At 54.3% G+C, this 57,671-nt stretch carries 52 protein-coding genes and 1 other RNA gene (2 of these 53 cut by a window edge); 18 read left to right on the plus strand and 35 right to left on the minus strand.

What is annotated here, in order from left to right:
* The 5 genes from RAC60_RS13890 to rppH all read right to left on the minus strand — a co-directional run.
* Positions 1-275, minus strand: the 5' portion of a protein-coding gene (locus RAC60_RS13890) for a prepilin peptidase-dependent protein (RefSeq protein WP_033739681.1). 196 nt of this gene lie to the left of the window's left edge; 275 of the gene's 471 nt are visible here — the first part of the coding sequence; its start codon is at positions 273-275; the stop codon falls past the left edge of the window.
* A 189-nt stretch (positions 276-464) separates the two neighbouring features.
* Complete coding sequence (gene thyA, locus RAC60_RS13895) at positions 465-1,259, minus strand: thymidylate synthase (protein WP_006120797.1); 795 nt, start codon at positions 1,257-1,259, stop codon at positions 465-467.
* Positions 1,256-2,137 carry a prolipoprotein diacylglyceryl transferase gene (lgt, locus tag RAC60_RS13900; protein ID WP_375093948.1) on the minus strand — a complete coding sequence of 294 codons (882 nt, stop codon included), beginning with the start codon at positions 2,135-2,137 and terminating at the stop codon, positions 1,256-1,258. Before lgt ends, thyA begins: the two co-directional genes overlap by 4 nt.
* Positions 2,138-2,245: 108 nt before the next feature.
* On the minus strand, positions 2,246-4,492 hold the full coding sequence (ptsP, locus tag RAC60_RS13905; protein ID WP_006120799.1) for a phosphoenolpyruvate--protein phosphotransferase: 2,247 nt from the start codon (positions 4,490-4,492) through the stop codon (positions 2,246-2,248).
* A gap of 12 nt (positions 4,493-4,504) precedes the next feature.
* A complete protein-coding gene (rppH, locus tag RAC60_RS13910) occupies positions 4,505-5,032 on the minus strand; it encodes an RNA pyrophosphohydrolase (protein ID WP_006120800.1) in 528 nt (175 codons plus the stop codon).
* Positions 5,033-5,717: 685 nt separating this feature from the next.
* Between rppH and mutH the strand changes: the two genes are divergently transcribed.
* The 4 genes from mutH to RAC60_RS13930 all read left to right on the plus strand — a co-directional run bounded on the left by mutH (position 5,718) and on the right by RAC60_RS13930 (position 8,722).
* The gene (gene mutH / locus RAC60_RS13915) at positions 5,718-6,395 is read left to right on the plus strand and encodes a DNA mismatch repair endonuclease MutH (protein ID WP_205950724.1); all 678 of its coding nucleotides are present in this window, start codon (positions 5,718-5,720) and stop codon (positions 6,393-6,395) included.
* Between the two features lie 98 nt (positions 6,396-6,493).
* A complete protein-coding gene (locus RAC60_RS13920; RefSeq protein ID WP_006120802.1) occupies positions 6,494-7,204 on the plus strand; it encodes a TerC family protein in 711 nt (236 codons plus the stop codon).
* A 119-nt stretch (positions 7,205-7,323) separates the two neighbouring features.
* Entirely contained in the window at positions 7,324-7,542 is a 219-nt protein-coding gene (locus RAC60_RS13925) for a YgdI/YgdR family lipoprotein (protein WP_006120803.1), read from the plus strand.
* A 139-nt stretch (positions 7,543-7,681) separates the two neighbouring features.
* Entirely contained in the window at positions 7,682-8,722 is a 1,041-nt protein-coding gene (locus RAC60_RS13930; RefSeq protein WP_375093926.1) for an NADP(H)-dependent aldo-keto reductase, read from the plus strand.
* Positions 8,723-8,773: 51 nt separating this feature from the next.
* Here RAC60_RS13930 and lysA read toward each other — a convergent pair whose 3' ends face one another.
* A complete protein-coding gene (gene lysA, locus RAC60_RS13935; RefSeq protein ID WP_375093927.1) occupies positions 8,774-10,030 on the minus strand; it encodes a diaminopimelate decarboxylase in 1,257 nt (418 codons plus the stop codon).
* Between the two features lie 101 nt (positions 10,031-10,131).
* Here lysA and RAC60_RS13940 point away from each other — a divergent pair, with 101 nt between their 5' ends.
* Positions 10,132-11,052: a LysR family transcriptional regulator gene (locus tag RAC60_RS13940; protein WP_058702204.1), complete on the plus strand. Its 921-nt coding sequence runs from the start codon at positions 10,132-10,134 to the stop codon at positions 11,050-11,052.
* Here the strand turns inward: RAC60_RS13940 and RAC60_RS13945 are convergent.
* On the minus strand, positions 11,049-12,212 hold the full coding sequence (locus RAC60_RS13945; protein ID WP_375093928.1) for an MFS transporter: 1,164 nt from the start codon (positions 12,210-12,212) through the stop codon (positions 11,049-11,051). The two genes, RAC60_RS13940 and RAC60_RS13945, sit on opposite strands and share 4 nt — an antisense overlap.
* A 368-nt stretch (positions 12,213-12,580) precedes the next feature.
* On the opposite strand from RAC60_RS13945, the gene RAC60_RS13950 reads away from it, so the two are divergent.
* Complete coding sequence (locus tag RAC60_RS13950) at positions 12,581-13,207, plus strand: hypothetical protein (protein WP_006120808.1); 627 nt, start codon at positions 12,581-12,583, stop codon at positions 13,205-13,207.
* Here the strand turns inward: RAC60_RS13950 and RAC60_RS13955 are convergent.
* The 6 genes from RAC60_RS13955 to xerD all read right to left on the minus strand — a co-directional run bounded on the left by RAC60_RS13955 (position 13,204) and on the right by xerD (position 20,010).
* Complete coding sequence (locus RAC60_RS13955; RefSeq protein ID WP_039338424.1) at positions 13,204-13,695, minus strand: cupin domain-containing protein; 492 nt, start codon at positions 13,693-13,695, stop codon at positions 13,204-13,206. The two genes, RAC60_RS13950 and RAC60_RS13955, sit on opposite strands and share 4 nt — an antisense overlap.
* Positions 13,696-13,819: 124 nt before the next feature.
* Positions 13,820-15,340 carry a lysine--tRNA ligase gene (gene lysS, locus RAC60_RS13960; RefSeq protein ID WP_033739607.1) on the minus strand — a complete coding sequence of 507 codons (1,521 nt, stop codon included), beginning with the start codon at positions 15,338-15,340 and terminating at the stop codon, positions 13,820-13,822.
* A 9-nt stretch (positions 15,341-15,349) separates the two neighbouring features.
* Positions 15,350-16,448 (minus strand): peptide chain release factor 2 gene (gene prfB, locus RAC60_RS13965; RefSeq protein WP_100208631.1). Its coding sequence is split into 2 segments (ribosomal slippage): positions 15,350-16,372 and positions 16,374-16,448, totalling 1,098 coding nucleotides; the frame shifts between segments, so codons are not numbered across the junction.
* Between the two features lie 190 nt (positions 16,449-16,638).
* Positions 16,639-18,378, minus strand: a complete 1,740-nt coding sequence (recJ, locus tag RAC60_RS13970; protein ID WP_375093929.1) for a single-stranded-DNA-specific exonuclease RecJ — start codon at positions 18,376-18,378, stop codon at positions 16,639-16,641.
* A gap of 3 nt (positions 18,379-18,381) precedes the next feature.
* Positions 18,382-19,095 carry a bifunctional protein-disulfide isomerase/oxidoreductase DsbC gene (gene dsbC, locus RAC60_RS13975; protein WP_039338429.1) on the minus strand — a complete coding sequence of 238 codons (714 nt, stop codon included), beginning with the start codon at positions 19,093-19,095 and terminating at the stop codon, positions 18,382-18,384.
* 21 nt (positions 19,096-19,116) lie between these two features.
* A complete protein-coding gene (xerD, locus tag RAC60_RS13980; RefSeq protein WP_375093930.1) occupies positions 19,117-20,010 on the minus strand; it encodes a site-specific tyrosine recombinase XerD in 894 nt (297 codons plus the stop codon).
* 102 nt (positions 20,011-20,112) lie between these two features.
* Between xerD and fldB the strand changes: the two genes are divergently transcribed.
* A complete protein-coding gene (gene fldB, locus RAC60_RS13985; RefSeq protein WP_006120814.1) occupies positions 20,113-20,631 on the plus strand; it encodes a flavodoxin FldB in 519 nt (172 codons plus the stop codon).
* Positions 20,632-20,641: 10 nt separating this feature from the next.
* On the opposite strand, the gene RAC60_RS13990 is transcribed toward fldB, so the two are convergent.
* Complete coding sequence (locus RAC60_RS13990; protein ID WP_033739615.1) at positions 20,642-21,058, minus strand: protein YgfX; 417 nt, start codon at positions 21,056-21,058, stop codon at positions 20,642-20,644.
* Complete coding sequence (gene sdhE, locus RAC60_RS13995) at positions 21,033-21,299, minus strand: FAD assembly factor SdhE (protein ID WP_006120816.1); 267 nt, start codon at positions 21,297-21,299, stop codon at positions 21,033-21,035. Before sdhE ends, RAC60_RS13990 begins: the two co-directional genes overlap by 26 nt.
* Positions 21,300-21,523: 224 nt before the next feature.
* On the opposite strand from sdhE, the gene ygfZ reads away from it, so the two are divergent.
* A complete protein-coding gene (gene ygfZ / locus RAC60_RS14000; RefSeq protein ID WP_033739617.1) occupies positions 21,524-22,510 on the plus strand; it encodes a tRNA-modifying protein YgfZ in 987 nt (328 codons plus the stop codon).
* A gap of 32 nt (positions 22,511-22,542) precedes the next feature.
* Here the strand turns inward: ygfZ and RAC60_RS14005 are convergent, their stop codons facing one another.
* Positions 22,543-23,196 (minus strand): hemolysin III family protein, encoded by a 654-nt coding sequence (locus tag RAC60_RS14005; RefSeq protein ID WP_033739618.1) that lies wholly within the window; start codon positions 23,194-23,196, stop codon positions 22,543-22,545.
* 163 nt (positions 23,197-23,359) lie between these two features.
* Between RAC60_RS14005 and RAC60_RS14010 the strand changes: the two genes are divergently transcribed.
* Both RAC60_RS14010 and RAC60_RS14015 read left to right on the plus strand, forming a co-directional pair.
* The gene (locus RAC60_RS14010) at positions 23,360-24,079 is read left to right on the plus strand and encodes a MurR/RpiR family transcriptional regulator (protein ID WP_033739684.1); all 720 of its coding nucleotides are present in this window, start codon (positions 23,360-23,362) and stop codon (positions 24,077-24,079) included.
* Positions 24,080-24,193: 114 nt separating this feature from the next.
* Positions 24,194-25,621: a 6-phospho-beta-glucosidase gene (locus RAC60_RS14015; RefSeq protein ID WP_033739620.1), complete on the plus strand. Its 1,428-nt coding sequence runs from the start codon at positions 24,194-24,196 to the stop codon at positions 25,619-25,621.
* A 34-nt stretch (positions 25,622-25,655) separates the two neighbouring features.
* Here RAC60_RS14015 and RAC60_RS14020 read toward each other — a convergent pair whose 3' ends face one another.
* The 8 genes from RAC60_RS14020 to RAC60_RS14055 all read right to left on the minus strand — a co-directional run bounded on the left by RAC60_RS14020 (position 25,656) and on the right by RAC60_RS14055 (position 35,679).
* Positions 25,656-26,399, minus strand: a complete 744-nt coding sequence (locus tag RAC60_RS14020) for an SDR family oxidoreductase (protein ID WP_375093931.1) — start codon at positions 26,397-26,399, stop codon at positions 25,656-25,658.
* A gap of 59 nt (positions 26,400-26,458) precedes the next feature.
* Positions 26,459-29,332, minus strand: a complete 2,874-nt coding sequence (gene gcvP / locus RAC60_RS14025; protein ID WP_375093932.1) for an aminomethyl-transferring glycine dehydrogenase — start codon at positions 29,330-29,332, stop codon at positions 26,459-26,461.
* 81 nt (positions 29,333-29,413) lie between these two features.
* Positions 29,414-29,800, minus strand: coding sequence for a glycine cleavage system protein GcvH (gene gcvH, locus RAC60_RS14030; RefSeq protein ID WP_033739626.1), 387 nt, complete (start codon positions 29,798-29,800; stop codon positions 29,414-29,416).
* Between the two features lie 24 nt (positions 29,801-29,824).
* The gene (gene gcvT, locus RAC60_RS14035; RefSeq protein ID WP_054687098.1) at positions 29,825-30,922 is read right to left on the minus strand and encodes a glycine cleavage system aminomethyltransferase GcvT; all 1,098 of its coding nucleotides are present in this window, start codon (positions 30,920-30,922) and stop codon (positions 29,825-29,827) included.
* Between the two features lie 431 nt (positions 30,923-31,353).
* Positions 31,354-32,556 carry an FAD-dependent 2-octaprenylphenol hydroxylase gene (gene ubiI, locus RAC60_RS14040; protein WP_006120825.1) on the minus strand — a complete coding sequence of 401 codons (1,203 nt, stop codon included), beginning with the start codon at positions 32,554-32,556 and terminating at the stop codon, positions 31,354-31,356.
* Between the two features lie 13 nt (positions 32,557-32,569).
* The gene (gene ubiH / locus RAC60_RS14045; RefSeq protein ID WP_375093933.1) at positions 32,570-33,748 is read right to left on the minus strand and encodes a 2-octaprenyl-6-methoxyphenyl hydroxylase; all 1,179 of its coding nucleotides are present in this window, start codon (positions 33,746-33,748) and stop codon (positions 32,570-32,572) included.
* Positions 33,745-35,067, minus strand: a complete 1,323-nt coding sequence (gene pepP, locus RAC60_RS14050; RefSeq protein WP_375093934.1) for a Xaa-Pro aminopeptidase — start codon at positions 35,065-35,067, stop codon at positions 33,745-33,747. Before pepP ends, ubiH begins: the two co-directional genes overlap by 4 nt.
* 33 nt (positions 35,068-35,100) lie before the next feature.
* On the minus strand, positions 35,101-35,679 hold the full coding sequence (locus RAC60_RS14055; RefSeq protein ID WP_006120828.1) for a YecA family protein: 579 nt from the start codon (positions 35,677-35,679) through the stop codon (positions 35,101-35,103).
* A gap of 170 nt (positions 35,680-35,849) precedes the next feature.
* On the opposite strand from RAC60_RS14055, the gene zapA reads away from it, so the two are divergent.
* From zapA to RAC60_RS14070, 3 genes are all read left to right on the plus strand, one after another.
* Positions 35,850-36,179: a cell division protein ZapA gene (gene zapA, locus RAC60_RS14060; RefSeq protein WP_006120829.1), complete on the plus strand. Its 330-nt coding sequence runs from the start codon at positions 35,850-35,852 to the stop codon at positions 36,177-36,179.
* A gap of 39 nt (positions 36,180-36,218) precedes the next feature.
* Positions 36,219-36,402: non-coding RNA, 6S RNA (gene ssrS / locus RAC60_RS14065), on the plus strand.
* A gap of 77 nt (positions 36,403-36,479) precedes the next feature.
* Positions 36,480-37,076, plus strand: a complete 597-nt coding sequence (locus RAC60_RS14070; protein WP_033739632.1) for a 5-formyltetrahydrofolate cyclo-ligase — start codon at positions 36,480-36,482, stop codon at positions 37,074-37,076.
* Positions 37,077-37,118: 42 nt separating this feature from the next.
* Here RAC60_RS14070 and serA read toward each other — a convergent pair whose 3' ends face one another.
* Together serA and rpiA are read right to left on the minus strand one after the other, a co-directional pair.
* Complete coding sequence (gene serA, locus RAC60_RS14075; protein ID WP_006120831.1) at positions 37,119-38,357, minus strand: phosphoglycerate dehydrogenase; 1,239 nt, start codon at positions 38,355-38,357, stop codon at positions 37,119-37,121.
* Between the two features lie 279 nt (positions 38,358-38,636).
* On the minus strand, positions 38,637-39,296 hold the full coding sequence (gene rpiA / locus RAC60_RS14080; RefSeq protein ID WP_033739634.1) for a ribose-5-phosphate isomerase RpiA: 660 nt from the start codon (positions 39,294-39,296) through the stop codon (positions 38,637-38,639).
* Between the two features lie 181 nt (positions 39,297-39,477).
* Here rpiA and RAC60_RS14085 point away from each other — a divergent pair, with 181 nt between their 5' ends.
* Positions 39,478-40,380, plus strand: coding sequence for a LysR family transcriptional regulator ArgP (locus RAC60_RS14085; RefSeq protein ID WP_006120833.1), 903 nt, complete (start codon positions 39,478-39,480; stop codon positions 40,378-40,380).
* Positions 40,381-40,836: 456 nt separating this feature from the next.
* Here the strand turns inward: RAC60_RS14085 and RAC60_RS14090 are convergent, their stop codons facing one another.
* The 7 genes from RAC60_RS14090 to tkt all read right to left on the minus strand — a co-directional run bounded on the left by RAC60_RS14090 (position 40,837) and on the right by tkt (position 49,419).
* Positions 40,837-41,568, minus strand: a complete 732-nt coding sequence (locus RAC60_RS14090; RefSeq protein ID WP_006120834.1) for an oxidative stress defense protein — start codon at positions 41,566-41,568, stop codon at positions 40,837-40,839.
* Between the two features lie 141 nt (positions 41,569-41,709).
* Complete coding sequence (gene argO, locus RAC60_RS14095; protein ID WP_058702217.1) at positions 41,710-42,333, minus strand: arginine exporter ArgO; 624 nt, start codon at positions 42,331-42,333, stop codon at positions 41,710-41,712.
* 122 nt (positions 42,334-42,455) lie between these two features.
* On the minus strand, positions 42,456-43,331 hold the full coding sequence (gene mscS / locus RAC60_RS14100) for a small-conductance mechanosensitive channel MscS (protein ID WP_006120836.1): 876 nt from the start codon (positions 43,329-43,331) through the stop codon (positions 42,456-42,458).
* Between the two features lie 362 nt (positions 43,332-43,693).
* Complete coding sequence (fbaA, locus tag RAC60_RS14105) at positions 43,694-44,773, minus strand: class II fructose-bisphosphate aldolase (RefSeq protein ID WP_039339288.1); 1,080 nt, start codon at positions 44,771-44,773, stop codon at positions 43,694-43,696.
* Between the two features lie 109 nt (positions 44,774-44,882).
* Positions 44,883-46,046 carry a phosphoglycerate kinase gene (gene pgk, locus RAC60_RS14110; RefSeq protein WP_033739641.1) on the minus strand — a complete coding sequence of 388 codons (1,164 nt, stop codon included), beginning with the start codon at positions 46,044-46,046 and terminating at the stop codon, positions 44,883-44,885.
* A gap of 51 nt (positions 46,047-46,097) precedes the next feature.
* The gene (gene epd, locus RAC60_RS14115) at positions 46,098-47,117 is read right to left on the minus strand and encodes an erythrose-4-phosphate dehydrogenase (protein WP_058702218.1); all 1,020 of its coding nucleotides are present in this window, start codon (positions 47,115-47,117) and stop codon (positions 46,098-46,100) included.
* Between the two features lie 307 nt (positions 47,118-47,424).
* Positions 47,425-49,419, minus strand: a complete 1,995-nt coding sequence (tkt, locus tag RAC60_RS14120; RefSeq protein ID WP_054633204.1) for a transketolase — start codon at positions 49,417-49,419, stop codon at positions 47,425-47,427.
* A gap of 269 nt (positions 49,420-49,688) precedes the next feature.
* Between tkt and RAC60_RS14125 the strand changes: the two genes are divergently transcribed.
* Entirely contained in the window at positions 49,689-50,444 is a 756-nt protein-coding gene (locus RAC60_RS14125; protein ID WP_039339286.1) for a M48 family metallopeptidase, read from the plus strand.
* A 42-nt stretch (positions 50,445-50,486) separates the two neighbouring features.
* Here RAC60_RS14125 and speB read toward each other — a convergent pair whose 3' ends face one another.
* Both speB and speA read right to left on the minus strand, forming a co-directional pair.
* Positions 50,487-51,407 carry an agmatinase gene (gene speB / locus RAC60_RS14130; protein ID WP_033739645.1) on the minus strand — a complete coding sequence of 307 codons (921 nt, stop codon included), beginning with the start codon at positions 51,405-51,407 and terminating at the stop codon, positions 50,487-50,489.
* 159 nt (positions 51,408-51,566) lie between these two features.
* Positions 51,567-53,546: a biosynthetic arginine decarboxylase gene (gene speA / locus RAC60_RS14135; protein WP_033739647.1), complete on the minus strand. Its 1,980-nt coding sequence runs from the start codon at positions 53,544-53,546 to the stop codon at positions 51,567-51,569.
* Between the two features lie 801 nt (positions 53,547-54,347).
* Between speA and metK the strand changes: the two genes are divergently transcribed.
* The 3 genes from metK to RAC60_RS14150 form a co-directional block, all read left to right on the plus strand.
* Entirely contained in the window at positions 54,348-55,499 is a 1,152-nt protein-coding gene (gene metK / locus RAC60_RS14140) for a methionine adenosyltransferase (RefSeq protein ID WP_006120844.1), read from the plus strand.
* 444 nt (positions 55,500-55,943) lie between these two features.
* Complete coding sequence (locus RAC60_RS14145) at positions 55,944-57,335, plus strand: sugar porter family MFS transporter (RefSeq protein WP_006120845.1); 1,392 nt, start codon at positions 55,944-55,946, stop codon at positions 57,333-57,335.
* Between the two features lie 234 nt (positions 57,336-57,569).
* Positions 57,570-57,671 carry the 5' portion of a methyl-accepting chemotaxis protein gene (locus RAC60_RS14150; protein ID WP_058702219.1) on the plus strand. Its footprint extends 1,833 nt past the window's final position, so only the first 102 of its 1,935 coding nucleotides appear in the window; the start codon lies at positions 57,570-57,572; its stop codon lies beyond the right edge, outside the window.

A 57,671-nucleotide genomic window follows, 5' to 3' on the forward strand; every position in this document is an offset into this window, starting at 1 on the left:
CTTGCCGTACTGCAGCCATTCTGTGGCGGTGCTGCCACGCCGATACACCAGGGCTGTGTGGGGCGGTGCCACAGCACCAGGTCCCGGTTTTGCGCATTGGCCTGAGCACGGACGCGTAACAGAAAGTGTTGCAGTTGCAGCGCCGTATCGCGAAGCTGTTGACGCTGCTGCCAGCGCTGCCAGCCTTGCGTGGCAAAGGCGCTGAGTATGCCAGCGATTACCATCACCAGCAGCAGCTCCGCCAGCGTAAACCCTTTTGACTGTGATCTTTTCATGGCGGCAGAGTGCCGCAGCAGCGAGCGCTTCAGCAAGCCCGAAAGCCACCGGTTGGAAGCAAAGCTACAGCATTATTCCTCTGGATAAAGACATGATCAGTGCAAGTGTGCACCGCGCCGCAACATCGCTGTAAAAAAAACGCCCCGGCATGCTGTGGCAAGACCGGGGCGGATGCTGGCGGCGGGTGTTCAGACCGCAACCGGCGCTTTGATGGCGGGATGCGGATCGTAACCTTCAATCTCAAAATCGTCGAAGCGATAGTCAAACAGCGAGGCAGGCTTGCGTTTAATCACCAGCTTCGGTAACGGACGCGGTTCGCGCGTCAGTTGCAGGCGCGCCTGCTCCAGGTGGTTGCTGTAAAGGTGCGTATCGCCGCCGGTCCAGACAAAGTCACCGACCTCCAGATCGCACTGTTGCGCGACCATATGCACCAGCAGCGCATAGCTGGCGATGTTAAACGGCAGCCCCAGGAAAATGTCGCAGGAACGCTGGTAAAGCTGACAGGAGAGCCTGCCATCCGCGACGTAGAACTGGAAAAAGGCATGGCACGGAGCCAGCGCCATTTCATCCAGTTCGCCCACGTTCCACGCCGAGACAATGATGCGGCGGGAATCCGGATCGCGCTTGATCTGTTCAATCACTTTGGTGATCTGATCAATCTCTTCGCCACGGGCGGTGCCCCAGCTACGCCACTGTTTGCCGTATACCGGTCCCAGATTGCCCTGCTCATCTGCCCACTCATCCCAGATAGAGACATTGTTTTCTTTCAGGTAACCAATGTTGGTGTCCCCTTGCAGAAACCACAGCAGCTCATGAATGATGGAGCGAACATGGCACTTTTTAGTCGTGACCAGGGGAAAGCCATCCTGCAGATTAAAACGCATCTGGTGACCAAAAATTGAAAGCGTGCCTGTACCGGTACGGTCAGATTTTGGTGTGCCTTCGTTCAGCACGTAGCGCATTAAGTCCAGATACTGTTTCATTTTTCCTCGTGAAGTTGTTGCTGCGGACGTCGACGGTACGCCCAAATCATCATAATCACACCGGCGATGATCATCGGCAGAGACAGTATTTGTCCCATGCTCAGGCCGCCGGTGAGCAAACCCAGTTGCGCGTCGGGCTGACGGAAGAACTCAACAATAAAGCGGAAGCAACCGTAGCCGATCAGGAACAGGCCTGACACGCTGCCCATCGGGCGGGGTTTGCGAATAAACAGGTTCAGGATAATGAACAACACAATGCCTTCAAGGAACAGTTCATAGAGCTGTGAAGGATGGCGCGGCAGGACGCCATAGGTGTTCAGCAGTGCCTGATATTGTGGGTTGTTAGCCGCCAGCGCGATATCTTCGCTGCGTGAGCCGGGGAACAGCATGGCGAAACGGAAATTGGGATCGACACGGCCCCACAGTTCACCATTGATAAAGTTGCCCAGACGACCAGCACCGAGGCCGAACGGAATCAGAGGGGCAATAAAATCAGCAACCTGGAAGAAATGACGTTTGGTACGGCGCGCAAAAATCATCATCACCAGGATGACGCCAATCAGACCGCCGTGGAACGACATGCCACCATCCCAGACTTTGAACAGGTAAAGCGGATTTTCCAGGAACAGCGGCAGGTTATAAAACAGCACGTAACCGATACGTCCGCCCAGGAAAACCCCCAGGAAGCCGGCATACAACAGGTTTTCGACTTCCTCTTTTTTCCAGCCGCTGCCGGGTTTGTTCGCGCGGCGCACCGCCAGCCACATGGCGAACACAAATCCCACCAGATACATCAACCCGTACCAGTGAAGCGAAAGCGGTCCGATTGAGAAAATCACCGGATCAAACTGTGGAAATGCGATGTAGCCGTTATTCATCATTCACCGTTTTTTTTCTGCCCTGAAAGGGGACGTGATGCACATAAATTAAGGCTGTGCATCATAGCACAGCCAGTTTTTTGCGTAGTCGCAGAAATGTAACCTGGGTTAACGCCCGCCGCGGATCAGACCGCCCAGACCACGCTGTTCCATAAACGCCGACATCATCTGGCGTACCTCCGTCGCTGACGAGGCTTTAAGCGCCTGGGTGCTGAGCTTCTGCGTTTCTTCGTAATCCAGATGACGCAGCAGGTATTTAACACGCGAGACGTTTTTCCCGTTCATACTGAGGTGGTGATATCCCATTCCCACCAACAGCGCCACGCAGGTCGGATCGCCCGCCATTTCACCACACAAACACAATTCCAGATTCGCCAAATGGGCTTCAACAGAAATGGCCTGCAGTGCGCGCAACATGGCCGGATGGAGGGAATCGTACAGATTCGCCACGCGCGTATTGTTACGATCGACCGCCAGCAAATACTGGGTCAGATCGTTGGTGCCTACCGAGATAAAATCAACACGCGAGGCCAGATGCGGGATCATAAACAGCATCGAGGGCACTTCAATCATGATGCCGATGCGCGGCTTAGGAATCGCATAGCCGAGCATCTCTTCCACTTCTGCCCCGGCACGCTGAATCAGCCGTTTGGCCTCGTCGATCTCATCAATGTGGCTGATCATCGGCAGTAAGATGCTCAGGTTGCCGGAGGCGGCATTCGCACGCAGCATCGCGCGCACCTGCACCAGGAAAATTTCCGGTTGATCGAGCGTCAATCGAATCCCGCGCCAGCCCAGACACGGGTTCTCCTCGCTAATCGGCATGTAAGGCAGTTGTTTATCGGCCCCGATATCCAGCGTACGCAGCGTAACGGGCTTGTCGTGAAAGAGCTGTAACATGCCCTGATACTGTGCCACCTGCTCTTCTTCTGACGGGAATCCGCTTTGCAGCATAAACGGGATTTCCGTACGGTAAAGACCGATGCCGTCAACCCAACTGCCCTGCGTTTGCTCATGCTCCGGGCTCAGTCCCGCATTAAGCATCACCTGTATGCGCTGACCGCTTCTCAGTTCTGCCGGTCTGTCTACACCGCCTTCAGCCATCTTGCTGAGGGCATTTTCTTCATTGATTAACCGCTGGTACTCCTGCACGATCACCGGTTCAGGGTCGATCAGCAGTTCACCACGATAGCCATCGACAATCAGCAGGCGCTTATTGAGCTGGCCGGGCTGAATGTCTGCGCCCATCACCGTGGGGATCCCCATGGCGCGGGTCAGGATCGCGGCGTGCGAATTCGCGGCGCCGTCACGCACCACAATACCGGCCAGGCGATCATGCGGGATCTCGGCGAGCGTTGTCGCTGTAAGCTCATCGGCTACCAATACAAAGCGTTCGGGCCAGGCATTGACGCCCACCAGGGAATCATCAAGGTGGAACAGTAACCGCTGCCCAAGCACCCGCAGATCGCCCGCGCGCTCTTTCAGATAGCTATCCGTCAGGCTGGCAAACTGCGCGGCAAACTTTTCAATCACGGTTTTGACTGCCCACTCGGCCACGGATCCGCGTTCGATCTCATCGAAGAGATCTTTTTTCAGGCGGGCATCCGTTAACAGGTGCGAGTAGAGATCGAAGATTGCCGCGCTTTCTTTCTGCGCGCTGGCAGAAAAGCGTTTACTGAAGCGACGAAACTCACTGGCGGCTTCGCTCATCGCCAGTGACAAGCGCTCACGTTCGCGCAGTGGATCCAGCGTGGAGGCCGCGGAGACCTGATCGAGCAGGGGCTGGGTTTCATCCACCCAGCCCGGTGCAACCGCCACACCCGGTGCGGCCGCGATGGCGCGAACACGGGCCTGGCGATACTGGCCAAACAGCTGGCTCAGCTGCGATTGTGACAGCAGGGCCGCTAGCTGGGTGGCGAGCGTAACCAGAAAAGACTCTTCGCTTTCGTCGAACTGGCGATGCTCGCGCTGCTGCACCACCAGCACACCCAGAAGCTGGCGGCGGCTGATGATGGGCACACCAAGGAAAGAGCGATAGCGTTCTTCCTTAACGGATGGGATGTATTTAAAGCTCGGATGGCTCTGCGCATCAGCCAGGTTGATAGGCTCGGCCAGGCGACCGACCAGGCCCACAATCCCTTCATCAAACGCCAGTTTCACCGTCAGGCCACGCGGTTTTTTCAGACCGCGCGTCGCCATCAGGTAATAACAGCGATGATCGTGATCGGCCAGATAAACGGAACAGACTTCCGTTTCCATCGCCAGACAGATCTCATTAACCAGGATGTCGAGTGCTTCGTTCAGACGGGGCGCACTCGCCACCTTTTCAACAATTTCTCGCAACTGAGTGAGCATAAAGGGCGTGGCCTATCCTCTTTTACGTCGATGGGCAGGATGATTTCGCTGCACCGCACTCTCCTGCATGGACATGACAACGCCTGCAAACTCCTTCATCACCCGACGGTACACATCGCGTTTAAAAGAGACAACCTGACGTACCGGATACCAAAAGCTCACCCAGCGCCAGCCGTCGAATTCCGGCGTGCTACTGTGTTGCACATTAATATCTGCATCACTGCACATCAACTGCAGAAGAAACCACTTTTGTTTCTGACCAATACAAACCGGTTTTGTGTCCCAACGCACCAAACGTTTTGGCAATTTGTAGCGCAACCAGTTACGGGTAGATGCAAGTATTCGGACATCCTTTCTGTGTAACCCTACTTCTTCGAACAATTCGCGATACATCGCCTGTTCTGCGGTTTCACCGGGATTGATGCCCCCCTGAGGAAATTGCCAGGAGTGCTGTCCAAAGCGCCTGGCCCATAACACTTGTCCCTGCCTGTTACAAATTACGATACCAACATTCGGGCGGTAGCCATCATCATCGATCACTGGACTACCTCAAAAGCTAAATTTGAATGGTCTGATTGTTTCACACTCCTTACAGGCGGTAAACCACTGGATTCACGGGCAATGGGGACCGTAATCTCGGGATAACTCACAGAAGAATGCAAAGTTATAAACAAAGTACCGAGAAAACATCGATCTTATTCACGTTTTCTGTGGATAGCTTTGTGTAGAACACGGGAGTTAACTGAATAACCCGTTGGGAGGAATCTGAATACGCTTTACTGTGATTCTGAAATAGCCATTGAAATATAAGACTATTTATCTGCTGAGGTTTGAATAAATTCGTCTGAGTGACATTGTATAATGTCCTGCCGCTGACAATTGGCTAAAGATCCACCACCCGGCTTTTTATCCACAGAGATCGGTTCAAGCTTGCAGCAAACCGGCTAATTTTTGCTAAAAAACAGCAAAGTCAAGGCTGTAAATCGAACCAGTAACCCGTCTGATGCCAGGTTATCCCATCTTTCTGTGGATAACTGGTCATAAGATCCTGTTCATTGTTGATAGCAAGTTGGGATAACCTGACCCGTCGTTAACAGCATGAGGCGGTGCATTCTTAAAAAAGCACTATGTTTCATGTTATTATGCGCACCTTACCCTGCTCATTCCTGTGGAAAACCTGACAGGCCGCAGGGCGCTTATTTTTTAACCACACCGGGTTACGCATATGATCACTCTTCCAGAGCCACCTGAAAACGAATCGGTACTGTTCGCGCGGGCGCAGGCACTGGCAGGTTTACCTTTACACTGTCTGGCAGAACAGGCCGGCATTCCAACGCCAGCCAATCTGAAGCGCGATAAAGGCTGGGTGGGCATGCTGCTGGAATGGCATTTGGGGGCCAGCGCAGGCAGTAAAGCCGAGCAGGATTTTGCGCATCTGGGCATTGAGTTGAAAACTATCCCTGTCGATCGTGAAGGCAAACCGCTGGAAACCACATTTGTCTGCGTTGCACCGCTGACCGGTAACAGCGGCGTGACGTGGGAAAACAGTCATGTTCGCCATAAGCTGGCTCGCGTACTGTGGATGCCGGTTGAGGGTGAGCGTGATATTCCCCCTGGCGAGCGCCGGGTAGGCGCGCCCTTGCTGTGGAGCCCGACGTCACAAGAAGAAGACATGCTGCGTCAGGACTGGGAAGAACTTATGGATATGATTGTGCTGGGTCAGGTGGAACGTATTACTGCCCGTCATGGTGCCTGGCTGCAAATTCGTCCCAAAGCGGCTAACAGCCGGGCCCTGACCGAAGGGATCGGCGAACAGGGACAGCCCATTATGACGTTACCGCGCGGGTTTTATCTCAAGAAAAGCTTTACCGCCCCGCTGCTTGCCCGCCATTTTCTTCTCTGAATCCCCTTTCCCCAGGCCATGCACTATTTAAATGTGAGTTCGACAGATTAGGTGCGTATAATCTTCGTTTACTTTTCGTTTAGGATACGAGTGCAGGTATGTTCGAGTGGATTTCCGATCCTAACGCCTGGCTGGCGTTGGGCACCCTGACCATTCTGGAAGTGGTTCTGGGCATTGATAACATTATCTTTTTGTCATTAGTGGTGGCAAAACTGCCTAAACATCAGCAGGCCCGCGCACGGCGCATTGGTCTGATGGGCGCGATGCTGATGCGGCTGGGACTGCTGGCCTCGATTGCCTGGGTAGCAAAACTGACCAATCCCCTGTTTACCCTGATGGATCATCCGTTCTCCGCGCGCGATCTTATTCTGCTGTTTGGTGGCTTATTTCTGCTCTGGAAATCCAGCATGGAAATCCATGAAACTATCGAAGGTGAGGAAACCGAACACAAATCCAATGTGCATTCGTTTCTGGGAGCGATTGTGCAGATTATGTTGCTCGACATTATTTTCAGCCTCGACTCGGTTATTACAGCCGTCGGCCTTTCAGACCATCTGTTTATTATGATGGCCGCCGTGGTGATTGCCGTCTTAATGATGATGTTTGCGGCACGCAGTATTGGCGAATTTGTTGACCGTCATCCGTCGGTCAAAATGCTGGCGCTTTCTTTCCTGATTTTGGTGGGTTTCACCCTCATTCTGGAGAGTTTCGGCGTGCATGTACCAAAAGGTTACATTTATTTTGCCATGTTCTTCTCGATGGCCGTTGAGTGCCTTAACCTGATGCGCAGTAAGAAAAAAGTCAGCTAGCGTTGTCAAGGGCGGCGGCCTGCCGCCCACCTATTTTCAGATTGATACGATTAACCCAATCGGTAAAAGGATTTATTACTATACTTTTTTACAGTGGACGCGTTGCGAGGATAAGCACAATGAAAGGGCTGAGTAAGATTATATTGGCGGCCGTTGCCGCAGTGACATTAGGTGGTTGTAGTTCTGATTATGTGATGGCGACAAAAGACGGTCGCATGATTATGACGGAAGGCAAACCCAGCATCGATAAGGAGACCGGACTGGTACAGTACACCGATCAGTCAGGCCATACGGTACAGATTAACAGTGATGAAGTATCAACCATCATTGAGCGTTAAATGCGAAACGAGCAGGCCTGTCGACCTTTCCCTCCCCGGCAGGCTGTTTCTCCTTGTTGTTTCCCTTTCTTAGCCGCTACGCCTCGCGCTATAGTCCCTTAAGACACAATATCCATCCTCAGAGAAAAGGAAGCCGGCAATGCATTATCACCGTATCCCCCATAGCACGCTGGAAGTGAGTCAGCTTGGATTGGGCACCATGACGTTTGGTGAGCAAAACAGCGAAGCCGACGCCCACGCGCAACTGGATCTTGCGATCAGTTCCGGCATCAACCTGATCGATACTGCCGAAATGTATCCGGTGCCGCCTCGCCCGGAAACCCAGGGCCTGACCGAAAAGTACATTGGCAGTTGGTTAAAAAAGACCGGCAGCCGCGATAAAATCATTCTCGCCAGTAAAGTCGCAGGGCCGACCCGCGGCAACGATGCCTCCATTCGCCCTAATATGGCGCTGGATCGTAAGAACATTCGCGAAGCGCTGGATGCCAGCCTGAAGCGCCTGAAAACCGATTATATCGACCTGTACCAGCTGCACTGGCCGCAGCGCCAGACCAACTTCTTTGGCAAACTTGGCTATCAGTACAGCGCTTCCAGCGTCCCGGTGACCCTGCTGGAAACGCTGGAAGCGCTGGCAGAACAGGTGCGGGCCGGTAAAATTCGCTACATCGGCGTCTCTAATGAAACCCCCTGGGGCGTGATGCGTTACCTGCAACTGGCAGAAAAGCATGAGTTACCGCGCATTGTTTCTATTCAGAATCCCTACAGCCTGCTGAACCGCAGTTTTGAGGTGGGCCTGGCGGAAATCAGCCAGCATGAAGGCGTGGAACTGCTGGCTTATTCGTGCCTGGCTTTTGGTACGCTAAGTGGGAAATACCTGAACGGTGCACAGCCTGCTGGTGCACGTAATACCTTGTTTAGCCGGTTTACCCGCTACAGTGGCGAGCAGTCTCAGCTGGCAGTCGCAGAATATGTGGCGCTGGCAAACAAGCATCAGATCGATCCCTCGCAAATGGCCCTGGCGTTTGTTCGCCAGCAGCCGTTTGTTTCCAGCACGCTGCTGGGCGCCACCACGCTGGAGCAGTTAAAGATCAATATCGACAGCGCCAACCTGACGCTCAGTAGTGAGATTCTGGAAGAGCTTGAGGCGATTCACCGCCGTTATACCTACCCTGCACCGTGATGCCATGTGCCAGCCGCAAGTGCGGCTGGCAGTCCTGACTGACAGCCTGCGTTAACCCAGTTCCAGAGCCAGCAAATCCTCGATACGCTGCGCGCGACGAATCTCACGTGGCGTGCCGTTTTCAAACAGGATTTCCGGAATCAGCGGTCGACTGTTGTAGTTAGAGGACATGGACGCACCGTACGCCCCGGTATCGTGGAACACCAGATAGTCGCCGACTTTCGCGTCGGGAATCGCCCGCGTTTCCACTTTGCCCCCTTCAAGCTGGGTAAACACATCGCCGGACTCGCAAAGTGGCCCCGCAACAACGCTTTCACGCGTGTCCTGTTCATCAATTTGTCGGTTGTCGCCAGCCACCAGGGAGATATGGTGATAGCTGCCGTACATCGATGGTCGCATAAGATCGCTGAATCCGGCATCCACCAGCACAAAGTGACGGCTGCCCATCTCTTTAACGGCCCGCACCTGCGACACCAGCACGCCTGACTCCGCCACCAGGAAACGGCCCGGTTCAATTTCCAGCTTCACGGCGTGGCCCAGATGTGAGGCAATACGCTGGCGCGCGGCGTCCCACAGGCCAAAATAGTGATCGGTATCGATCGCTTCTTCCCCATAGTGATAGGGAATGGATAAACCGCCGCCCGCAGAAATCGCCTCCAGATCCTGACCGAACGCCACCACCAGATCGACCATGGCATCGCAGACCTGCTGCAGGTGCGCATAGTCCACGCCCGAGCCGATATGCATGTGAATGCCGATCAGGCGCAATCCATATTGCTCAATCGCCGCCTGAGCAGCAGGCAAATCACTCGGCCAGATGCCATGTTTACTGTTTTCACCGCCGGTATTGGTTTTCTGGCTGTGGCCATGACCAAATCCCGGATTGATACGCAGCCAGACCGCGTGCCCTGGCGAAACCGCACCCAGCTGATGCAGCATATCGACCGAACCGGCATTCACCGGCACCTTTAGTTCCGCAACTCTGGCGAGTGTAGGTTCATCCAGCACGTCAGCCGTAAACACGATGTCGTCACCGCCAGGCGTAAAACCAGCCACGAGGGCGCGCTCAATTTCGCCCAGCGAAACGGAATCCACCTTAACTCCGGCCGATTTCATGAGGCGCAGGATGTGCGTATTTGAACAGGCTTTTTGAGCAAAGCGCACCACATCAAAAGCGTGAAGCTGTGCAATACGCTGCTGAATCACCTGCGCATCGTAAGCCCAGAACGGGCCCGAATACTGGCGGGCAAGCGGCAGCAGATGATCAACGTTGAGGGCGGTTTCTTTGGTGTTTAACGGACGCGGCATGGCATGTCTCCTGTGGCAATCCTCCTATTAAGCCAGATTCGTGCCATGTCGAAAAATATCTGTTTTAATAGCATCTATGCATAAATGATATGGGATATCCCATGGCCACGATTAACTGGCGCCACATCGAGATCTTTCATGCCGTGATGACCAGCGGCAACCTCACCCAGGCCGCCACGCTGCTGCAAACCTCACAGCCCACGGTCAGCCGTGAACTGGCGCGGCTTGAACGGCAGTTGAGTCTGCAACTGTTTGAGCGCGTGCGTGGCCGCCTGCAACCGACGGTGCAGGGATTACGCCTGTTTGAAGAGGTGCAGCGCTCGTGGTATGGGCTGGACCGCATTATGGATGCGGCAGAAGGTTTGCGGCAGTTTCGTCAGGGCGAGCTGTCGATTGCCTGTCTGCCGGCCTTCTCACAGTCGTTGCTGCCGCCCATTTGTCAGACGTTTTTACAACGCTATCCCGACGTCAGCCTGAACATCATTCCGCAGGATTCACCGCTGCTGGAAGAGTGGCTGTCGGCGCAGCGCTATGATTTGGGCCTGACAGAAACGCTGCACGCACCTGCCGGTACCGATCGCCAGGCTTTACTGACCTGCGATGAAGTCTGTGTCTTACCGAAACAGCATCCTCTGGCGCAGCGCAACTTACTTACGCCGCAGGATTTTGCGGGTGAGAACTATGTCAGCCTGTCACGTACGGACAGCTATCGGCAGTTACTGGATGCACTGTTTCATGAGCAAGGCGTGACGCGCAGGATGGTGATGGAAACCCATAGCGCAGCCTCGGTGTGCGCGATGGTGCAGGCTGGCGTGGGTATTTCTGTCGTTAATCCGCTGACAGCACTCGATTATGCTGACAGCGGGATCGTCATGCGTCCGTTTAGCGTGGCGGTGCCCTTTACCGTCAGTCTGGTCCGGCCGCGCCACCGGCCGGCTTCAGCGCTGGTTGACGCCTTTGCGGCGCACCTTCAACATCAGATTGCCCGTTTTCCGGCGCTGATTGCGGCCAGGCTGGCTTAGGCGTGTACGCTGGTCGCCGCACCGCCTGATTTACGGAAGGTGATCACGCAGACGATCAGCCCCACCGCCGCCAGCGCGGCCGCGGCAACCGGCACGCTGGTCAGCCCATAGCCACGGGCAATAACCGCTCCGCCTACCCAGGCGCCCAGTGCATTCCCGACATTAAAGGCCGAAATGTTCAGGGTCGACACCAGATTTGGTGCCTCCTTACCGTGGCGCACGACATTTATCTGCAAGCCGGGTACCGTAGCGAAGGTAGCCATCGCCCAAAGGAACAAGGTGATTTCCGCCAGCCACAGCGCATGGCTGGTCCAGCTAAACAGCAGTGAGAACAGCGCGATCAGCAGGAAACTGCCTGTCAGGCTGAGCGCCACATTGCGGTCAGCCAGTTTACCGCCCAAAATATTGCCTGCCGTCAGCCCCGCCCCAATCAGGAACAGAGTCCAGCTCACGCCATGATCGCTGATGCCGGTGACCTGCAACAGCAACGGCGCAATATAGCTGAACAGCGTAAACATGGCGGCAGCAAAACAGACCGTCATCAGTAACGACAGCCACAGTTTACCGTTTGCCAGCGCGCTGATTTCGCTGGCCAGATTGACGGGCTTCTCGTTTTTATTTCCCGGCAGGCTGGTGATCAACGCAATAAAGGCCAGCACACCAATTACCGCAACGCCCCAGAAGGTGGCACGCCAGCCAAACAGCTGACCAAACCAGGTCCCCAATGGCACGCCTAATACGTTGGCTAACGTCAGGCCGGTAAACATCAGCGCCACGGCGGACGCCTGGCGATCGGCAGCCACCAGACTGGCAGCCACCACAGCGCCAATGCCAAAAAACGCACCGTGACAGAGGGCGGTAATCACCCGCGCCAGCATCAGAAGGTTGTAGCTGTACGCCAGCGCGCACAACAGGTTACCGATGATGAAGATGGCCATTAACAGAATCAGCGTTTTCTTGCGTGGCAGTTTCGCGGTCAACAGTGCCATGACCGGCGCGCCAATGGCCACGCCCAGGGCATAGCCGCTGATGAGCCAGCCCGCTGACGGAATGGTCACCTGTAAATCGTTTGCCACTTCCGGCAGTAACCCCATAATAACGAACTCAGTGGTTCCGATGGCGAACGCACTCAGCGCCAATGCCAGTAATGCCACAGGCATAACACTCTCCCAAATATGATTATTGCGACGCGGTTGCTTCCGCGTGCATCGCGATGAACAGGCTATAATTTATGATCTCTGTCACATTCTGTATTACACCATAGCTGACTGTCATCGGATACTCACACAGAGGCAACACTGTATTGCAGGAAAGGCAATAATTGACAGTAAGATGAACTATGCTTATTAAACATGAGGTTAAGGAGAAAGGGATAGCCCGCCACTTAAAACAATCAGAAAGGTTGCCAGCGAAGTAGCCGTTTTTTAGCTAATACCGATTTTAGTTATCAATAAAGTATTAGCGTTGCCGATAAAGCTCTTATGAATCGCCAGATGAAATGCAGTCCAACTGACGCGGAGAGAGAATAATGCAACGGCTTACCCTCTTACTGGTACTGGGCTTAACGGGTTGCTCAGTCGGTCACTATGAGTACAGTAAAGAAGCTGAAAAGCGGGTTGATATGACCGTTACCGGCATTCCAACCATCATGGGGCTGGGCACGCTGGGTACGACCATTCCCCTGACCCCGGACTACAGCCTCACGGCGGCCCACGTGGCGAAATATTCGCTTTACCGGGTGAAAGCCTGGCATCCGGAGTGCGACCTGGCGGTGGTCTACCACAAGAACAGCGAAGCCAACCTTCCTCCTGCCTTCCGTAACAGCCACATTGGCGACAAGGTGAACCTTTACGGGTACAGCTTTATCTCGGCCATGCCGGTCAGCTCAACCGGTCAGAATCTGGTGAATACCACGCTGGCCAATGACTGGAACAAAGCTAACTGTGTGGTGGTGGCAGCGAATGCCGGCGTAGTGAAAGGGATGTCTGGTGGCGCGGTTTACAATGCCTCTGACGACACACTGGCTGGCGTGATTGTCGGCTACAGCCAGCGCATTAACGATAACCACAGCGGCAAGACGTTGTATAAAGACGTCGCCCTCTATGTTCCTTACTCTCGCTTTCAGCACTGGCTGGATGACGCCGTAAAATCTTAATTTTTGTCGGGCAAACCGGGATGCTTGCCCATCGTCTGTTCAGGCGGATTCAGCCACCTGTCCTCACGGGTTGCTTCGTAGTCCGGATTGAGCGGATAAGTAATACGGTTTTCGGGTTTGCTCACCTCGCCCACCACTAAAAAGCGCGCCTCATGGTCGCGGTTGTTGATAAAGGTGTGGCAGATGCCGGTTCCGGCCGGAAAAGCAACGGCATCGCCCGGCGACAGCGGGTACAACTCACCGTTTATCCAGGCGTCAGGATGACCTTCAAGCACAAAGATAAACTCTTCTTCCGCGCTCTCCGCGTGCGGATAGGACATGCGGCGTCCGGGCAACAGCCTTTCATGGTGAATGCCGAGGCGGGTTAACCCCAGTAACCGCCCCAGTGGCGCGCCAATCGACATGCGCTCATCGCTGTCAGAATAGTGTTCGTTATCGTCGCCTTCCAGCGTCTGCCAGTGGCGAATACAGTCGGGACGTTGTGTCATCGTGGTTGGCTCCCTGTTGAGATTTCAGTCTGGCAGAGGGAGCGGGATGACTCAAGCACGGCATCGCGAACAGCAGAAAGAAAAAAGGCCGGGATAACCCGGCCTTTTTACAGAACAACAAGACTTATTTAGCGCCAGGACGCAGCGCCGGGAACAGGATCACGTCACGGATGGTATGGCTGTTGGTAAACAGCATCACCATCCGGTCGATACCAATGCCTAAACCTGCCGTTGGCGGTAAGCCGTGTTCCAGTGCGGTAACGTAGTCTTCGTCATAGAACATGGCTTCATCATCGCCCGCGTCTTTGGCATTAACCTGCTGCAGGAAGCGATCAGCCTGATCCTGCGCATCGTTAAGCTCAGAGAAGCCGTTGCCGATTTCACGTCCGCCGATAAAGAACTCGAAACGGTCGGTGATTTCCGGGTTTTCATCGTTACGACGAGCCAGCGGAGAAACTTCCGCCGGGTATTCGGTAATGAAGGTAGGCTGAATCAGGTGCGCTTCTGCGGTTTCCTCAAAAATCTCGGTCACCACGCGGCCTAAGCCCCAGCTTTTCTCGACTTTGATGCCGATGGCCTGGGCGACTGCCACGGCTTTATCGAAATCGTCAAGATCGGCCAGATCGGTTTCCGGACGGTATTTTTTGATGGCTTCACGCATGGTGAGCTTTTCAAACGGCTTGCCGAAATCGAATTCCTGCTCACCGTAAGGCACGACGGTGCTGCCCAGCACATCCTGCGCCAGCGTGCGGAACAGGCTTTCGGTCAGTTCGATCAGATCCTTATAATCCGCATACGCCATATAGAGTTCCATCATGGTGAACTCTGGATTATGACGTGGCGAAATCCCTTCGTTACGGAAGTTACGGTTGATCTCAAACACGCGGTCAAAACCGCCCACAACCAGACGTTTCAGATACAGCTCTGGCGCAATACGCAGGTACATATCGATATCCAGCGCATTATGATGCGTGATAAACGGACGCGCTGATGCGCCGCCCGGGATCACCTGCATCATTGGCGTTTCCACTTCCATAAAGTCGCGAGCGACCATGAACTGGCGAATACCGGCCATAATCTGAGAGCGAATTTTGAAGGTGTTGCGTGATTCATCGTTGGCGATGAGATCAAGATAACGCTGACGATAACGTGTTTCCTGATCGGCCAGGCCGTGAAACTTATCAGGCAACGGACGCAGCGCTTTGGTCAGTAAACGCAGTTCTGAACAGTGAACAGACAGCTCGCCAGTTTTAGTTTTGAACAACTTACCGCGTGCGCCGAGGATATCGCCCAGATCCCACTTTTTGAACTGCTCGTTATAGATGCCTTCAGGCAGATCGTCACGTGCTACGTACAGCTGAATGCGGCCGCCAACGTCCTGCAGGGTGATGAAAGACGCTTTGCCCATAATACGGCGCGTCATCATACGGCCCGCCACGCTGACCTCAATGCCTAAGTCTTCCAGCTCTTCGTTACTCTTCTCGTCATAGCTGGCGTGCAGCCGATCGGAGGTGGTATCACGACGAAAATCGTTAGGAAACGCCACGCCGTTTTCACGCAGCACGCTCAGTTTCTCGCGACGCGTTTTCAGTTCGTTATTTAACTCAAGTGCGACGTCAGCGCTCTGCGGTTGTTGTTCAGACATGTCGGTTCCTTATAGCCCTGCTTTTAAACTTGCTTCAATGAAACGGTCCAGATCGCCATCCAGAACCGCCTGCGTATTACGCGTTTCCACGCCGGTACGCAGATCTTTAATTCGTGAGTCGTCCAGAACGTAAGAACGGATCTGGCTTCCCCAGCCGATATCCGACTTATTGTCTTCCAGCGCCTGCTTCTCGGCATTTTTTTTCTGCATCTCAAGCTCGTACAGCTTCGCCTTCATCTGCTTCATCGCCTGATCTTTGTTTTTGTGCTGAGAGCGGTCATTTTGACACTGCGTGACCGTACCGGTCGGAATATGGGTGATACGCACCGCAGATTCCGTCCGGTTAACGTGCTGACCACCGGCACCGGAGGCACGGTAAACGTCAATGCGCAGGTCTGCCGGGTTAATGTCGATATCGATATCGTCATCGACTTCCGGGTAGATAAACGCGGAGCTGAATGAGGTATGGCGGCGACCACCGGAGTCAAACGGACTCTTACGAACAAGGCGATGAACGCCTGTCTCGGTGCGTAACCAGCCAAACGCATAATCGCCCGACACGCGAATGGTTACCGATTTAATGCCCGCCACTTCGCCTTCGGACTCTTCAATAATCTCGGTTTTGAAGCCTTTCGCTTCGGCCCAACGCAGATACATACGCATCAGCATGCTGGCCCAGTCCTGCGCCTCGGTGCCGCCGGAGCCAGCCTGCAAGTCGATATAACAGTCTGCGCTGTCGTACTCACCTGAGAACATACGGCGGAATTCGAGTTCACCCAGTTTAACGTCCAGCGCGTCCAGTTCTTCGACCGCTTCGTTAAAGGTTTCTTCGTCATCGGCTTCCACAGCCAGATCAAGCAGGCCCTGTACGTCTTCCAGCCCCTGCGTCATCTGATCCAGCGTATTCACGATTGCTTCGAGAGAGGAGCGCTCTTTACCCAACGCCTGGGCGCGTTCAGGTTCGTTCCAGACGTCAGACTGTTCGAGTTCTGCGTTTACTTCTTCAAGGCGTTCTTTCTTGGCATCGTAGTCAAAGATACCCCCGAAGAACGTCGCTGCGCTCGGTGAGGTCCTGAATACGGTATTTGACCGGATTAATTTCAAACATGTGTTTAGCGTCTTTTTAACGTTTGATGGAATAAGAAATGTAACCTGCGAGTTTACCCGAAACCGGCGACAGTTTGTAGCGTTGAGAAAATGCGCAGGGTGTAAACGTTTGGGACAGGCTGTGCTGAAAGGGAGGGAGGCAACGTCAGAAAGGCCTGGCGGACGGACTCCCGTCCGTCCACCTTCATCCGTTAACTGAGCGGCCAGAGATGTTCAATAATCAACTGCACTGAGCGGTTACCGCGATATTCATTGATATCCAGCCGGTACGCCAGTTCAACCTCGCGAACGCTGCTGTCAGGCCACAGCGTGTTATCTACGTTAAACGCGATGCCGTCGATCAGTGGCCCGCCGCCCAGTGGCTCCACCATGACTTTCAGATGACGTTCCCCCACCAGACGCTGCTGCAACAGCCGGAATTTGCCGTCAAACGCAGGCTCCGGAAAGGCCTGTCCCCAGGGACCGGCATCGCGCAGCATTTCGGCGGTCTCCAGAGAAAACTCAGCGGGTTGTAACGCGCCATCAGACCACATCACCCCTTGCAGCGCTTCGCCAGCCAGCCAGTCGCCGACCAGTTCAGCGAACCGCTGACGAAACTCCTCGTAGCGCGCCTCCTCCAGCGACAGCCCGGCCGCCATGGCGTGACCACCAAACTTCTGCATCAGCCCGGGGTGGAGCGTATCAAGCCGTTCCAGGGCATCCCGCAGGTGCAGGCCCGCAATCGAACGTCCCGAGCCTTTCAGCATGCCGTCGCCCGCAGGCGCAAAGGCGATGACCGGACGGTGAAAACGCTCTTTGAGCCGGGAAGCCAGAATACCTACCACGCCCTGATGCCATTCGGGATGATAAAAGGCCAGCCCCAGCGGCAAATCGGTTTGCTCACGCTCCAGCGTCTGACAGAGCGCCAGCGCCTCGCTTTGCATACCCTGTTCAATCTCTTTACGCATCTGATTGAGCGCATCCAGCTCGCTGGCTAGCATACGCGACTGGCTGAGATCGTCCGTCAGTAACAGCGCGACGCCGACTGACATATCGTCGAGCCTTCCGGCCGCATTCAGCCGCGGTCCCAGCGCAAACCCCAGGTCGCTGGCGGCCAGCTGGCGCGCATCGCGATTGGCGATTTCCAGTAGCGCCTTGATGCCCGGTCGGCATTTACCGGCACGAATGCGGCTCAGGCCCTGCCAGACCAAAATACGGTTATTTGCATCCAGCGGCACGACATCCGCAACCGTGCCCAGCGCCACCAGATCGAGCAGGTCAGCCAGGTTAGGTTCTGCCCGCGTGACGCCAAACCAGCCCTGGGTTCGCAGATGGGCACGCAGCGCCATCATCAGGTAAAAGGCCACACCAACGCCTGCCAGCGCACGCGACGGGAAAGTGCAATCAGGCAGGTTTGGGTTAACGATAGCGTCCGCGTCAGGCAGCGTTTCGCCGGGTAAATGGTGGTCGGTCACCAGCACCGCAATCCCGTGCGCATGCGCGACGGCGACGCCAGCATGAGAGGAAATACCGTTATCGACAGTGAGGATCATCTCCGCGCCGCGCGCTTTCGCCTGTTCGACAACCTCAGGACTGAGGCCGTATCCATCCTCAAACCGGTTAGGTACCAGATACTGAACATTGCTGCATCCCATGCTGCGCAGAGCCAGTACGGTAAGCGCGGTACTGGTGGCACCGTCAGCATCAAAATCGCCGACGACCATAATACAGCGTCCATCCAGCAGCGCTTCATGCAGCAAGGCGACGGCCTTATCAATACCGCTCAGCGCACTAAACGGCAGCAGGTTTTTCGCGCCTCTTTCAAGCTGAGCGGCATCACTGACGCCGCGTTGCAAATAAAGCCGACGCAGAAGCGGCGGCAAATCAGCAGGGAGCCCGGGCAAATCCGGTACCGCCTCACGACGACGTAATTCGACTTCGTGCTTTACCACGCCTTAACCACCACGCTTTTGATTATCCAGTACCTGTTTGAGTTCCTGAGGGCTTTGGTAGCCCGGGATCATCATTCCGCTATCGGTCAGAATGGCGGGCGTGCCCTGAATGCCGAACAGAATGCCGAGTTTATACTGCTGACCAATGTCAGTTTTGCATGACGCAGGCGCCTCCATCTTCGGCGCATCACCTTTCATCGCGTCATCGAAGGCTTTGTTACGATCGGCGCTGCACCAGACCGCTTTCATGGCGCTGGCGACATTACCGTTCATCCCTTCGCGTGGGAAAGCAAGATAACGAACCGTGATGCCCAGCGCATTGTAATCGGCCATCTGCTCGTGCAGCTTGTGACAATAGCCACAGGTAATGTCCGTGAACACCGTGACCACATGCTGCTCTTTTGGCGCTTTATAGATGATCATCTCCGGAACCAGCGCGTCGACCTTTTTATCCAGCAGCGTATTGGTCACGTTCACCGGTTGCGTGCCGCTGACATCATAAAGGGGACCCTGGATCATGTGTTTACCATCATCGGTCACATACAGGACGCCGCTTTCGCTGAGCACGGTTTTGAAGCCTGGCAGCGGAGACGGCTGAATCTCGGTCTGGTGTAAACCCAGTTTTTTCAGGGAAAGCTGAATAGCGCTGTCATCAGCGTGGGTTAAACCGGAAAAGGCGCTGACCAGCAGCGCCAGCGTGGCAACATGTTTGTTCATTGTTTTCCTTATATCCGTCGGTCATGCACGCGGATGATGCTGTTGATGTAACAGTCGCAGACGTTCCGTGGCGACGTGAGTATAAATCTGGGTCGTGGAGAGATCGCTGTGTCCCAGTAACATCTGTACGACACGCAAGTCTGCCCCGTGGTTCAGCAAATGTGTGGCAAAGGCGTGGCGCAGCACATGGGGCGACAGCTTTTCGCTGTCAATGCCTGCCAGCGTGGCGTAGTTCTTGATTCGGTGCCAGAACGTCTGCCGCGTCATTTGCTGCGCGCGGCTACTGGGGAAGAACACATCCAGCGTTTGCCCGTTGAGCAACCACGGACGACCATGTTCCATATAATATTCCAGCCAGTAAACCGCCTCTTCACCTAATGGCACCAGGCGCTCTTTATTGCCCTTACCGATCACCCGCACCACGCCCTGACGCAGGCTGACGTCGTTCAGGGTTAATCCCACCAGCTCCGAAACACGCAGCCCGGTGGCATACAATAATTCCAGCATGGCTTTATCGCGCAGTTCCAGCGGCACGTTGACATCCGGAGCCTGCAGTAAACGCTCGACCTGTGCCTCGCTCAGATCTTTGGGCAGCCGCTGGGGCAGCTTTGGCGCGGCCAGTTGGGCGCTGGGATCGTCCACACGAATCTTTTCACGGTACAGGTACTGAAACAGGCGGCGCATAGCGCTGAGCAGACGCGCTGAGCTGGTGGCCTTATAGCCGCCTTCCAGTCGCTCTGCGAGAAACTGTTGCAGATCCTGCGGGCTTAATGACACCAGCGTCAGGCCGTGATGCGCCAGCCAGCCGGTGAGCGTTTGCAGATCCTGTCGATAGGAGGACAAGGTATTTTGCGCCAGATTGCGCTCAATCCACAGCGCGTCAAGAAACTGTTCTGTCAGTTCGCTGTCTTGCACGTTTTCCCCGCCGTTCAGTCTGAAATCGTGCTCATTATGCCTGATTCACCCCTGCTTCTGATACAATTACGCCAAAGTCTGGATTAACAGAGCACTATCTGCATGAAAATAGGTCTTTTTTACGGTTCCAGTACCTGCTACACCGAAATCGTAGCGGAGAAGATTCGGGATTTTATTGGCGACGAGTTAGTGACGTTGCACAACGTGAAAGATGACGATCCGCGTCTGATGGAAGAGTACGACCTGCTGATTTTGGGCATTCCGACCTGGGACTTCGGCGAGCTACAGGAAGACTGGGAGGCCATCTGGCCGCAGTTGCCCACCCTCAATCTGCATAACAAGATAGTGGCGCTTTACGGCATGGGCGACCAGATTGGCTATGGTGAATGGTTTCTCGACGCGCTGGGTATGCTGCACGACCTGCTGCAACCCATGGGCGTGCAGTTTGTCGGCTACTGGCCGCTGGATGGCTATGAATTTACCAGCCCCAAACCGCTTAGCGCGGATGGCAAACAGTTTGTCGGGCTGGCGCTGGATGACGTCAATCAGTTTGACGTGACGGATGAGCGCGTTGAGCAGTGGTGCGAGCAGATTCTGACGGAAACGGCCGAACGCCTGTAGGCTGTCGGTGTTAACGCGCGCGTTGTCTGTCGCGAAAACAGCAGGCGCGTAAGGCGCGCCATTCAGCAGGCTGCATATTATCCTGCATGAGCCAAAACCGCGTTATCCTGCCTTGAGGGTTCTTCATGACCAGCAACACCGCGCCAGGTAACCAGTAAAGCGGTTGCTGCGTTTGCCAGTGTTCATCCTGCCAGTGCCAGTCACGGGCACTGTCGCGTCGTAGCGCTCCACAGCGCAGACACAAGCGCCTGTCCTGCCGCCATCCTTCCCACACGATGAGGGCGAACAGCACCGGCTTTATCACCCACTCTGCCGCAGACAAGGGCATCAGCCCGACGCCGGCTAGCGTTACCACCAGCGTCAGGGCAAGGATTGTGCGCGCCTGCAACGAGGGATGAAGGTTACATTGCCACCGGGCCGCGTTCACGATTACGCTGCTGAATAAGCTTCACCATGCGTTTCAGCTCGGGATCGGCTGGCTCGCCGTGGTTCATCATCCAGTTGAAAAGGTCCGGATCGTCACTTTTCAGCAGGGCAATGAAAACCTGCTTGTCGGTATCGTTTAACGTGTCATATTCGTACTTGAAGAACGGCATAATAGCGACATCCAGTTCCAGCATGCCACGACGGCAGGCCCATTGAACGCGCGATTTATCATGAATATCCATGCATCAGTTTTCCTGTTTCACATCGTGGCGACTAGTGTAACCTGGATTAACAGCGGCTGCAGGCTCCAGACTTCGTCATGTGCACAACGCCGCAGGATGACGCTTTTTATGGCGTTCATCACGCGTTTTGTGCGCCCTGTTCAGTAAACAGGTTGCAATGCCAGTCTGCTCTTTTACCATTGAAGATATTGTTCCGGATGAACCTTCATACTCAGGATTTATCAATGCCAACATTTACGCTTCCCCCACGTCAACCTGCGGCCTCATCGCGTCTGCCGCTCACGTTAATGTCTCTGGATACCTGGGCTCTGGTGTCTGTAGTGGGCCCTGACAGTACGTCCTATTTGCAGGGTCAGTTGACGCTGGATGTCGCCGCGCTGGATGCCGCCCATCATCTGCCCGCCGCCCACTGCGATGCGAAAGGCAAAATGTGGAGCAATCTGCGTCTGTTTCACCGCGGCGAAGGCTATGCCTATTTAGTGCGCCGGGCACTGCGTGATACTCAGTTGCCGGAGCTAAAAAAATACGCCGTATTCTCTAAAGTGACGCTGGCCGCCGATGACGATGTGGTGTTACTGGGCGTTGCCGGTTTCCAGGCTCGGGCGGCGCTGGCCGACCGGTTTGAAGCCCTTCCTGACAGTACTACTCCCGTGGTGCAACAGGGCGAAACCACCCTGCTGTGGTTTGCCCAGCCCGCAGAGCGCTTTTTACTGGTCACCTCGCTTGCTGAGGCAGAAGCACTGAAACAGAAGCTGGCCGAGGATGCTCAGTTAACAGACAGCACACAGTGGCTGGCCCTGGACATTGAAGCCGGTATTCCGGTGATTGAACCTGCGACCAGCGCGCAGTTTATTCCCCAGGCGACTAATTTACAGGCACTGGACGCGATCAGCTTCAAAAAAGGCTGCTACACCGGGCAGGAGATGGTGGCCCGCGCGAAATACCGTGGCGCCAATAAGCGCGCCCTGTACTGGCTGTCAGGCCAGGCCAGCCATCTGCCTGCCGCAAACGACTCGCTGGAATTGCAGATGGGTGAACGCTGGCGTCGCACAGGTACCGTTCTCGCCGCCGTGCAGCTTGATGATGGCGTGACCTGGGTGCAGGTCGTGATGAATAACGATCTGGAGCCAGACAGCGTATTGCGCGTCGAAGGGGATGAAGGAGGCAAACTCACTATTCAGCCTTTGCCTTATTCGCTGGACGAAAACTGAGTGTCGGGGCGGGAACCTCTCCCGCCCTGTTTCTACATGACGTAGAAATAAATGGCGCAGAAATGACAGATGCAGCCGCCTAACACGAAACCGTGCCAGATGGCGTGATTAAACGGCACGCGGCGCGCCACATAAAAGATCACCCCCAGGGAATAGATGATGCCTCCCAGCGCCAACAGCCAGATTCCCCCCGGCGACAGTTTCATCGCCAGTTGATAGACCACCACCAGCGACAGCCATCCCATACAAAGATACGTGACCAGTGACAGCACCTTATAGCGTTCAGCGATCGTCAGTTTAAACAGGATGCCCAGCAGCGCCAGTCCCCAGATGACCGCCATTAATGCGTGAGCCAGCGGTGACTGCAGCCCTGTCATCAAAAACGGCGTATAAGTGCCCGCAATCAACAGATAAATGGCGCAGTGATCCACTTTTTTCAGCACGCGTTTGGCGCGTGGATGACTGACAGCGTGATAAAGCGTGGACGCCAGAAACAGCACGATCATGCTGCCGCCATACAGGCTTGAGCTGACGATGGTGGTGACATCCGCATGGATCGCTGTTGCCTTAACCAGTAGCAGCACTAACCCAACGATTCCAAAGAGGCAACCCAGCCCGTGACTGATACTGTTGGCAATTTCCTCTGCCAGTGGATAGCCCTGCGTGGAAAAATGTTTATGCGTCATAACCTTCCTGCCTGAAAAGTGAGAGCCATTGCAGATTAATCACCAGACAAATTAATCAGAAAAACTTTCAGTGTACAAGTGTAAGCTTAAATTAATTAATGCGGTCAACGCCGGTTCAAATTCTGTTAAAATGCTGACTGGTCAACTATCTGGTGATTTTTTCATGTTCGCGCATCACGATCTTGCCACGCTCAACGATCTGGAATTGCAGGTTTATCAGTACATCATCAGACATCGTGAAAGTGTCAGTTACATGACCATTCGTGAACTGGCGGAGCAGGCCGCCGTGTCAACTACCACCGTGCTGCGTTTCTGTCGCAAAATGCACTGTGAAGGCTGGTCTGAGTTTCGTATCCGTCTGCGGCTGGCCCAGGAACACACGGCCCCAGCTTTACCGGTCTCTGGCCCGGCCGATATGCTGAGTTTTTTTAAAAGCATCAATAATGCTGAATTTGAGCAGGTCATCACCCAGGCAGCCGCGATGATCAGGCAGGCTGAGCGGGTTTTTTTTATTGGTGTGGGCACATCAGGAAGCCTGGGAAAATACGGTGCACGTTTTTTTTCGAATGTGGGGAAATTCAGTCATGCTATTGATGATCCTTATTATCCCGTCAGTCCGAGCCTGTATGAAAATGCCCTGGCGATCATCCTTTCTGTCTCGGGCGAAACAGAAGAAGTGCTGCGTATCGCCAGCCAGTTTAGCCTGAATAAATGCAAAATTATTGCGGTCACCAACAGTGAAAACTGTTCGCTGGCAAAAATGAGCGACTTTACGGTTTCCTATCACGTCCCGGTTATCCGCCTGGCGGATAACTGCGATATTACCACTCAGGTACCGGCGATTTATATTATCGAATCGCTTGGCCGACGGTTAAGCCAGTAAAACACAGCGTTTTTTAGCTGTGACAAATCCCTTTTTTCGCACGGTGTTATACCGTGACTTTATAAAGTGCTTTGCTACACTCAGCCCAATTTTATCTGTATTGGAGAGTGGGTAATGAGCTTACCAGACACATTTTTGTGGGGCGGTGCCGTCGCGGCTCACCAGGTTGAAGGCGGGTGGGATCAGGGTGGAAAAGGTATTAGCATCGCTGACGTGCTGACAGGGGGTGCACACGGCGTGGATCGTGTCATTACCGATGGCGTTCAGCCCGGAAAATTTTACCCTAATCATCAGGCCGTCGAGTTTTACTCACACTATAAGCAGGATATTGCGTTATTTGCGGAGATGGGATTTAAATGCTTCCGTACCTCGATTGCGTGGACGCGTATATTCCCTAATGGCGATGAGCAGCAACCTAACGAAGCCGGCCTGCAGTTTTATGATGACCTGTTTGATGAATTACTGAAATATGGCATCGAACCAGTAATTACCCTTTCCCATTTTGAAATGCCCTACCACCTGGTAAAAGAGTATGGCGGCTGGCATAACCGTAAAGTCGTCGATTTCTTTGTGCGTTTCAGTGAAGTCGTGCTGGAACGATACAAAAATAAAGTTAAATACTGGATGACCTTTAACGAAATTAATAACCAACGTAACTGGCAATATCCGCTGTTTGGCTACTGCTGTTCCGGCGTTATTTTCACCGACCATGAAAAACCTGAACAGGCGATGTATCAGGTCATGCACCATCAGTTCGTTGCCAGTGCCCGGGTGGTGAAGCGCGGACACGAGATCAACCCGGACTTCAAAATTGGCTGCATGATCGCCATGGTGCCGGTTTATCCGTTCTCCTGCCATCCTGACGATGTCATGCTGGCTAAAGAAGCGATGCATCAACGCTATGTCTTTAGCGATGTACAAATGCGCGGTTACTACCCTGCCTACGCGCTGAAAGAGTGGGAACGCAAAGGCTACCACATTGAGATGCAACCAGAGGATGCAGATACCCTGCGTCAGGGCTGTGCCGATTACATCGGTTTCAGCTATTACATGAGTAATGCCGTGCAGCACAGCGCCAGCGGTGTTGACGACCCCATTACCGGTTTTGACGGGGTGGTCAAAAACCCGCATGTCAGCGCCTCAGACTGGGGCTGGCAGATCGATCCCGTTGGCCTGCGTTATGTGCTGAACGATCTGTACGAACGCTACCAGAAGCCGCTGTTTATCGTGGAAAACGGCTTTGGCGCGATCGACAAACCGAATGCGCAGGGCGTGATCGAAGATGATTACCGCATTGCGTATCTGGCGGCGCATATCGCAGAGATGAAAAAAGCCGTCATTCATGATGGTGTGGATCTGATGGGATATACGCCGTGGGGCTGCATCGATTGTGTATCCTTTACGACCGGCCAGTACGACAAGCGCTACGGTTTCATTCACGTTAACAAAAACGACGATGGCAGCGGTGATTTCTCACGCGCGAAAAAGAAAAGCTTTGCCTGGTATCAGCAGGTTATCGCCAGTAACGGTGAAAAGCTGTAAGTCGGCTGCCGCAGCGTCACGCTGCGGCATGAATTTACCGCCCGCCGGCGGCATCAATTATGCTGCCGGTGATGTAAGAGGCCGCATCGCTGGCCAGCCAGATCACCACTTCTGCAATTTCTTCGGCATGTCCACCACGTCCCATCGGAACGCCGCTCGCCAGTCGGTCGACCCGGCCGGGCTCCCCGCCATCGGCATGCATCTCGGTGTAGATCAGACCGGGCCGCACACCATTGACACGAATCCCCTGTTGCGCGACCTCCAGTGACAGACCTTTCGTCAGCGTATCCATCGCGCCCTTCGATGCGGCATAGTCGACATATTCACCGGGAGAACCCGTACGGGCTGCCGCGGAGGAAACGTTCACGATACTGCCGCCCAGTCCTCCCAGGTGCGTTCCCATGCGCCGGACGGCTTCACGACAGCAGAGGAAGGTACCCGTGACATTTGTGGCAAAAACCTGTTGAATGCGCGCCGCATCCAGTTGCTCAAGACGGCATTGCTGAAACAGGATACCGGCGTTATTTACCAGCAGCGAGAGCGGCAGGTTCTCCTGATCCAGCCGTTGAAACAGCGCCATGACCTGCGCCTCGTCACTGATATCGGCCTGTACGCTAAAGGCTTCTCCGCCGTTACGCACAATCTCATCCACCACCCGCTGCGCTTCACTTTCGCGCGTGCGATAATTCACGGCCACACGGTAGCCCCGTGTCGCCAGTAAAACGGCGGTCGCACGGCCAATGCCGCGACTACCGCCAGTAACAAGCGCGAGTTTCATCTGAGCCTCCATAAAAAAGGGCCGAAAACCGGCCCTCAAAACAGTTGTGTTAACCCGACTCAGGCATAGTCGCTCATCGGTACACATGAGCAGAACAGGTTGCGGTCACCAAAAACATCATCCAGGCGCTTCACTGTTGGCCAGTATTTATTGTGGCTGCCTGCCGGGAAAACGGCCAGCTCGCGGCTGTAAGGATGCGTCCATTCGCCAGTCACTTCCATTTGTGTGTGAGGCGCGTTAACCAGCGGATTATCATCCATTGGCCACTCGCCCTTTTCCACCCGCCCAATTTCCATACGAATCGCCAGCATGGCATCAATAAAGCGGTCCAGCTCCAGTTTGCCTTCCGATTCGGTAGGTTCTACCATCAGCGTGCCCGCGACCGGGAATGACATGGTTGGCGCATGGAAACCGTAGTCGATGAGGCGTTTTGCAATATCCAGTTCACTGATCCCGGTCTGCTCTTTCAGCGGACGAATATCCAGAATACATTCGTGCGCCACACGACCATCGCGCCCGGTATACAGAATCGGATAAGCTGATTTCAGACGGCTGGCGATGTAGTTGGCATTGAGAATCGCCACCGAACTGGCCTGCTTGAGCCCTTCCGCGCCCATCATGCGGATGTACATCCAGCTGATTGGTAAAATGGAAGCACTGCCAAACGGTGCAGCAGAGACAGCCCCCTGCTGTGTCAGCACACCATCAATCTGCACCACGCTGTGACCGGGTACAAACGGTGCCAGATGCGCTTTCACGCCAATAGGTCCCATGCCCGGGCCGCCGCCGCCGTGCGGAATACAGAAAGTTTTGTGCAGGTTAAGGTGCGAAACGTCAGCGCCAATATAACCCGGCGTCGTAATACCCACCTGGGCATTCATGTTCGCACCGTCCAGGTACACCTGGCCGCCGTACTGATGCACGATCTGGCACACTTCACGAATAGTCTCTTCATACACGCCGTGCGTGGATGGGTAGGTCACCATGATGCATGACAGTTTATCGCTCGCCTGTGCGGCTTTTTCGCGCAGGTCGCCCAGATCGATATTACCCTGTTTGTCACAGGCCACGACCACCACATCCATGCCCGCCATCTGGGCTGAGGCCGGATTGGTCCCGTGTGCTGAGCTGGGAATCAGGCAAAGATGACGTTCACTTTCACCACGGCTTTCATGGTAACGACGAATCGCTAACAGCCCCGCGTATTCCCCCTGTGCACCGGAGTTCGGCTGCATGCAGAGCGCATCGTAACCGGTAAGCTGAACCAGCCACTGGGAAAGCTGGCCAATCATTTGCAGGTAGCCGCCCGCCTGTTCTGCCGGGCAGAACGGATGCATTTCGGCAAATTCAGGCCAGGTGATGGGAATCATCTCTGCGGCAGCGTTAAGCTTCATCGTGCATGACCCCAGCGGAATCATCGCCTGGTTGAGAGCCAGATCTTTTTTCTCCAGGCTGTGCATATAGCGCATCATCTCGGTCTCACTGTGATGACGATTGAACACAGGGTGAGAGAGGATGTCGCTGACGCGCTGCTGGCTTGCAGGGATTGACTGGCTGTCTGCCGCAACCTGGCTATCAAGTTGATCGATATCCAGACCATGATCATCGCCCAGCAGGATGGCGAACAATGTCGCAACGTCTTCACGACATGTGGTTTCATCCAGCGTGATACCGACAGCGTTATGAATATCACTACGCAGGTTAACGCCGAAACTGAGCGCACGGTTTAACACGGCGGCTTTATCGGTCACGTCCACTGTCAGCGTGTCGAACCAGTGGTGATGACGCAGCTTCAGCCCGCCACGTTGCAGTCCGGCAGCCAGGATATCGGTGAAGCGGTGAATACGTGAAGCGATACGTTTCAGCCCAACAGGCCCGTGGAACACGGCATACAGTCCTGCGATATTGGCCAGCAGCACCTGAGAGGTACAGATATTGGAGTTGGCTTTTTCCCGACGGATATGTTGCTCGCGAGTTTGCATCGCCATACGCAACGCGGTGTTGCCAGCGGCGTCGCGTGAGACACCGATAATACGGCCAGGCATAGAACGCTTGTGTTCATCACGGCTGGCAAAGAAGGCCGCATGAGGACCGCCATAGCCCATTGGTACACCAAAGCGCTGAGCGGAACCGAACACAATATCCGCGCCCTGCTTGCCCGGCGATTCAAGTAACACCAGGGCCATAAAATCCGAGGCCACGCTGACGACCACCTTACGGGTTTTCAGCTCGGCAATCAGGCTGATGTAATCGTGTACCTCGCCTGTGGTGCCCACCTGCTGAAGCAGGACACCAAACAGATTATCGTGCTCCAGGGCTTTCTCCGCGCTGTCGATAATCAGTTCAAAACCAAAGGTTTCGGCGCGGGTCCGTACCACATCCAGCGTTTGCGGATGGATATCATCAGCGATAAAGAACCGGTTGGCATTTTTCAGTTTGCTGATGCGCTTTGCCATCGCCATCGCTTCGGCCGCCGCGGTGGCTTCATCCAGCAGTGAAGCGGACGCGATATCCATGCCGGTCAGATCAATGGTGACCTGCTGGAAGTTTAGCAGCGCCTCCAGGCGCCCTTGAGAAACTTCGGGCTGATACGGCGTGTAAGCCGTGTACCAGCCCGGATTTTCCAGCATGTTCCGCAGGATAACGGGCGGCGTTATCACCGCACTGTATCCCATGCCGATCCAGGATTTGTAGCGCAGGTTTTGCGCGGCAATCGCTTTTAACTCTGCCAGCGCCTGCTGTTCAGTTGCCGCATCGCCAACGGCGGGCGGACCGGGCAACTGAATGTCGGCGGGAACAATAGAACCAATCAACGACGCCAGAGAGCTGGCACCAATCGCCTCCAGCATAACGGCCTGTTGTTCTGGCGACGGACCAATATGGCGCTCAATAAACGCACCGTTGTGTTCAAGCTGGCTGAGAGTCTGAGTCATGAGCTGTAAATCCTGAATCGGGCTGGGGAACAGAGAGTGCTGGTCAGATATCGGCGGCCTCATCTGGAGGCCGCGCAACGATTACTCGTCAATAGATGCTTTGTAGGCATCCGCGTCCAGCAGTGAGTCTAGTTCTGACTCATCGCTGGCTTTGATCTGGAATAACCAGCCGTCCTGATAAGGCTCGCTGTTAACCAGCTCTGGGGAATCATTCAGCGCGTCGTTCACGGCGATAATTTCGCCACTGACAGGAGAATAGATATCGGAAGCCGCTTTTACGGATTCGGCGACGGCGCACTCTTCGCCGGCAGCGAACGTCGCCCCTACTTCTGGCAGGTCCACAAAGACCATATCGCCCAGTAATTCCTGCGCGTGTTCGGTGATGCCGACGGTGTAAGATCCATCCGCATTTTTGCGCAGCCATTCATGACTGTCGCGGTATTTCAACTCAGCTGGCACATTGCTCATCGCCCTTTCTCCTGTAATTATGTTTTACTGCGCAACCGGCTTGCCGGCGCGAACGAAAACGGGTTTAGTCACTTTTACGGGCATTTCACGGTTGCGGATTTCAACGATAGCGTCTTCGCCAATGCCCGCAGGCACGCGGGCCAGCGCAATGCTGTAACCCAACGTTGGTGAGAAAGATCCGCTGGTAATAATGCCCTGCTGCATCTGCCCCTGACTATCCGTAAAACGCACGGGCAGGCCGTTACGCAGTACGCCTTTTTCTGTCAGGATCAGGCCAACCAGTTTTTCAGTGCCTTTTTCGCGCTGACTTTCCAGTGCTTCGCGCCCGATAAAATTGCGGTTCGCCGGTTCCCAGCACAGGGTCCAGCCCATGTTGGCGGCCAGCGGTGAGACGCTTTCATCCATTTCCTGACCGTAAAGATTCATGCCCGCTTCCAGACGCAATGTATCACGTGCGCCCAGTCCGGCGGGTTTGACGCCCGCGGCGAGCAGGCGCTGCCAGAATGTAACGGCCTGCGCCGCAGGTAGCGCGATCTCATAACCCGCTTCGCCGGTATAACCGGTGGTGGCGATAAACAGCTCCCCGGCCTGGATGCCAAAGAACGGCTTCATACCTTGTACAGCCTGACGCTGTGCATCACTGAAGAGCGTTTGTGCTTTTTGCTGGGCCTGTGGGCCCTGCACGGCGATCATCGCCAGATCGTCACGCTCCCGGACTTCCACGCCATAACCCTGCGCATGTTCATTGATCCATGCCAGATCCTTTTCACGCGTCGCAGAGTTCACGACCAGGCGGAAAAACGTCTCATCCATGAAATACACGATCAGATCGTCAATCACGCCGCCCGACGCATTCAGCATGCCGGTGTAAAGCGCTTTGCCGGGTTGCGTCAGCCTCGCGACATCGTTTGCCAGCAGAAAACGCAAAAACTCACGCGTACGTGCACCGTGCAGATCGACGATGGTCATGTGCGAAACATCAAACATGCCTGCGTCGTTGCGAACAGCATGATGTTCATCCAGTTGGGAGCCATAGTGCAGCGGCATCATCCAGCCATGGAAATCCACCATACGCGCACCGTTTTCCTGATGCTGGTCAAACAGAGGTGTGTGCTGAGTCATAACTATCCTGTGCTGAAACAAGTAAGTTTGAAACCACGCCGCCGGGAGCCGACGCAAACGTTCTCTTTGCAATGACGTTACCACTGAACGGGTCGATTAACCATAAGCAAAGCGAGGTCGAACGCAGACGCACAGCCTAATCGCGAAAAAGAAAAAGCAGGACAAAAGACTGTAATTTTGTGATTAGACACACAACAAATACGACCTATTCATTTTTTTACAGCCATTTTATTCGTACCGACACGCAAGATGTTAAAAAAATAGCGAAGCAAAAATGGCGTCGAATAAAAATAAGTAATGCGAAACATCACGCAAAATTAGAATAAATCAAATGAGGCGCTGCAACGGTGCAGGACTGCATTTTTACGGTGCAGTCCTTTTTTAAAATAAAAAAGCCAGCAATTACGCTGGCTTTAAGAAAGGGATTCGCGTCAGCGAAGCCAGGCGGGAATGTCGTTCAGGCCCATCGCCTGCCGCAACATGACAGGTTTCACGCCCGGTAAATTATCGGCCAATTTTAGCCCGACATCGCGAAGCAGCTTTTTAGCCGGATTATTGCCCGCAAACAGCTCACGAAATCCCTGCATGCCCGCGAGCATCATGGCGGCACTGTGTTTACGGCTGCGTTCATAGCGGCGCAGATAGAGGTGCTGCCCGATATCTTTGCCCTGCTGATGCAGGCGGCGAACTTCACCAATCAACTCTGCGGCATCCATAAAACCGAGATTGACACCCTGCCCGGCCAGCGGATGAATGGTATGCGCAGCATCGCCCACCAGCGCCAGGCGATGTGCAGCAAAGCTGCGCGCATAGCGTGCCGTGAGGGGGAATGCCTTCCGTTCGCCTTCCAGTTCGCACAGGCCAAGGCGCATATCAAACGCCACCGACAACTGTTGATTAAAGAGCGCCTCAGGCATCGTTTCCAGCCGGGTGGCTTCCTGGGGCGACAGCGACCAGACGATGGAGCACAGATGCGGATCCTGCATCGGCAGAAACGCCAGAATGCCATCGCCATGGAATACCTGACGCGCGACGCCATCATGTGGCATGGAGGTACGGATGTTCGCCACCAGGGCATGGTGTTCATAATCCCAGAAAGTCAGCGGAATATCGGCTTTATTGCGCAGCCAGGAATTGGCACCGTCTGCGGCAACCATCAGCCGTGCGCTCATCATGCCGCCATCCTGTAGCGTAATGAAGGCTTCGTTATCGCCAAATGCCACCTGCTGAAGGTGTGACGACGGCAGCAACGTCACGTCACTGCACTGCCTGGCTCGCTGCCATAAGGCGCAGTGAATCACCGGGTTTTCGATAATGTGCCCGAGATGGGTTAAGCCCTGCTGCTCACCGTCAAATGAGATAGCACCGAAGCTGTCACGATCCCAGACTTCCATGGCCTGATAAGGGCTGGCTCTGAGCGACAGGATCGTCGACCAGACATCCAGTTTTTGTAAAAGACGTTCACTGGCCGCATTGATAGCCGATACGCGGACAGACGGAGAAGCGGTGGCATCAAATTGCGGCTCGGGCGCTTGTTCGAGTACGGCGATACGCAAGCCACTGCCCTGCAGACCGCAGGCCACGGCCAGTCCTACCATACCGCCACCGGCGATTACCACATCATAAGTTTGCATCAGTGCCTCTCAGTTAACGCTTAACCCAGCCAAGCGTGCGCTCGGCCAGAAGATTTCTCAGCAACGGCAGATGATCCATTGCCAGCAGGCCAAGGCTGCGCCCGACGACCAGCGGTGCATGGCGGTTGGCAAACAGGCGCACCAGACCGTCGGTGAGACCGATGGTCGTGGCCCGATCCTGTTGGCGACGCTGACGGTAATGCTGCATGACAGCATAGCTGCCAGGGTCCTGTTGCTGCCGGTGCGCGGTGGCCAGGGTTTCGGCTAAGGACATGACATCCCTCAGGCCCAGGTTAAATCCCTGCCCGGCAATAGGGTGCAGCGTCTGGGCTGCGTTGCCCACGGTGGCAACACGATGTGAAACGACCGGTTCGGCCTGTTGCAATGCCAGCGGATAGATATCGCGTTTACCGGTGTGGGTAAATTTCCCCAGTCGCCAGCCGAACGCGTGCTGAAGTTCGCTGAGAAACGTCTCGTCGTCCCAGCGCTCAAGCTGCGGGCGCTTATCCAATGAATGACACCACACCAGCGACAGACGGTTGTCAGACATCGGCAGCAGGGCGAGCGGGCCGAACGCAGTAAACCGTTCAAAGGCCCGCCCCTGGTGCGGTATCTCGCTGGTGACATTCGCAATGAGTGCCAGCTGCTGATAAGTTTCGGTTTGCCACTGAATACCGCAGGCTGCCGCGACAGCCGAACGCGAGCCATCAGCCGCCACCAGCACATCAGCGTCCAGCTGTTCATCATTATCCAGCGTGACCTTCACGTGCGCCTGAGTACGGTTCACATTGGTGACCCGTGCCGGACAGCGCAGGGTGACGCCGGGAGCCTGTTTAAGCTGCGCGAATAAACGCTGGCCTACGTCGAACAATTCGACGACCTGGCCCAGCGCGGGAATCGCATAGTCGCTGGCCGCCAGTGAGACAAAACCCGCATGACCCCGATCGGAAACATGGATCGTTGTGATCGGCGTTGCGCAGGGGGCAATGCGCTGCCAGAGATTAATATTGGCCAGTTGCTGACAGGTGCCGGCAGACAGCGCAATGGCACGGCCGTCATAACCTGGATGCGCGCGGCTGGCAGGTTCGCTGCTTTCGATCAGCGTGACGGGCAGCGCGCCCTGTGTCAGGTGCGAAATAGCCAGCGCCAGCGTGGCACCGGTCATTCCGCCACCCGCGATGAGGACGGTCATCCTGCGCGTGCCGCCGCCATCAGCGCCTCAATAGCATCTGGATCTTTCACCACGCTGTCAGTGAGGTTCTCGTTACCTGTTTCAGTGATCACAATGTCATCCTCAATGCGAATGCCGATACCGCGGTATTCCACCGGCACGTCGGCATCGGGGGCAATGTATAAGCCTGGTTCAATAGTAATGACCATGCCCGGTTCCAGAATGCGATCCCGGCTTGGCGTGCCGTAGTGCCCCACATCATGGACATCCAGCCCCAGCCAGTGGCTCAGGCCATGCATAAAGAATTTGCGATGCGCGTCTTCAGCAATTAACGCGTCAACCTCGCCCTGCAACACGCCCAGTTCAACCAGACCGGTCACCATGATGTGCACCACCTCATCATTCACCTCGCGAATACTGACGCCAGGCCGGAAACGGGATAATGCCGTCTCTAACGATTTCAGCACGATGTTGTAGACAGCACGTTGAGCGGGTGAGAATTTACCGTTTACCGGGAAGGTGCGGGTAATATCGCCTGCGTACCCCTGCCATTCACATCCCGCATCAATCAGCACCAGGTCGCCATCCCGCAGCTCACATTCATTCTCGGTATAGTGCAGAATACATCCATTTTCACCGGAACCGACGATGGTGTTGTAGGAGGGAAAACGCGCACCGTGGCGGTTAAACTCATGATGAATTTCGCCTTCCAGATGGTATTCGTACAGGCCGGGGCGACAGGCCTGTATAGCGCGCGTATGGGCCAGCGCACTGATCTCACCTGCACGGCGCAGAATGGCGATTTCTTCCGGACTTTTGAACAGGCGCATCTCATGCACCCAGGGACGCCAGTCTGTCAGGCTGGCAGGGGCGCTCAGGTTCTGGCGGAAACCGCGACGTAGTTTATCCAGTGCACTGAACACCAGCTTGTCAGCCTCAGGATATAACCCTTGCGCGTGATAAACCTCATCCAGACCGTTCAACAAAAGATGAAGCTGCTCACCGATATCGTTCCAGGGCAGTGCGCGATCCACACCCAGTTTTGCCGGTGCCGCCTCCTGGCCCAGACGGCGACCAAACCAGATTTCTGCGGTCAGGTCGCGGACACGATTAAACAGCACACTGTGGTTGTGGTTCTCATCACTTTTGATCAGCACCAGTAAGGCTTCAGGCTCATTAAAACCTGTGAAGTACCAGAAATCACTGTTTTGACGAAACGGATATTCGCTGTCGTTACTGCGCGTTACTTCAGGCGCCGCAAAAATTAACGCTGCGCTGCCCGGAACCATTTTCGCTAACAGCGCCTGACGACGCTGCTGGAAGGTCTCCAGTGAAATCATGTCTGCACTCCCTGTTGAACTGAGATATCTGGCTTAGTGTAACGTTGGCTTCTGTACTTCAGGTGCGGTTGGCTGCGGGCGCGTGAACGTATCATGACAAAGTAGCGCCGCGACGCGGACGTACTCGATCACCTCCTCCAGCGACTGCTCCAGCTCTTCCTGATCTTCGTCTTCGTCATAGCCAAGCTGCGCGATAGTACGCAGATCATCAATGGCCTCGCCGGTTTCGCCGGTGACCTTATCCAGTTTAGGCTGAGTTACGCCCAGGCCGAGTAAAAAATGGTTTACCCAGCCAGCCAGGGCGTCCGCCCGATCAAACACGGTGATGTCATCATCGTCGGGCAGCATCAGTTGAAAGAGAAAGCCATCTTCTTCAAGCGCCGTCGTAATATTTGCATGCAAATCCTGCAGCGGCTGGGCCAGCGTGTGCGAAAAAGCCATGCCTTCATTCGCGAGATCGTGGACCAGCGTTTTCCAGCTGGTATCCTGATTACCGCCACACAGAATACCGCTGAGTAATCCGTGCATTTCGGCAGGTGTCATTCCGACGCCGTGCTGTGAGAGCGCCGCCGCCAGCGCATTGTAATCAGGGGTTGCGTTCTGTGAAGACATCATTTTTCATCGTCGTTGGCTGTAAGAGTTCGTGGTATGCTACCACTAGCTGCCTCAAGGTTTCCAGAAAAGGGGTTGTATCTTATTTCTCAGGTCTATATAGTTGCCCGCCTCCCAGGCCATTGAAGGCTAAGGGAATGGCGAGCCAGGTAATCAGTCAGGAAGGTGGCATGTCTGCACAACCGGTAGATTTACAAATTTTTGGTCGTTCTTTGAGAGTAAATTGTCCGCCTGAACAGCAAGATGCGCTGAACGCGGCGGCGGAAGATCTCAATCAACGGTTGCAAGATTTAAAAGTTCGCACTAGAGTCACCAATACAGAGCAACTGGTGTTCATTGCCGCGTTAAACATTTGCCATGAACTGGCACAAGAAAAAAACAAGACGCGCGACTATGCTGCTAATATGGAACAACGAATCCGTATGTTACAGCAGACGATAGAGCAGGCATTAGTTGAGCAAGGTCGCATAACTGATCGTCAGGATGCGAAGTTCGAATAATACTTCATGGTCACTGTGCTACACTGACGGTGAAGTCAATTTTCTCTGAGATGTTTGCAAGTGGGCCAGTCCCCTGAGCCGATATTTCATACCAACAGAATGTGACGCTCCGCAACCTGTGAGCATGCTCGGTCCGTCCGAGAAGCCTGATGGTTGCGACGGCATGTTCACCTTGAACCAAGGGTTCAAGGGTTACAGCCTACGGCGGCATCTCGGAGATCTCCTTTCTGGTTGTACTGCATTATCCCCCACCAGACATGATATAGTGCGTCGCTCAGGCGACTTCTTCTGGGGGACACCATGTCAGAACCCTCTTTACTTCAGCGACAGGACATTCGTCAGCATGTTCGTCATTTACGTCGCGCCTTAACCCCGGAACAGCAACATACTGCCGCCGAACAGCTTGCGGAACACGCGATTAACTTTGCGCCTGTCTCCGACGCCCAAAACGTCGCGCTGTTCTTATCCGTCGATGGGGAAATTAATACGCGTCCGCTTATCGCAAAATTATGGCAGCAGAACAAACGCGTTTATCTTCCTGTGCTTCATCCCTTCTCTGCCGGTCATCTGCTTTTTCTGCGCTATACGCCAGAAACGCCGCTGAGCCCGAACAAGCTACGTATTCCTGAACCGCCACTTGATATCCGGCATATGGTTACGCTGGACGAACTGGATGTGATGATGGTGCCGCTGGTGGCCTTTGATCGCAGTGGTCAGCGTCTGGGCATGGGGGGCGGCTTTTACGACCGCACGTTACAAAACTGGAAACAGCACGCTTTTTTACCGGTTGGCATCGCGCACGACTGCCAGTTGGTCGATTCGCTGCCTGTGGCGGCCTGGGATATTCCTTTGCCCGCCGTGCTGACGCCGTCAACGCTGTGGTTGTGGGAAGAATAAACCCAGGCACTGTTGTGCGCCTGGGTTGATTATGTCGATAAATCAGTAGAGGAGACGGGCGCGGATAGTGCCAGGGATAGCCTTCATCAGCTGCAACGCTTTCTCTGCCAGTTCATGCTCGGCATCGATATCAATCACCACATACCCCATCATGGGTGAGGTTTGCAGGTACTGCGCGGCGATATTGATGCCCTGTTCGGCAAAAATCTGGTTAATTGCGGTCAGCACACCCGGACGGTTTTCATGAATGTGCAGCAGACGGCTTGCGCTGACGCCGTGCATCGGCAAGGACACTTCAGGGAAGTTCACTGCAGACAGCGTTGAACCGTTATCGGAATATTTCGCCAGTTTGCCTGCGACTTCGATACCAATGTTTTCCTGCGCTTCTTCGGTGGAACCCCCGATGTGTGGCGTCAGAATGACATTATCGAACTCACTCAGTGGCGAGACAAACGGATCGCTGTTTGTGGCTGGCTCAACCGGGAACACGTCAATGGCCGCGCCCCCGACCTGCTTGCTGGCCAGCGCGTCACACAGTGCCGGAATATCCACGACGGTGCCGCGTGAGGCGTTGATTAACAGCGCGCCAGGTTTCATCTGCGCCAGCTCATCAGCAGAGATCATATTTTGTGTCGAGGCGGTTTCAGGCACATGCAGACTGACGACATCGCTCATATTCAGCAACTGCGTCAGGCTTCGCACCTGCGAGGCATTACCCAGCGGCAGCTTATTTTCAATATCGTAAAAATACACGTGCATGCCCAGGCCCTCAGCCAGCACGCCTAACTGCATACCAATGTGACCATAGCCGATAATGCCCAGCTTCTTACCGCGCGCTTCGAATGAGCCTTTAGCAATCTTATTCCAGACACCGCGATGGGCTTTGGCGTTCGCTTCTGGCACGCCACGCAGCATCAGCAGCATTTCGCCAATCACCAGTTCGGCGACCGATCGCGTGTTAGAAAACGGGGCGTTAAAAACGGGAATACCGCGCTTTGCCGCCGCATTTAAATCAACCTGGTTGGTACCGATACAGAAACAGCCCACAGCGACCAGTTTTTCTGCTGCGGCAAAAATCTCTTCAGTCAGTTGGGAACGGGAACGGATACCGATAAAGTGCGCGTCACGGATGGAAGCCTTTAATGACTCGCTATCCAGTGCGCCTTTGTGGAATTCAATATTGGTGTAACCTGCAGCACGAAGATTGTCCAGCGCGCTCTGGTGGACACCTTCCACCAGCAGGAACTTAATCTTGTCTTTTTCCAGTGAAACCTTTGCCATTTCCCAACCCTATTCAGAATTCAACGAGGACTGAACGCAGTCAGCCAGCAGTCAAAATATCAAAAAAAACGCCAGCAGCAATACAAACGATTGCCTGACCGGCTGGCTGGCTGGATTCAGAAGCCAAACTTTGCCGGACAAAATCGTGGGTTGGCCGCATCGGGGAGAATGAACCCGCTGTTGATGACGCTTATGTGACATAAGTCACCAAATTTCAGCCTGGCGAGAAAAGTTTTTTTTTAATTAAAAAACGCGGGCGCAAATTATGCGCCCGTCGCGTTATTTTTTCAGCGTTTTGACCCCATCCGGTCCGCCAATCAACGCCACATCGGCACCCCGGGTAGCGAAAAGCCCGACGGTGACGACGCCCGGTAACGCGTTAATGGTTTTTTCCAGCTCAATGGGATCCAGAATACGCAGATTATGCACGTCCAGGATGATATTACCGTTGTCAGTGACGACATTCTGGCGATACTCAGGCAAACCGCCCAGCCTGACCAGTTCACGCGCGACGTAGCTGCGTGCCATGGGAATCACTTCAACGGGCAACGGAAAACGCCCCAGCACGTCGACTTCTTTCGATGCATCGGCAATACAGATAAACTTTTTAGCCACGGCCGCGACGATTTTTTCGCGGGTCAGCGCGGCACCGCCGCCTTTGATCATCTGCATCTGGGGATTAATTTCGTCGGCACCATCAACATAGATGGCCAGGTCATCGATTTCATTCAAATCAAACACCTGAATACCGAGGCTTTTGAGCTTTTGCGTGGAGGCTTCAGAACTGGACACGGCACCTTCAATCTGGTGTTTGATGCTGCCGAGCGCATCAATAAAATGGGCAGCGGTAGAGCCTGTTCCCACGCCGACGATCGTACCTGGCTGGACATAATCAAGTGCAGCCCAACCAACAGCTTTTTTCAGTTCATCCTGCGTCATGGTATGTTTAGAACCTGTGCGATAAGAAAATGCGCGTAGTATAAAGCAAGGTTTGCTGAAAATGCTCGGATGCATTGGGCGGATTTAATGCTTTGGAAGCCAGCCCACAAAAATACCCCAGACTTTTGCTCAGGCACATTTGTGGCATCGTAACGTCCACCCTGAAGGAGAGAAAAGAATAATGAAACGCCCGGACTACAGAACGCTTCAGGCGCTGGACGCAGTGATACGTGAACGTGGCTTTGAACGTGCTGCGCAAAAACTGTGCATCACCCAGTCGGCCGTATCGCAACGCATCAAACAGCTGGAAAACCTGTTTGGTCAGCCGCTGTTGGTTCGCACCGTGCCCCCTCGTCCCACTGAGCAGGGGCAAAAGCTGCTTGCGCTGTTGCACCAGGTTGAACTGCTGGAGGAAGAGTGGCTGGGAGATGAAATCAGCGGTACGACGCCGTTACTGCTCTCCCTGGCAGTGAACGCCGACAGTCTGGCCACCTGGCTGTTGCCTGCATTAAAAGACGTGCTGGCCGATTCGCCGGTGCGCCTTAACCTCCAGGTTGAAGATGAAACCCGTACGCAGGAACGTCTGAGACGTGGCGAAGTGGTCGGCGCAGTCAGTATCCAGCCCCAGCCTTTACCCAGTTGTCTGGTTGATCAACTGGGCGCCCTGGATTACCTGTTTGTGGCTTCCCGTGACTTTGCCGAGCGCTTTTTTCCCAACGGCGTCACCCGTTCCGCGTTGCTGAAAGCGCCTGCCGTCGCATTTGACCATCTGGATGATATGCATCAGGCCTTTTTACAGCAGAACTTCGATCTTTCGCCGGGCAGCGTGCCCTGCCATATCGTTAACTCTTCTGAAGCCTTTGTGCAGATGGCCCGTCAGGGCTCAACCTGCTGTATGATCCCGCATCTGCAGATTGAGCGCGAACTGGCGAGCGGTGAGCTGATCGATCTGACACCGGGGCTGTATCAGCGCCGGATGTTGTACTGGCACCGTTTTGCACCGGAAAGCCGACTGATGCGTCGGGTCACCGATGCGCTGATTGCGCATGGTCATCGGGTTCTGCGTCAGGACACGATGGAATAGCGGCCAGAGGCGAAAGTGAAGGCCGGATAAACTGGAAGACGGTGCGTGCCAAACGCGACTCTCTGCCGCTACCGGGCAGCATTCCTGATCTGCTTATTCTCCTGACAAACCGCCCGGAACCGGACAGCCTGTCCGGGCTTCTGCTGAACTAAAGAGAATAATCCCCTGTGCCGCAGCAAGCGTCAGGCGTTGCAGTGAGAGTGTACCCTGCTAAAAGCAGCACGGCTCCATGGCCATCAGGGGCGTGATTTCAGCAGGTGATACCGGGCGCTGAAAAGCGGGAATCAACCAGAGATTGCCCCCGCAGGGATGCGGAGGAAAAGCGCCGCCGGCAAAGGAACAGGCCGACTGCGACAGTCCGTCAGGTTGCTGAGCGATGGAAAGGCACCGCATCAGCGGCGCAAAGCGCACCTGGTAAACACGGCCGCTGATGGCTTCACGACAGCATCGATAGGCTTACTGTGCCGTATTGGGTTTCATCTCAAAAACCACATCAACCTGGTCATCGAAGTTAATGCTTTGCTGGTCGTAGGTTTCCTGCGCGGAAGTATCGGCCGCTGCCGCGGAGGCTTTAAACATACGATTCATCGGCATAGGCTGGTAGTTAGCGACCTGATAGCGAATGCTGTAGATTGGCCCCAGTTTGGCGTTAAAGCCTTCTGCCAGTTCTGTGGCTTGCTGAGTCGCATTTTTGATGGCGGCTTTCAGCGCCTGCTGCTTGTAGCGCTCAGGATTGGCGACGCCTAACTCGACGCTGCGAACTTCGTTCAGTCCCGATTTCAGCGCGCCGTCAAGCAGCTCATTCAGCTTGTCCAACTGGCGGACGGTCACCTGAACCTGACGTACCGCACGGTAACCTTTCAACTGCGATTTACCGTCTTTGGTATAATCGTATTCTGGCTGCGTGGTCAGGTTGGCCGCTTCAATATCCTTTTTCTCGATGCCGTTTTTCTGCAGGAAATCAAAATACTGCGCAACACGACTGTCGACCTGTTTCTTTGCCTCTGCGGCATCTTTCGATGAGACATTCACCACAATTGACAGCGTCGCGATATCCGGGCGGGCATCAACCGTCGCTTTGCCTGACGTCACAACATGGGGTCCGTTTGGCAGTTCATCAGCCTGTGCGCTTAAAGGCAATGCCCCTGCGCTCATCATCGCGACAAGCGCCAATGCTTTCAGTTTCATGAAAGTCCTCCTTGAAAGGTCAGTTCGGTGGCTTCGGGTCCGAAGCCGGCACGCGCATCATATTACGCCTTGCTTGGAGTGAAGGTAATGACAAAAGTTCGGAAAACGGGTCTGGATAACCCGTTTTCGTTTACCTTTTGCTCAAAATCCTGTGATAGCCTGCTGTGCGAGTTGAAACGCGATAAACCACATGACCGCGCCGACCAGCAGGTTGATGAGGCGTTGCGCGCGCGTTGTCTGCAGTAACGGCGCAAGCCAGGCCGCCAACAGGGCTAAGCCAAAAAACCACAACACAGAGGCACTGACGGTCCCCAGGGCGAACCACTGACGCGCGTGGGTATCAGGCAACTGGCTTCCCAGGCTGCCAAGCACAACAAAGGTATCGAGATAAACGTGGGGATTGAGCCAGGTGACTGCCAGCAGGGTAGCAATGATCCGGCCTCGGCTCTGCCGGATATCCAGGCCTGACGCCAGCGCCAGCTCGCGGCTAAAAGCGGTCCGTAATGCGCCCCAGCCATACCAGAGCAAAAAGGCCACACCTGCCCAGGTAATCACGGTCAGCAGCAGTGGCGACTGCTGCAGGAGCGCACTTCCCCCAAAAATCCCCGCGCAGATCAGCACAACATCGCTCAGCGAGCAGAGCGTGGCGGTCATCAGATGATAGTGCCGTTTCACGCCCTGATTAAGTACGAAGGCATTTTGTGGCCCCAGCGGCAGAATGAGCGCGGCCCCAAGAGCAAGCCCTTGAAAATAAATCGATAACACGGGAAATATCCTTACATCAGTCAGATGTCAGGCATTATAGGGAAGCCGATATGATTAGCGGAAATGGAAAAAATTAATACGTCATTAGCCATTTTAATGGGCGGCGGCTGCCGCCCATCGGCTTAACGGGTGACCGCAGTTTCCGCGTCAGGTTTGTTCACCTGATGCAGATGGACATCCATCTGTGGGTAAGGAATACCAATGCCTTTGTTATCCAGCGCACGTTTGAAGTTCTTGAGCAGATCCCAGTAAACGTCCTGCAGATCGCTACTGTTGCTCCAGCAACGCACAACGAAATTCAGCGATGAAGCGCCCAATTCATTCAGGCCAATCTGGATGCCACGATCTTTTAAGACACGCTGATCGGCTTCCACCACTTCACGCAGCAGGGCAATCACCTCATCCACATCGGCTTCATAGGCCACGCCGACGATGAATTCATTACGGCGCACGGGTTCACGCGAGAAGTTGATGATATTCCCGCTGATGATTTTGCCATTGGGCACCACCACAATCTTGCCATCCGCCGACCGCAGTGTGGTCGAGAAAATCTGCACATTCAGTACGGTGCCCATCACGCCGCCCAGATCAACAAACTCACCGGTACGGAAAGGACGGAACGTGACCAGCAGTACACCGGCTGCCAGATTGGACAATGAGCCCTGTAGCGCAAGGCCGACGGCCAGACCTGCCGCACCCAGCACGGCAATGACCGACGCGGTTTGCACGCCAACGCGTCCCAGCGCAGCAATCACCGTAAACGCAATGACGCCATAACGAACCAGCGCGGAAAGAAAGTCTGCCACGGTGGCGTCAATATGACGCGCGATGAGCAGACGATTAACGGCGTTTGAAATCACTCTGGCGATGACCATCCCGACAATAATGATGGCAACAGCCGCAACGATATTCACGGCATAACTCAGAATCAGCGCCTGGTTGTGTACTAACCAGCCACCGGCACTGTTGATACCATCCACAACATTCAAGTCTTCCATTTGTAAGCCCTGTTGATGAATCCCCGAGGGGGAAAAACAAAAACTGCCAGATGTAATCCGACACCCAGGGATTAAGGGTAATCAATTATTTAGCCTGGTGCCAAATTACATGGCACCATAATGAGGACGGGCAGCCTGAATCGTCGCCACAATGCGTTTGACTCCCCTCGCTTCGCCCTTCCCTGTTGAGAAGTTTTTGAGCATAAAAGGTGGTGAGCGATGCCGCTGTAACCGGACGTCGACTTATCAAAAGCGCAAAGAGAAAGGTGTGCAAAGGCGGGATAAAAAAAGTCCCGATCGGCTGATCGGGACAGAGTCAGTCACGCTGACGTCCTGAAGACCTCAGCGCTGAGCAACGCTACTTACAGAACGTCAACGGCGTTGAGTTCTTTGAACGCCTGCTCCAGACGCACCACCATGGATGCCTGCGCAGCGCGCAGCCAGACGCGTGGATCGTAGTATTTCTTGTTCGGCTTATCAGCGCCTTCTGGGTTACCCAGCTGCGCCTGCAGATAGCCTTCGTTCTTTTTGTAGTACTGCAGAATACCGTCCCAGGTCGCCCATTGAGTATCGGTATCGATGTTCATCTTGATCACGCCGTAGCTGATAGACTCTTCGATTTCTGCAGCAGAAGAACCTGAACCACCGTGGAACACGAAATCCAGCGCATTGTGCGGCAGGCCATGTTTTTCACAGACAAATTTCTGGGAGTCACGCAGGATGGTTGGGGTCAGTTTCACGTTACCGGGTTTGTAAACGCCGTGGACGTTACCGAAGGATGCCGCAATGGTGAAACGCGGGCTGATCGCATTCAGTTTTTCGTACGCGTAGTTCACGTCTTCTGGTTGGGTGTACAGGGCAGAAGCGTCCATGTGGCTGTTGTCCACGCCATCTTCTTCACCGCCGGTGCAGCCCAGTTCGATTTCCAGGGTCATGTCGATTTTCGCCATGCGCGCCAGGTATTTGCTGCTGATTTCGATGTTTTCTTCCAGTGACTCTTCAGACAGGTCGATCATATGAGAAGAGAACAGCGGCTTGCCGGTTTTTTTGAAGTGCTCTTCGCCTGCGTCAAGCAGACCGTCGATCCACGGCAGCAGTTTTTTGGCACAGTGGTCGGTGTGCAGGATAACCGGCACGCCATACTGTTCAGCCATCAGATGCACGTGCTGTGCGCCAGAGATCGCACCGAAAATGGCGGCGCCCTGTGGCTTGTCGGTTTTAAAACCTTTACCGGCGATGAACGCAGCACCGCCGTTAGAGAACTGTACGATAACCGGGGCTTTAACTTTCGCGGCGGCTTCCAGCACAGCGTTAATTGAGTCAGTACCGACGCAGTTAACCGCTGGCAGAGCGAATTTATTCTCTTTCGCTACTTTGAAGATCTTCTGAACGTCGTCACCAGTGACAACGCCGGGTTTTACGAAATCAAAAATTTTAGACATGATTGTGTCCTGTTTCGTGACCGGTTATCCCCAACATGGGGACAGCGATTTAAACGCCCGGTATCGGGCGAGTTTTCAGGCAGTGCCGCCAGGCACCGCCCCCAAAGGATTACTGCTTCGCACGCTCTTCCAGCATGGCAACGGCAGGCAGTTTTTTGCCTTCAACGAACTCAAGGAACGCGCCGCCGCCCGTCGAGATATAGGAGATTTTGTCTTCAATGCCAAACAGATCGATAGCAGCCAGCGTATCACCGCCACCTGCAACAGAGAACGCGTCACTGTCTGCAATCGCGTTAGCGACAATCTCGGTGCCTTTACGGAAGTTCGGGAACTCAAACACACCAACCGGGCCATTCCACAGAATGGTTTTCGCATTCTTGAGGATGGTTGCCATGGCCTGAGCGGTTTCGTCGCCGAAGTCCATAATCTCTTCGTTATCTGCCACTTCCGAAACCTTTTTCACGGTTGCCGGGGCAGTTTCAGAGAATTCCGTGCCAACGCGTGAGTCGGTTGGGACAGGAATACCGTACTGATCGCGCAGGCCTTTTGCCGCTTCAACAAAGTCTGGCTCATACAGCGATTTACCCACTTTGTTATCGATAGCGACGAAGGTGTTCGCAATGCCACCGCCGACAATCACGGTGTCAGCAATCTTGACCAGCGACTGCAGCACATCAAATTTGGTTGAGACTTTTGAACCACCGACAACGGCCACCAGCGGACGCTCAGGGTTTTTCATCACTTTACCCAGCGCGTCCAGCTCAGCCGACAGCAGCGGGCCCGCACAGGCGACAGGCGCAAATTTACCCACGCCGTGTGTAGAGGCCTGGGCGCGGTGCGCGGTGCCAAAAGCATCCATCACGAACACGTCACACAGTGCTGCGTATTTTTTTGCCAGCGCTTCGTCGTCTTTCTTTTCGCCTTTGTTAAAGCGAACGTTTTCCAGCACAACCAGCTCGCCCGCGCCGATATCGACGCCGTCAAGGTAGTCTTTCGCCAGCGTTACCGGGGTGCCGTTCAGTTTTTCTTTCAGGTAGTTCACTACAGGCAGCAGTGAGAATTCGTCGTTGTATTCACCTTCGGTCGGACGACCCAGGTGAGAGGTAACCATCACTTTAGCGCCCTGCTTCAGAGCAGCTTCGATGGTAGGCAGAGACGCACGGATACGTGCATCTGACGTCACTTTCCCTTCTTTTACCGGCACGTTGAGATCGGCGCGGATTAGAACGCGTTTGCCAGCAAGATCCAGATCGGTCATCTTAATTACGGACATGGTGAACCCTCTCGTTGATTCTCATAAGTTTTGCCAGACGCAAACCGCGTCTTACCTGAAACCGCTTGCGGCCATCGCTAACGTCGTGTCGATCATTCGGTTAGCAAAGCCCCATTCGTTGTCGCACCAGACCAGGGTTTTGATCAGATGCTGACCGCTGACCCGCGTTTGTGTACCGTCCACAATGGCACTGTGCGGATCATGGTTGAAATCTATTGAGACTAACGGCAACTCCGTATAGTCAACTATACCACGAAACGCCCCTTCTGCCGCGCTCAGCAACAAGGCGTTAACCTCACAGGCCTTAACCGGCTGACGCACAGAAACGCTGAGATCAATGGCGGTCACGTTGATCGTCGGCACACGCACTGCGATGGCTTCAAAGCGATCGTTAAATTTCGGAAAAATACGCGTAATGCCTGCCGCCAGGCGCGTGTCCACCGGAATAATAGACTGACTGGCTGCACGCGTGCGGCGCAGATCGCTGTGATAAGCATCGATCACCTGTTGATCGTGCATCGCCGAATGGATCGTCGTCACCGTGCCCGACTCAATCCCAAACGCATCATCCAGCAGCTTAATCACGGGAATAATGCAGTTGGTGGTGCAGGAGGCATTCGAGACAATACAGTCCGTTTGTTTCAGTTCCTGCTCGTTAACACCGTACACGACGGTGGCATCAAGATCGTGACCACCCGGATGGGAAAACAGGACTTTTTTAGCGCCAGCGCGCAGATGAGCTTCACCATCCTGGCGGGAACCATAAACGCCGGTACAGTCCAGTACCACATCGACATTGAGTTCGCGCCAGGGCAGCGCGTCCAGTCCGGCGTGGTGCAGAATACGAATGGTATCTTCTCCCACCCACAGCAGGTCCCGCTCCTGGTGAACATCCAGTGCAAAACGGCCATGACTGGTGTCGTATTTTAATAAGTGCGCCATGCCTGCGGCTTCCGCCAGCTCATTAATCGCCACCACGGTGATTTCAGCACGGCGTCCCGTTTCATACAGTGCACGCAACACGTTGCGTCCAATGCGACCAAAGCCGTTTATTGCAACCCGAATGGTCATCTTTCTCCTGCCAAACCAGACTGAAAAAAAGGTGCAGATAGCCTGAGCGTTTCACCACGTTTTGTACAGGAGATTCTTACCCGATGCAGGGTGAACGCGCCATAACTGAAACGGTTCAGCGAGAATAATAGAAGTGAGGAATAACAGGAATGACTGCGATCAAGCGAGCTGCGAATTTTTGGATCTGCATCACATAATTGAGCAAAAATGAGCGATTACTCCAGGAATAATTGCGTCAGTCAGGGGGCAGAAAGCGCCCCCTTTTTATTGCTATCCTGACGCGCAGGCACGCGTCAGGATTGTGGCATTACGCCAGCAACGCTTTTGCTTTTGCGACAACGTTGTCGAGCGTGAAACCGAACACTTCGAACAGCTTCTCAGCAGGAGCCGACTCACCAAAGGTGGTCATCCCAACAATAGCCCCGTTCAGCCCGGTGTATTTAAACCAGTAATCGGCGATACCAGCCTCAATAGCGACGCGCGCCGCAACGGCTTTTGGCAGAACAGATTCACGGTATTCTTCGGACTGTTTATCGAAAGCATCGGTCGATGGCATAGACACCACGCGCACCTTGCGACCTTCTTCGGTAAGCTTCTGGTAAGCCGCGACGGCCAGTTCCACTTCGGAACCGGTGGCAATCAGAATCAGTTCTGGCGTGCCTGCGCTGTCTTTGAGGACATAACCACCGCGGGCCACGTTGGCCAGTTGTTCGGGTGTACGCTCCTGCTGTGCCAGGTTCTGACGCGAGAAGATCAGGGCGCTTGGGCCGTCTTTACGCTCAATGGCATATTTCCACGCCACGGCAGATTCAACCTGGTCACACGGACGCCACAGGCTCATGTTCGGCGTCGTGCGCAGGCTTGCCATCTGCTCAACAGGCTGGTGCGTCGGGCCATCTTCACCCAGACCGATTGAATCATGGGTATACACCATGATCTGACGGATCTTCATCAGCGCAGCCATACGTGCCGCGTTACGCGCATATTCCACGAACATCAGGAAGGTTGCGGTATAAGGCAGGAAACCGCCGTGCAGGGCCAGACCGTTAGCAATCGCGGTCATACCAAACTCACGCACACCATAATGGATGTAGTTACCCGCAGCATCTTCATTGATTGGCTTAGATCCCGACCAGATAGTCAGGTTACTGGGTGCCAGATCCGCTGAACCGCCCAGATATTCCGGCAGGATCTTACCAAACGCTTCAATCGCATTCTGCGAAGCTTTACGGCTGGCAATTTTCGCCGGGTTCGCCTGCAACTGCTCAATGAATTTTTGCGACTCTTGCTGCCAGTTAGCTGGCAGTTCGTTGCTCATGCGACGTTTGAATTCGGCAGCCAGTTCCGGGAAGGCTTTGGCGTAAGCGGCAAATTTTTCATTCCACGCGGCTTCTTTCGCCTTGCCCGCTTCTTTAGCATCCCACTCGGCATAAATCTCAGACGGGATAACAAATGGCGGATACTCCCAACCCAGTTGCTTACGGGTCAAGGCCACTTCGTCGTCACCCAGTGGCGCGCCATGTGAATCATGGGTGCCCGCTTTGTTTGGTGAACCGAAACCAATCACGGTTTTGCACATCAGCAGTGAAGGCTTATCGGTTACGGCTTTCGCTTCTTCGATGGCTTTCGCGATCGCATCCGCGTTATGCCCATCCACACCGCGCACCACATGCCAGCCATAGGCTTCAAAACGCTTAGCGGTGTCATCGGTAAACCAGCCGTCGATATGGCCATCAATTGAAATACCGTTATCGTCATAGAAGGCCACCAGCTTACCGAGCTTCAGCGTACCGGCCAGTGAGCAGACTTCGTGTGAGATGCCTTCCATCATGCAACCATCGCCCATAAACACCCAGGTGTTATGGTCTACGATGTCATGACCCGGACGGTTAAACTGCGCCGCTAATGTGCGCTCAGCAATGGCAAAACCCACGGCATTGGCAATGCCCTGGCCCAGCGGACCGGTGGTGGTTTCCACACCAACGGTGTAGCCGTACTCAGGGTGCCCCGGGGTTTTAGAGTGCAGCTGACGGAAGTTTTCCAGTTCGCTGATGGGCAAATCGTAACCGGTCAGATGCAGCAGGCTGTAGATCAGCATCGAACCGTGACCATTCGACAGCACAAAACGGTCGCGGTCAGCCCACAATGGGTTAGTTGGATTATGATTCAGGTAGCCACGCCATAACACTTCGGCGATATCCGCCATGCCCATAGGGGCACCCGGATGTCCCGATTTAGCTTTTTGCACTGCATCCATACTTAACGCGCGAATGGCATTGGCAAGATCTTTACGAGAGGGCATCTTCTACTCCATTTCGGATTAACGATTTGCGCCTTAACCTTTTGTAATTAATCAGTTATCGGGCAAAGCGAGGGGAAACTTTCACAACAATGTACATGAAAAACGGCCTAAAAGTAATGTCGTAAAACGCGAAATATGCCCGGCGCGTTTGGCTTTTCCGGTAATGTCTGCTAGCAAAACGGTTTACCGCCGACTATAACCAGTAAGTTCGATCACCAGCCACCGCGTCAGGTGATTGTTTTTTATCTTGTTACTATTGGGAAGATGGAATGAAAATTCAGAAAACGGTACTGGCTTTGGGGATGATCGCGCTGTTAAGCGGCTGCGAGGGGATGAATAACAACGGCCTGCTGCAGTCAGGTGCACAGGCTTTCCAGGCGTACACATTAAGCGATGCCCAGGTGAAGCAGTTGAGCGATCAATCCTGTGCCCAGATGGACAAAGACAATCAGGTCGCGCCGGCGAACAGCGAATACCAGCAACGTCTGAATAAAATCGCGGCCGCACTGGGCGACAACATTAACGGTACGCCGGCTAACTATAAGGTCTACCAGACCAAAGATGTGAATGCCTGGGCGATGGCCAACGGCTGTATTCGCGTTTACAGCGGCCTGATGGACATGATGAACGACAATGAAGTGGAGGCGGTGCTGGGGCACGAAATGGGTCACGTCGCGCTGGGCCATACACGTAAAGCGATGCAGGTTGCCTTTACCACGACCGCCGCGCGCACCGCTGCCGCGTCCGTAGGAGGCATCATTGGCTCGCTGTCGCAGTCACAACTGGGCGATATGGGCGAAAAACTGGTGAATGCGCAGTTCTCCCAGTCTCAGGAAACGCAGGCGGATGACTACTCTTACAATCTGCTTAAAAAACGGGGAATTGACCCTGTCGGATTAGCGACCAGCTTTGAAAAACTGGCGAAACTGGAACAGGGTCGCCAGAGCTCTATGTTCGATTCGCACCCTGATTCTGAAGCCCGCGCACAACACATTCGCGATCGTATCGCGGCAGACAGCAAGTAAGCCTGAATCAGCGGGATAACGCTGCGTTATCCCGCTGTGGCATTAGCCTTTGTTGGCGGCCTGAACGTGTAACATATCCAGTGCCAGCGTTGCGGCAGCCAGCGCGGTCAGATCGGCGTGATCATAGCCCGGGGCCACTTCCACCAGATCCATCCCGACAATATTCATGCCCTGCAAACCCCGAATCAACTTGGTCGCTTTGTCGGTCGTTAAACCACCGATCACTGGCGTACCGGTACCCGGCGCATGCGCAGGGTCCAGGCAGTCAATGTCAAAGGTAAGGTAAACCGGCAGATCGCCAACGGTGCGCTTAATTTCCGCCAGGATATCGTCCACGCTGCGGTCGTTAACCTGCGCCGCATCCAGCACGTTAAAGCCCAGGCTCTTATCGAACTCGGTACGGATACCGATCTGGACGGAGTGCTGCGGATCGATCAGGCCCTCTTTTGGCGCCGTAAAGAACATGGTGCCATGGTCAAACGTGGGGCCGTTAGAATAGGTATCGGTATGCGCGTCGAAGTGCACCAGCGCCATTTTACCGAAGTGCTTCGCGTGGGCACGCAGTAGCGGCAGCGTGACGTAGTGATCGCCGCCAAACGTCATCATACGTTTACCGTTAGCCAGCAGCTTCTCTGCGTGAGCCTGCAACTTGTCAGACAGGTCCTGAGAGTCGCCAAAGGCATAAACCAGATCGCCACAGTCGACGACATTCAGGCGCTGACGCAGGTCAAAATCCCACGGCCAGCGACAGCCTTCCCAGGCCAGATTCGTTGAAATCTGACGGATGGCACCAGGGCCAAGACGGCTGCCTGGACGGCCAGAGGTTGCTGCATCAAACGGAACGCCGGTGATCACCCACTCTGCGTCGCTGTCGTAAGGCTGAAAATTGACTGGAAAACGCATAAAACCAAAGGCGTTAGAAACCAGTGAATTGTCGTACTGATTACCGAGGGTATTGTACATAAGTCGTCCTCTGTTAATGTCTGAACCGGGCCGGGCCCGCACACCTTTCAGGTTGAGATAAAAAAAATCCCCTCCGCGTCGTTAGGCCCGACGAGGAAGGGATGTGTTGCCGCCGATTATCAACAATGTCCCGCCCGGCTGCAAGCGCTTCGCAGGGCGTTATTCGTCTTCTAAATACGTGTAGCCATACAGACCGCTTTCAAACTCCTGCAGGAACTGCTCACGCAGGTCTTCGTCCAGTTCAGAAGTCTGAATCTGTTTACGGAACAGCGTCATCAGCTCATTGGGGTCCAGCTGCACATACTGCAACATGTCGGCCACGGTATCGCCTTCATCGGAAAGCTGTACTTCCACTTCGCCATCCTGGAATGCGAAGACATCCACCGCTTCGGTATCACCAAACAGGTTGTGCATGTTGCCCAGAATTTCCTGGTACGCGCCGACCATAAAGAAGCCCAGCATCGGTGGGTTCTCCACATCATATTCCGGCATCGGCATGGTCGTCGCGATGCCGTCGCCATCCACGTAATGATCGATGGTGCCATCGGAGTCACAGGTAATATCCAGCAGCACGGCCCGACGTTCGGGCTTTTTATTCAGGCCTTCCAGTGGCAGCACCGGGAACAGCTGATCGATGCCCCACGCGTCCGGCATCGACTGGAACAGCGAGAAGTTCACATAGATCTTATCCGCCATGCGCTCCTGCAGCTCATCAATAATCGGGCGATGTGCGCGGTTGCTGGGATCCAGATGCTGCTGAATATAATGGCAAATGCTCAGGTACAGCTGTTCAGCCCAGGCGCGCTGCTTAAGGCTGTAAATGCCTGACGAATAGCCGGTGTGAATATCAAACAGGTCCATCTGGCTGTCGTGCAGCCATTCACGCAGAGAGCGGCGCGTATTCGGCTCGTGCATCTCCTGCCAGGTTTCCCACATGCTCAGGATAGGACGTGGCGCATCATCGATATCGGGCGCTTCAGGTTTGCTGAATTCGTTCCGCTCAACACCAATGATGTTAGAGACCAGCACCGTATGGTGCGCCGTTACGGCGCGACCGGACTCGGTGATGACGGTAGGATGTTCAAGTCCGTGTTCGTCGCAGGCGGCACCGATGGCCCAGATAACATTATTAGCGTATTCATTCAGCCCGTAGTTTACCGAGCAGTCAGACTGTGAACGCGTCCCTTCATAATCCACGCCCAGGCCGCCGCCGACGTCGAAGCACTTAATGTTGACGCCCAGCTTCGCCAGCTCCACGTAAAAACGTGCCGACTCGCGCACGCCGGTGGCGATATCGCGAATATTCGCCATCTGAGAGCCAAGGTGGAAGTGCAGCAGTTGCAGGCTGTCAATGCGTCCGGCTTCGCGCATGATTTCAACCAGCTTCAGCACCTGCGTGGCAGACAGGCCAAATTTGGATTTCTCGCCACCGCTCGACTGCCATTTACCGGAACCTTGCGACGCCAGACGCGCACGAATGCCGAGGCGCGGCACCACATTCAGGCGTTCCGCTTCTTCCAGCACCAGGCGCACTTCGGTCATCTTCTCCAGAACCAGATAAACCTTGTGCCCCATTTTTTCGCCGATCAGCGCCAGACGAATGTATTCACGATCTTTATAACCGTTACAGACAATCACTGAGCGGGTGTGGCCGGCATGCGCCAGCACCGCCATCAGTTCCGCTTTTGATCCGGCTTCAAGGCCCAACGGCTCACCGGAGTTCACCAGCGATTCAATCACGCGTTTGTGCTGGTTAACCTTGATGGGATAAACCAGGAAGTAGTCACCGGTATAGCCATAGGATTCACGCGCGCGTTTGAACGCGGCGTTGATTGAGCGCAGGCGGTGCTGAAGGATCTGCGGAAAACAGAACAACGCCGGCAGACGCTGCCCTTGCGCCTCACGTTCTTTCACCAGTTTTGCCAGATCAACGCGCACGTCCGGGCGATCCGGGTCGGGACAGACACTAATATGACCCAGTTCATTCACGTCATAATAGTTATTGCCCCACCAGGCAATGTTATAGGTCCGCAGCATCAGGCTGGCGTCCTGATCGTTCATCGCCACCTCCTGCATAGAGCGGAGAGCACCTTGTTCGCCAGCTGACGAACCCTTGATATTCTTCATGCCGTCAGACATCACGAACCTCAATTTTCCGTTGAAAGATAATACTGTAATCCGACTCAACAGCCGGATGTAGGGAAATTCGTTGCCACATATTACGTCATGCTCTGTCAGCGTCACGCGCCCAGATAATCCCCTTGCATGACCTAAGTGTAAAACACTCCGCCACGACAGGGGAAAAAAGGGCCGCGAATAATTCACACCACGTCGGTCGGGCCACTTGCCCACGTTGACGTGTCAGAGGTTAGCCAGCGCTTGTGTCGGGATAATTACCGAAGCGAATAAAAGGGTGGCAGGAAAGAAATAAAGACGGGAAACAGGATAACGCTGACGCAAAGCCAGCACGCAAAGAAGCCGTGAAGGAGAAGATAAGGCTCATGACGTGTATCACCTCCGCACATGACGCCGTCATGTGGCAAACCATCAGGGTGAAAGCCAGACAGTGGTCTGACGGGCGCGACGCGATAGCGCGTCATCCTTTTTCTGCTGCAAACGCAGCGGCGTTTTATACAATTTGCGCCTGAAAAATGCAAAGAGATTATTCGCTTAATGCTGGCCCTGCCCGCAGCATTATTCACTACTCAGCACCAGGCCGGCAGTGCATCAGAAAAAAGGGCTGGTAATTCGCTCATCTCGTAACCTAAAATAGACGTCCAGATGGTTTTCCATCTAAACAGGTTAATATCCAGGCGGTGTTGGCCTGGCGTGCTGACACTACCTGACTGCTCTCGGCTTTGCCTTAAGGGGCGTTAAGTCAGCTAACACTCACTTGCGCTACGCAGTCGAACTCAAACCATTGGTAAGGTAAAGAACATAATGGCTAAACATCTTTTTACATCCGAGTCCGTATCAGAAGGACATCCTGATAAAATCGCTGACCAGATTTCCGATGCGGTGCTTGATGCGATCCTGGAGCAGGATCCTAAAGCGCGCGTGGCCTGCGAAACGTACGTAAAGACCGGTATGGTTCTGGTCGGCGGCGAAATCACGACCAGCGCCTGGGTTGATATCGAAGAAATCACCCGTAATACCGTACGTGAAATCGGCTATGTTCATTCCGATATGGGCTTTGATGCCAATTCCTGCGCCGTGTTAAGCGCCATCGGTAAACAATCTCAGGACATCAACCAGGGCGTTGACCGCAGCGATCCGCTGGAACAGGGCGCAGGCGATCAGGGCCTGATGTTCGGCTACGCGACCAACGAAACCGACGTGCTGATGCCCGCCCCGGTAACCTATGCGCATCGTCTGGTTCAGCGTCAGGCTGAAGTCCGCAAAAATGGCACGCTGCCATGGCTGCGCCCGGATGCGAAAAGCCAGGTCACTTTCCAGTATGACAATGGCAAGATTGTAGGCATCGACGCGGTCGTGCTCTCGACTCAGCACAGCGAAGCCATCAGCCAGAACGATCTGCAGGAAGCGGTGATGGAAGAAATCATCAAGCCGGTACTGCCTTCTGAGTGGCTGAACGCGTCCACCAAATACCACATCAACCCAACCGGCCGTTTTGTTATCGGCGGTCCAATGGGTGACTGTGGCCTGACCGGTCGTAAAATCATTGTCGATACCTACGGCGGGATGGCGCGTCACGGTGGCGGCGCATTCTCAGGTAAAGATCCCTCAAAAGTTGACCGCTCCGCGGCGTACGCTGCGCGCTATGTTGCCAAAAATATCGTGGCGGCTGGCCTGGCCGATCGGTGTGAGATTCAGGTTTCCTACGCCATCGGCGTGGCAGAGCCGACATCTATCATGGTGGAAACCTTTGGTACCGAGAAAGTCTCTACTGAACAGCTGACGCTGCTGGTCCGTGAATTCTTTGACCTGCGTCCATACGGTCTGATTCAGATGCTGGATCTGCTGCACCCAATCTATAAAGAAACGGCTGCTTACGGTCACTTTGGCCGCGAACATTTCCCATGGGAAAAAACCGACAAAGCGGCACAGCTGCGCGAGGCCGCTGGCCTGTAAGCATCGTTGAGTAAGTGCACCTGAAAGCCCTGCCCGATGGCGGGGCTTTTTTATGGGCTTTATCCCGCATTCGTCCTCCGCTTTTTTCCTGCGGCACATTTTTTTAACTCAACTACACTTTCTTTCAGTTTGTACCCTGCCCTTGTGTTAACGATTACAATTTGAAACGCTTTAAATATCGGCTATTTAGGAATTTATCGCCGTAGTTATTCTTTTAAAAATGCGTTATTTTCAGCGTCATCTGATAGGCGTTAATCAGGACATTGTCAGAAACTTCGAGGGTACTATACCTCACTGGTTACTTGACCTTTCTGGGTTGTAAATGCTGGATTTCAGGGTTTCAGCATGTGTAAGCGATTACATCAATGTGATCGGGCTCACTTTTAACCCAGATAAGGTTTTTTAACATCGATAACAACAATGATGGATAATTTGGAGGCAACCATGCCTGGCAACTCACATAAAAGCAGAACCTCAAATAAGGCAATGACCTTATTTGTCTGCTTTCTGGCAGCGCTCGCAGGCCTGCTCTTTGGGCTGGATATCGGCGTTATCGCAGGTGCCCTGCCCTTTATCGCTAAGGACTTTAATGTTACTGCCCACCAACAGGAGTGGATTGTCAGCTCCATGATGTTTGGTGCAGCCATTGGTGCTATCGGCAGCGGCTGGATGTCATCACGTCTGGGCCGTAAAAAAAGCCTGATGGCCGGTGCGATTCTGTTTGTCATTGGATCACTCTGGTCAGCGATGGCACCTAATCCAGAAATGTTGATCTGCGCGCGCGTCCTGTTAGGTCTCGCCGTGGGTGTCGCCTCGTATACCGCGCCACTTTACCTTTCTGAAATCGCACCAGAGAAAATCCGCGGCAGCATGATCTCGCTGTACCAGCTGATGATTACCATCGGTATTCTGGGTGCGTATCTCTCCGATACCGCATTTAGCTTTACCGGAAACTGGCGCTGGATGCTGGGCGTGATCACGATCCCTGCCATTCTGCTGCTGATTGGTGTGTTCTTCCTGCCGAACAGCCCGCGCTGGCTGGCGGCGAAAGGCAACTTCCGCGACGCACAGCGTGTTCTGGATCGTCTGCGTGACACCAGTGAACAGGCAAAACGCGAACTGGATGAGATCCGCGAAAGCCTGAAAGTGAAGCAGTCTGGCTGGGGTCTGTTTACCAATAACGCCAACTTCCGCCGCGCGGTCTTCCTCGGCATTCTGCTTCAGGTGATGCAGCAGTTCACCGGGATGAACGTCATCATGTATTACGCGCCGAAAATCTTTGAGATCGCCGGTTTTGCGAATACGACTCAGCAGATGTGGGGAACGGTTATTGTCGGTCTGGTTAACGTACTGGCCACCTTCATCGCCATTGGCCTGGTGGATCGCTGGGGCCGTAAGCCTACACTGATTCTGGGCTTCCTGGTCATGGCTGCCGGTATGGGCATCCTGGGCACTATGCTGCACATGGGCATCCATACACCAGGCGCGCAGTACTTCGCCATTGGTATGCTGCTGATGTTTATCGTGGGCTTCGCCATGTCAGCCGGTCCGTTGATTTGGGTACTGTGTTCCGAAATTCAGCCGCTGAAAGGGCGTGATTTTGGTATCACGGTTTCAACCACCACCAACTGGATTGCCAATATGATCGTTGGCGCAACCTTCCTGACCATGCTGAACACGCTGGGTAATGCACCGACCTTCTGGGTTTACGCGCTGCTGAACGTGTTCTTTATTGTGCTCACCGTTATGCTCATTCCGGAGACCAAAAACGTGTCGCTGGAGCATATTGAACGTAACCTGATGGCGGGTAAAAAACTGCGCGATATCGGCCAGTAAATTCCTTCGCGCCCGCGTCCGTGAAAGCCAGTCAGTGTAAACTGACTGGCTTTTTTTAACCCTTTACCCACGCCAACAGCTCAGCGTATTCACGCTAAAACCCTGCCACGCCTGGCTTGCGCCGCCCCGCTTCGCTTTTCTTTCGTTAAAGTCGAAAAAATATACGCCGATAAATGACCTGACGTTTCCCTTATAAAAATCCGTTTTCAGACTTTATTTTCATCAGGAAATCCAATGAACAACCCCAGCGTAAAAAAGACAATGAGCACCCGGGCTCAGATGCTGCTGGCAGGGGGAATGACGATTGTCGTGGGCTTTGCAGCGACCATCGGATTG

Origin of the sequence: Pantoea sp. BR_17 (assembly GCF_041955125.1) — a bacterium.
In the GTDB taxonomy this organism is placed as follows: domain Bacteria; phylum Pseudomonadota; class Gammaproteobacteria; order Enterobacterales; family Enterobacteriaceae; genus Pantoea; species Pantoea stewartii.

Coding starts and splice junctions, on each gene's coding strand:
- thyA (WP_006120797.1), bottom strand. CDS start 1,259: ATGAAACAGTATCTGGACTTAATGCGCTACGTGCTGAACGAAGGCACA.
- lgt (WP_375093948.1), bottom strand. CDS start 2,137: ATGAATAACGGCTACATCGCATTTCCACAGTTTGATCCGGTGATTTTC.
- ptsP (WP_006120799.1), bottom strand. CDS start 4,492: ATGCTCACTCAGTTGCGAGAAATTGTTGAAAAGGTGGCGAGTGCGCCC.
- mutH (WP_205950724.1), top strand. CDS start 5,718: ATGATCACTCTTCCAGAGCCACCTGAAAACGAATCGGTACTGTTCGCG.
- RAC60_RS13920 (WP_006120802.1), top strand. CDS start 6,494: ATGTTCGAGTGGATTTCCGATCCTAACGCCTGGCTGGCGTTGGGCACC.
- RAC60_RS13925 (WP_006120803.1), top strand. CDS start 7,324: ATGAAAGGGCTGAGTAAGATTATATTGGCGGCCGTTGCCGCAGTGACA.
- RAC60_RS13930 (WP_375093926.1), top strand. CDS start 7,682: ATGCATTATCACCGTATCCCCCATAGCACGCTGGAAGTGAGTCAGCTT.
- lysA (WP_375093927.1), bottom strand. CDS start 10,030: ATGCCGCGTCCGTTAAACACCAAAGAAACCGCCCTCAACGTTGATCAT.
- RAC60_RS13940 (WP_058702204.1), top strand. CDS start 10,132: ATGGCCACGATTAACTGGCGCCACATCGAGATCTTTCATGCCGTGATG.
- RAC60_RS13945 (WP_375093928.1), bottom strand. CDS start 12,212: ATGCCTGTGGCATTACTGGCATTGGCGCTGAGTGCGTTCGCCATCGGA.
- RAC60_RS13950 (WP_006120808.1), top strand. CDS start 12,581: ATGCAACGGCTTACCCTCTTACTGGTACTGGGCTTAACGGGTTGCTCA.
- RAC60_RS13955 (WP_039338424.1), bottom strand. CDS start 13,695: ATGACACAACGTCCCGACTGTATTCGCCACTGGCAGACGCTGGAAGGC.
- lysS (WP_033739607.1), bottom strand. CDS start 15,340: ATGTCTGAACAACAACCGCAGAGCGCTGACGTCGCACTTGAGTTAAAT.
- dsbC (WP_039338429.1), bottom strand. CDS start 19,095: ATGAACAAACATGTTGCCACGCTGGCGCTGCTGGTCAGCGCCTTTTCC.
- fldB (WP_006120814.1), top strand. CDS start 20,113: ATGAAAATAGGTCTTTTTTACGGTTCCAGTACCTGCTACACCGAAATC.
- sdhE (WP_006120816.1), bottom strand. CDS start 21,299: ATGGATATTCATGATAAATCGCGCGTTCAATGGGCCTGCCGTCGTGGC.
- ygfZ (WP_033739617.1), top strand. CDS start 21,524: ATGCCAACATTTACGCTTCCCCCACGTCAACCTGCGGCCTCATCGCGT.
- RAC60_RS14005 (WP_033739618.1), bottom strand. CDS start 23,196: ATGACGCATAAACATTTTTCCACGCAGGGCTATCCACTGGCAGAGGAA.
- RAC60_RS14010 (WP_033739684.1), top strand. CDS start 23,360: ATGTTCGCGCATCACGATCTTGCCACGCTCAACGATCTGGAATTGCAG.
- RAC60_RS14015 (WP_033739620.1), top strand. CDS start 24,194: ATGAGCTTACCAGACACATTTTTGTGGGGCGGTGCCGTCGCGGCTCAC.
- RAC60_RS14020 (WP_375093931.1), bottom strand. CDS start 26,399: ATGAAACTCGCGCTTGTTACTGGCGGTAGTCGCGGCATTGGCCGTGCG.
- gcvP (WP_375093932.1), bottom strand. CDS start 29,332: ATGACTCAGACTCTCAGCCAGCTTGAACACAACGGTGCGTTTATTGAG.
- gcvH (WP_033739626.1), bottom strand. CDS start 29,800: ATGAGCAATGTGCCAGCTGAGTTGAAATACCGCGACAGTCATGAATGG.
- gcvT (WP_054687098.1), bottom strand. CDS start 30,922: ATGACTCAGCACACACCTCTGTTTGACCAGCATCAGGAAAACGGTGCG.
- ubiI (WP_006120825.1), bottom strand. CDS start 32,556: ATGCAAACTTATGATGTGGTAATCGCCGGTGGCGGTATGGTAGGACTG.
- ubiH (WP_375093933.1), bottom strand. CDS start 33,748: ATGACCGTCCTCATCGCGGGTGGCGGAATGACCGGTGCCACGCTGGCG.
- pepP (WP_375093934.1), bottom strand. CDS start 35,067: ATGATTTCACTGGAGACCTTCCAGCAGCGTCGTCAGGCGCTGTTAGCG.
- RAC60_RS14055 (WP_006120828.1), bottom strand. CDS start 35,679: ATGTCTTCACAGAACGCAACCCCTGATTACAATGCGCTGGCGGCGGCG.
- zapA (WP_006120829.1), top strand. CDS start 35,850: ATGTCTGCACAACCGGTAGATTTACAAATTTTTGGTCGTTCTTTGAGA.
- RAC60_RS14070 (WP_033739632.1), top strand. CDS start 36,480: ATGTCAGAACCCTCTTTACTTCAGCGACAGGACATTCGTCAGCATGTT.
- serA (WP_006120831.1), bottom strand. CDS start 38,357: ATGGCAAAGGTTTCACTGGAAAAAGACAAGATTAAGTTCCTGCTGGTG.
- rpiA (WP_033739634.1), bottom strand. CDS start 39,296: ATGACGCAGGATGAACTGAAAAAAGCTGTTGGTTGGGCTGCACTTGAT.
- RAC60_RS14085 (WP_006120833.1), top strand. CDS start 39,478: ATGAAACGCCCGGACTACAGAACGCTTCAGGCGCTGGACGCAGTGATA.
- RAC60_RS14090 (WP_006120834.1), bottom strand. CDS start 41,568: ATGAAACTGAAAGCATTGGCGCTTGTCGCGATGATGAGCGCAGGGGCA.
- mscS (WP_006120836.1), bottom strand. CDS start 43,331: ATGGAAGACTTGAATGTTGTGGATGGTATCAACAGTGCCGGTGGCTGG.
- fbaA (WP_039339288.1), bottom strand. CDS start 44,773: ATGTCTAAAATTTTTGATTTCGTAAAACCCGGCGTTGTCACTGGTGAC.
- pgk (WP_033739641.1), bottom strand. CDS start 46,046: ATGTCCGTAATTAAGATGACCGATCTGGATCTTGCTGGCAAACGCGTT.
- epd (WP_058702218.1), bottom strand. CDS start 47,117: ATGACCATTCGGGTTGCAATAAACGGCTTTGGTCGCATTGGACGCAAC.
- tkt (WP_054633204.1), bottom strand. CDS start 49,419: ATGCCCTCTCGTAAAGATCTTGCCAATGCCATTCGCGCGTTAAGTATG.
- RAC60_RS14125 (WP_039339286.1), top strand. CDS start 49,689: ATGAAAATTCAGAAAACGGTACTGGCTTTGGGGATGATCGCGCTGTTA.
- speB (WP_033739645.1), bottom strand. CDS start 51,407: ATGTACAATACCCTCGGTAATCAGTACGACAATTCACTGGTTTCTAAC.
- speA (WP_033739647.1), bottom strand. CDS start 53,546: ATGTCTGACGGCATGAAGAATATCAAGGGTTCGTCAGCTGGCGAACAA.
- metK (WP_006120844.1), top strand. CDS start 54,348: ATGGCTAAACATCTTTTTACATCCGAGTCCGTATCAGAAGGACATCCT.
- RAC60_RS14145 (WP_006120845.1), top strand. CDS start 55,944: ATGCCTGGCAACTCACATAAAAGCAGAACCTCAAATAAGGCAATGACC.